Source organism: Lutibacter aestuarii, from assembly GCF_042676885.1.
GTDB classification, from domain to species: Bacteria; Bacteroidota; Bacteroidia; order Flavobacteriales; family Flavobacteriaceae; genus Lutibacter; species Lutibacter aestuarii.
In genome coordinates this window covers 230,154-287,824 of the sequence record NZ_JBHTIC010000020.1, presented here as the reverse complement: position 1 = coordinate 287,824, position 57,671 = coordinate 230,154, and the positions used below count along the sequence as shown (strand labels likewise).

The 57,671-nt window shown below is 29.7% G+C and carries 52 protein-coding genes (2 of these 52 cut by a window edge); 27 read left to right on the top strand and 25 right to left on the bottom strand.

Features of this window, described 5'->3' with window-relative positions; all coding sequences use genetic code 11:
* The 4 genes in view from ACFQZW_RS13950 to ACFQZW_RS13935 are tightly spaced (at most 33 nt apart) and all read right to left on the bottom strand, a layout consistent with a single transcriptional unit that may run on beyond the window.
* Nucleotides 1–414, bottom strand: the 5' end (the start) of a protein-coding gene (locus ACFQZW_RS13950; RefSeq protein ID WP_298263830.1) for a Ppx/GppA phosphatase family protein. Its footprint begins 477 nt before the window's first position; only the first 414 of its 891 coding nucleotides appear in the window; it begins with the start codon at nt 412–414; its stop codon lies off the left edge, out of view.
* Nucleotides 415–425: 11 nt separating this feature from the next.
* Entirely contained in the window at nt 426–914 is a 489-nt protein-coding gene (locus tag ACFQZW_RS13945; RefSeq protein WP_298263832.1) for a SixA phosphatase family protein, read from the bottom strand.
* 33 nt (nt 915–947) lie between these two features.
* Complete coding sequence (pdxH, locus tag ACFQZW_RS13940) at nt 948–1,595, bottom strand: pyridoxamine 5'-phosphate oxidase (RefSeq protein WP_298263833.1); 648 nt, start codon at nt 1,593–1,595, stop codon at nt 948–950.
* Nucleotides 1,596–1,624: 29 nt separating this feature from the next.
* On the bottom strand, nt 1,625–3,085 hold the full coding sequence (locus tag ACFQZW_RS13935; protein ID WP_298263835.1) for a sodium:solute symporter: 1,461 nt from the start codon (nt 3,083–3,085) through the stop codon (nt 1,625–1,627).
* A 77-nt stretch (nt 3,086–3,162) separates the two neighbouring features.
* On the opposite strand from ACFQZW_RS13935, the gene recR reads away from it, so the two are divergent.
* Nucleotides 3,163–3,774: a recombination mediator RecR gene (gene recR, locus ACFQZW_RS13930; RefSeq protein WP_298263837.1), complete on the top strand. Its 612-nt coding sequence runs from the start codon at nt 3,163–3,165 to the stop codon at nt 3,772–3,774.
* A 60-nt stretch (nt 3,775–3,834) separates the two neighbouring features.
* On the opposite strand, the gene ACFQZW_RS13925 is transcribed toward recR, so the two are convergent.
* The 6 genes from ACFQZW_RS13925 to ACFQZW_RS13900 form a co-directional block, all read right to left on the bottom strand.
* Nucleotides 3,835–5,895, bottom strand: a complete 2,061-nt coding sequence (locus ACFQZW_RS13925; protein ID WP_298263839.1) for an acetate--CoA ligase family protein — start codon at nt 5,893–5,895, stop codon at nt 3,835–3,837.
* 12 nt (nt 5,896–5,907) lie between these two features.
* Nucleotides 5,908–6,492, bottom strand: a complete 585-nt coding sequence (locus ACFQZW_RS13920; protein WP_298263841.1) for an indolepyruvate oxidoreductase subunit beta — start codon at nt 6,490–6,492, stop codon at nt 5,908–5,910.
* 10 nt (nt 6,493–6,502) lie between these two features.
* On the bottom strand, nt 6,503–8,119 hold the full coding sequence (locus ACFQZW_RS13915) for a thiamine pyrophosphate-dependent enzyme (RefSeq protein WP_298263843.1): 1,617 nt from the start codon (nt 8,117–8,119) through the stop codon (nt 6,503–6,505).
* A 235-nt stretch (nt 8,120–8,354) separates the two neighbouring features.
* On the bottom strand, nt 8,355–8,906 hold the full coding sequence (locus ACFQZW_RS13910; RefSeq protein ID WP_386783759.1) for a CopD family protein: 552 nt from the start codon (nt 8,904–8,906) through the stop codon (nt 8,355–8,357).
* A 5-nt stretch (nt 8,907–8,911) separates the two neighbouring features.
* Nucleotides 8,912–9,925, bottom strand: coding sequence for a ferrochelatase (hemH, locus tag ACFQZW_RS13905; RefSeq protein ID WP_386783757.1), 1,014 nt, complete (start codon nt 9,923–9,925; stop codon nt 8,912–8,914).
* An 11-nt stretch (nt 9,926–9,936) separates the two neighbouring features.
* A complete protein-coding gene (locus ACFQZW_RS13900) occupies nt 9,937–10,836 on the bottom strand; it encodes a helix-turn-helix domain-containing protein (RefSeq protein WP_298287075.1) in 900 nt (299 codons plus the stop codon).
* Between the two features lie 275 nt (nt 10,837–11,111).
* Here ACFQZW_RS13900 and hemA point away from each other — a divergent pair, with 275 nt between their 5' ends.
* From hemA to hemN, 6 genes are all read left to right on the top strand, one after another.
* On the top strand, nt 11,112–12,377 hold the full coding sequence (gene hemA / locus ACFQZW_RS13895) for a glutamyl-tRNA reductase (protein WP_298264215.1): 1,266 nt from the start codon (nt 11,112–11,114) through the stop codon (nt 12,375–12,377).
* Entirely contained in the window at nt 12,364–13,956 is a 1,593-nt protein-coding gene (gene hemC / locus ACFQZW_RS13890) for a hydroxymethylbilane synthase (RefSeq protein ID WP_298263850.1), read from the top strand. The genes hemA and hemC overlap by 14 nt, the downstream gene beginning before the upstream one ends.
* 67 nt (nt 13,957–14,023) lie before the next feature.
* Nucleotides 14,024–14,989, top strand: coding sequence for a porphobilinogen synthase (hemB, locus tag ACFQZW_RS13885; protein WP_386783754.1), 966 nt, complete (start codon nt 14,024–14,026; stop codon nt 14,987–14,989).
* A gap of 4 nt (nt 14,990–14,993) precedes the next feature.
* A complete protein-coding gene (gene hemL / locus ACFQZW_RS13880; protein WP_372802118.1) occupies nt 14,994–16,289 on the top strand; it encodes a glutamate-1-semialdehyde 2,1-aminomutase in 1,296 nt (431 codons plus the stop codon).
* An 84-nt stretch (nt 16,290–16,373) separates the two neighbouring features.
* Nucleotides 16,374–17,399: a uroporphyrinogen decarboxylase gene (hemE, locus tag ACFQZW_RS13875; protein ID WP_372802116.1), complete on the top strand. Its 1,026-nt coding sequence runs from the start codon at nt 16,374–16,376 to the stop codon at nt 17,397–17,399.
* 65 nt (nt 17,400–17,464) lie between these two features.
* On the top strand, nt 17,465–18,823 hold the full coding sequence (gene hemN / locus ACFQZW_RS13870) for an oxygen-independent coproporphyrinogen III oxidase (RefSeq protein ID WP_386783751.1): 1,359 nt from the start codon (nt 17,465–17,467) through the stop codon (nt 18,821–18,823).
* A gap of 55 nt (nt 18,824–18,878) precedes the next feature.
* Here the strand turns inward: hemN and ACFQZW_RS13865 are convergent, their stop codons facing one another.
* The 7 genes from ACFQZW_RS13865 to ACFQZW_RS13835 all read right to left on the bottom strand — a co-directional run bounded on the left by ACFQZW_RS13865 (nt 18,879) and on the right by ACFQZW_RS13835 (nt 25,185).
* Nucleotides 18,879–19,277, bottom strand: coding sequence for a c-type cytochrome (locus ACFQZW_RS13865; protein ID WP_372802479.1), 399 nt, complete (start codon nt 19,275–19,277; stop codon nt 18,879–18,881).
* 76 nt (nt 19,278–19,353) lie between these two features.
* Nucleotides 19,354–20,253 carry a hypothetical protein gene (locus ACFQZW_RS13860; RefSeq protein ID WP_386783748.1) on the bottom strand — a complete coding sequence of 300 codons (900 nt, stop codon included), beginning with the start codon at nt 20,251–20,253 and terminating at the stop codon, nt 19,354–19,356.
* A 20-nt stretch (nt 20,254–20,273) separates the two neighbouring features.
* Nucleotides 20,274–21,617, bottom strand: coding sequence for an NrfD/PsrC family molybdoenzyme membrane anchor subunit (nrfD, locus tag ACFQZW_RS13855; protein ID WP_372802475.1), 1,344 nt, complete (start codon nt 21,615–21,617; stop codon nt 20,274–20,276).
* 18 nt (nt 21,618–21,635) lie between these two features.
* Nucleotides 21,636–22,619 (bottom strand): 4Fe-4S dicluster domain-containing protein, encoded by a 984-nt coding sequence (locus tag ACFQZW_RS13850; protein ID WP_372802473.1) that lies wholly within the window; start codon nt 22,617–22,619, stop codon nt 21,636–21,638.
* Between the two features lie 120 nt (nt 22,620–22,739).
* Nucleotides 22,740–23,591, bottom strand: coding sequence for a DUF5777 family beta-barrel protein (locus ACFQZW_RS13845; protein WP_372802471.1), 852 nt, complete (start codon nt 23,589–23,591; stop codon nt 22,740–22,742).
* A 16-nt stretch (nt 23,592–23,607) separates the two neighbouring features.
* Nucleotides 23,608–23,991, bottom strand: a complete 384-nt coding sequence (locus ACFQZW_RS13840; protein ID WP_372802470.1) for a hypothetical protein — start codon at nt 23,989–23,991, stop codon at nt 23,608–23,610.
* Between the two features lie 153 nt (nt 23,992–24,144).
* The gene (locus tag ACFQZW_RS13835; RefSeq protein ID WP_386783744.1) at nt 24,145–25,185 is read right to left on the bottom strand and encodes a hypothetical protein; all 1,041 of its coding nucleotides are present in this window, start codon (nt 25,183–25,185) and stop codon (nt 24,145–24,147) included.
* Nucleotides 25,186–25,605: 420 nt separating this feature from the next.
* On the opposite strand from ACFQZW_RS13835, the gene ACFQZW_RS13830 reads away from it, so the two are divergent.
* Nucleotides 25,606–26,925, top strand: coding sequence for a dihydrolipoamide acetyltransferase family protein (locus ACFQZW_RS13830; protein ID WP_372802749.1), 1,320 nt, complete (start codon nt 25,606–25,608; stop codon nt 26,923–26,925).
* Nucleotides 26,926–27,043: 118 nt separating this feature from the next.
* On the top strand, nt 27,044–28,324 hold the full coding sequence (locus tag ACFQZW_RS13825) for a mechanosensitive ion channel family protein (RefSeq protein WP_386783741.1): 1,281 nt from the start codon (nt 27,044–27,046) through the stop codon (nt 28,322–28,324).
* 3 nt (nt 28,325–28,327) lie between these two features.
* Here ACFQZW_RS13825 and tsaD read toward each other — a convergent pair whose 3' ends face one another.
* Nucleotides 28,328–29,362, bottom strand: coding sequence for a tRNA (adenosine(37)-N6)-threonylcarbamoyltransferase complex transferase subunit TsaD (gene tsaD / locus ACFQZW_RS13820; protein WP_386783739.1), 1,035 nt, complete (start codon nt 29,360–29,362; stop codon nt 28,328–28,330).
* 164 nt (nt 29,363–29,526) lie between these two features.
* Here tsaD and ACFQZW_RS13815 point away from each other — a divergent pair, with 164 nt between their 5' ends.
* From ACFQZW_RS13815 to ACFQZW_RS13795, 5 genes are all read left to right on the top strand, one after another.
* Nucleotides 29,527–33,882, top strand: a complete 4,356-nt coding sequence (locus ACFQZW_RS13815; RefSeq protein WP_386783736.1) for a translocation/assembly module TamB domain-containing protein — start codon at nt 29,527–29,529, stop codon at nt 33,880–33,882.
* Nucleotides 33,875–34,783: a sugar phosphate nucleotidyltransferase gene (locus ACFQZW_RS13810; protein WP_298263877.1), complete on the top strand. Its 909-nt coding sequence runs from the start codon at nt 33,875–33,877 to the stop codon at nt 34,781–34,783. Before ACFQZW_RS13815 ends, ACFQZW_RS13810 begins: the two co-directional genes overlap by 8 nt.
* 49 nt (nt 34,784–34,832) lie before the next feature.
* Nucleotides 34,833–35,819, top strand: a complete 987-nt coding sequence (gene pfkA / locus ACFQZW_RS13805; protein ID WP_298263879.1) for a 6-phosphofructokinase — start codon at nt 34,833–34,835, stop codon at nt 35,817–35,819.
* Nucleotides 35,820–35,903: 84 nt separating this feature from the next.
* A complete protein-coding gene (gene gap, locus ACFQZW_RS13800; RefSeq protein WP_386783733.1) occupies nt 35,904–36,896 on the top strand; it encodes a type I glyceraldehyde-3-phosphate dehydrogenase in 993 nt (330 codons plus the stop codon).
* 12 nt (nt 36,897–36,908) lie between these two features.
* Complete coding sequence (locus ACFQZW_RS13795) at nt 36,909–37,271, top strand: methylglyoxal synthase (protein WP_298263883.1); 363 nt, start codon at nt 36,909–36,911, stop codon at nt 37,269–37,271.
* 4 nt (nt 37,272–37,275) lie between these two features.
* On the opposite strand, the gene ACFQZW_RS13790 is transcribed toward ACFQZW_RS13795, so the two are convergent.
* Both ACFQZW_RS13790 and ACFQZW_RS13785 read right to left on the bottom strand, forming a co-directional pair.
* The gene (locus tag ACFQZW_RS13790; RefSeq protein ID WP_298263884.1) at nt 37,276–37,656 is read right to left on the bottom strand and encodes a Rid family detoxifying hydrolase; all 381 of its coding nucleotides are present in this window, start codon (nt 37,654–37,656) and stop codon (nt 37,276–37,278) included.
* Between the two features lie 25 nt (nt 37,657–37,681).
* Nucleotides 37,682–40,333 (bottom strand): putative LPS assembly protein LptD, encoded by a 2,652-nt coding sequence (locus ACFQZW_RS13785; RefSeq protein WP_298263886.1) that lies wholly within the window; start codon nt 40,331–40,333, stop codon nt 37,682–37,684.
* Between the two features lie 201 nt (nt 40,334–40,534).
* Here ACFQZW_RS13785 and ACFQZW_RS13780 point away from each other — a divergent pair, with 201 nt between their 5' ends.
* The 9 genes from ACFQZW_RS13780 (at nt 40,535) to ACFQZW_RS13740 (ending at nt 50,190) form a co-directional block, all read left to right on the top strand.
* Complete coding sequence (locus tag ACFQZW_RS13780; RefSeq protein ID WP_298263888.1) at nt 40,535–41,671, top strand: N-acetylmuramoyl-L-alanine amidase family protein; 1,137 nt, start codon at nt 40,535–40,537, stop codon at nt 41,669–41,671.
* 60 nt (nt 41,672–41,731) lie between these two features.
* Nucleotides 41,732–42,688, top strand: coding sequence for an MlaD family protein (locus ACFQZW_RS13775; protein WP_386783729.1), 957 nt, complete (start codon nt 41,732–41,734; stop codon nt 42,686–42,688).
* A 186-nt stretch (nt 42,689–42,874) separates the two neighbouring features.
* The gene (locus tag ACFQZW_RS13770) at nt 42,875–44,182 is read left to right on the top strand and encodes a (Fe-S)-binding protein (RefSeq protein WP_298263892.1); all 1,308 of its coding nucleotides are present in this window, start codon (nt 42,875–42,877) and stop codon (nt 44,180–44,182) included.
* Nucleotides 44,183–44,220: 38 nt separating this feature from the next.
* Nucleotides 44,221–44,667, top strand: coding sequence for an LNS2 domain-containing protein (locus ACFQZW_RS13765; protein ID WP_298263893.1), 447 nt, complete (start codon nt 44,221–44,223; stop codon nt 44,665–44,667).
* A 20-nt stretch (nt 44,668–44,687) separates the two neighbouring features.
* Complete coding sequence (locus tag ACFQZW_RS13760) at nt 44,688–45,467, top strand: (Fe-S)-binding protein (RefSeq protein WP_386783726.1); 780 nt, start codon at nt 44,688–44,690, stop codon at nt 45,465–45,467.
* Nucleotides 45,468–45,496: 29 nt separating this feature from the next.
* On the top strand, nt 45,497–46,390 hold the full coding sequence (locus ACFQZW_RS13755) for a 1,4-dihydroxy-2-naphthoate polyprenyltransferase (RefSeq protein WP_372800843.1): 894 nt from the start codon (nt 45,497–45,499) through the stop codon (nt 46,388–46,390).
* 79 nt (nt 46,391–46,469) lie between these two features.
* Nucleotides 46,470–46,853, top strand: coding sequence for a hypothetical protein (locus ACFQZW_RS13750; RefSeq protein ID WP_298263895.1), 384 nt, complete (start codon nt 46,470–46,472; stop codon nt 46,851–46,853).
* A gap of 232 nt (nt 46,854–47,085) precedes the next feature.
* Nucleotides 47,086–49,356, top strand: a complete 2,271-nt coding sequence (locus tag ACFQZW_RS13745; RefSeq protein ID WP_298263897.1) for a TonB-dependent receptor domain-containing protein — start codon at nt 47,086–47,088, stop codon at nt 49,354–49,356.
* Nucleotides 49,357–49,509: 153 nt separating this feature from the next.
* Entirely contained in the window at nt 49,510–50,190 is a 681-nt protein-coding gene (locus ACFQZW_RS13740) for a metal-dependent hydrolase (RefSeq protein WP_298263898.1), read from the top strand.
* A 78-nt stretch (nt 50,191–50,268) separates the two neighbouring features.
* On the opposite strand, the gene ACFQZW_RS13735 is transcribed toward ACFQZW_RS13740, so the two are convergent.
* A complete protein-coding gene (locus ACFQZW_RS13735; RefSeq protein WP_386783722.1) occupies nt 50,269–51,156 on the bottom strand; it encodes a hypothetical protein in 888 nt (295 codons plus the stop codon).
* A gap of 39 nt (nt 51,157–51,195) precedes the next feature.
* Here ACFQZW_RS13735 and ACFQZW_RS13730 point away from each other — a divergent pair, with 39 nt between their 5' ends.
* Complete coding sequence (locus ACFQZW_RS13730) at nt 51,196–51,567, top strand: TM2 domain-containing protein (protein ID WP_298263900.1); 372 nt, start codon at nt 51,196–51,198, stop codon at nt 51,565–51,567.
* A gap of 49 nt (nt 51,568–51,616) precedes the next feature.
* Here ACFQZW_RS13730 and ACFQZW_RS13725 read toward each other — a convergent pair whose 3' ends face one another.
* Complete coding sequence (locus ACFQZW_RS13725) at nt 51,617–52,525, bottom strand: sterol desaturase family protein (RefSeq protein ID WP_372802033.1); 909 nt, start codon at nt 52,523–52,525, stop codon at nt 51,617–51,619.
* Nucleotides 52,526–52,594: 69 nt separating this feature from the next.
* Between ACFQZW_RS13725 and ACFQZW_RS13720 the strand changes: the two genes are divergently transcribed.
* From ACFQZW_RS13720 to ACFQZW_RS13710, 3 genes are read left to right on the top strand one after another with little or no spacing between them, the layout of a single operon-like run.
* Nucleotides 52,595–53,635, top strand: a complete 1,041-nt coding sequence (locus tag ACFQZW_RS13720; protein ID WP_298263902.1) for an o-succinylbenzoate synthase — start codon at nt 52,595–52,597, stop codon at nt 53,633–53,635.
* Entirely contained in the window at nt 53,632–54,591 is a 960-nt protein-coding gene (locus ACFQZW_RS13715; protein ID WP_298263904.1) for a CPBP family intramembrane glutamic endopeptidase, read from the top strand. Before ACFQZW_RS13720 ends, ACFQZW_RS13715 begins: the two co-directional genes overlap by 4 nt.
* 21 nt (nt 54,592–54,612) lie before the next feature.
* Entirely contained in the window at nt 54,613–55,677 is a 1,065-nt protein-coding gene (locus ACFQZW_RS13710; protein WP_386783718.1) for an AMP-binding protein, read from the top strand.
* Here the strand turns inward: ACFQZW_RS13710 and ACFQZW_RS13705 are convergent.
* The 3 genes in view from ACFQZW_RS13705 to ACFQZW_RS13695 are tightly spaced (at most 59 nt apart) and all read right to left on the bottom strand, a layout consistent with a single transcriptional unit that may run on beyond the window.
* On the bottom strand, nt 55,661–55,993 hold the full coding sequence (locus ACFQZW_RS13705; protein ID WP_298263906.1) for a hypothetical protein: 333 nt from the start codon (nt 55,991–55,993) through the stop codon (nt 55,661–55,663). The two genes, ACFQZW_RS13710 and ACFQZW_RS13705, sit on opposite strands and share 17 nt — an antisense overlap.
* A 9-nt stretch (nt 55,994–56,002) precedes the next feature.
* Nucleotides 56,003–56,719, bottom strand: coding sequence for a YebC/PmpR family DNA-binding transcriptional regulator (locus ACFQZW_RS13700; protein WP_386783715.1), 717 nt, complete (start codon nt 56,717–56,719; stop codon nt 56,003–56,005).
* Nucleotides 56,720–56,778: 59 nt separating this feature from the next.
* A protein-coding gene (locus ACFQZW_RS13695) for an acyl-CoA carboxylase subunit beta (protein ID WP_386783713.1) crosses the window boundary here: on the bottom strand, nt 56,779–57,671 show its 3' portion. The gene runs 736 nt beyond the window's last position; 893 of the gene's 1,629 nt are visible here — the last part of the coding sequence; its start codon lies off the right edge, out of view; its stop codon occupies nt 56,779–56,781.

The following is a 57,671-nucleotide window of genomic DNA, read 5'->3' as shown; positions in this document are numbered from 1 at the left end:
ATACGACTTATCACTTTTTATGATATTGGTTAAATCTGTTGAAAAAATAATGGCAGCCTCTTTTTTACCATCAATAATATCAATTTTAATTCCTGTATTATCTAAAATTTCAGTTACAACTTGAGTGCCATTTTTTGCTTCTCGCATTGCAGAAGTAGCACAAGCTTTATATTTTTGAATTCCATGAACTTCCATTAATAATTTAAAAGCCTCCATAGCTTTTAACATTCGATTTTTATTTTCTTCTGAAATAATGCCTTTAATAAAAGTATCGGCACCTAGACGTATTGGTACACGAACCAACGCTGATTTTTTAAAAATTGGAGTTTCATTTTTTTCAGTAATTACATTGGCAACTAATAAGCGTATTGCATTTGAACCTATATCTATACCTGCAAGTTTTTCAATTTTCATTTGCAATTATTTTATTTATAATGTTTTGGGAATTCTGTTAAAAAAGTAGTTCCGTTTTTAATATTTTTCCAATGATTTGTTGTGAATTTAATTCCAATAACCCCACAGGTTGGTACGTGATCAAGAAATATACTTCCAAATTTATTTACAAAATCGCTAATACCGTGATCGTGACTAAAAATAATGGCAGAATCGAACCCGTCATCTAAAGCTTTTACAGTTTTAATTAAGTAACCATCGCTAAAATTGTAAAGTGATTTACTTATTTTAAGATTTGTTAAAGGGTAGTTGAAAGTATAGCTAAAAATCATTGCAGTATGCAAGGCTCTGTTAGCACAACTTGAAATGAAAACATCGGGAGTGGCAACTTTTTTTGTCAATACATTTGAGACTAAGTAAGCATCATTAATTCCTCTTTTTTTTAAAGGACGGTCAATATCTTTAATTCCTTCATAATTCCAAGATGATTTTGCGTGACGTACTATGTAAAGTGTTTTCATTTGGTGTTGGTTGAGGTTCAAATATATAAAAAATCAAGGAGCTAATCTGTCAATTTTCCAATCAAAATCTTCTTGAAGTTTGTATCTAATCCTGTCGTGCATTCTATTGGGTCTTCCTTGCCAAAACTCAATACTTATAGGTTTTACAATGTAACCGCCCCAATGTTTAGGTCTTGGAATTTCTTTATTCTGAAATTTTTTTTCAAACGAAGCCAAACGCTCATCTAAATAGTTACGTGATGGTACGGGTTCACTTTGGTCAGAAGCCCAAGCACCTAATTTACTTCCATCTGGTCTAGATTCAAAATAACCATCGGATAAGTTTTTCGATATTTTTTCAGCTTTTCCTTTGATGATCACTTGTCGTTCAATATTGTGCCAAAAAAAAGAGAGACAAACATTTGGGTTTTTATCAATAGCTTTTCCTTTTTCACTGTTATAGTTGGTGTAAAAAATGAAGCCTTCCCACGTATATTTTTTTAAAAGCACCACTCTGTTTTTGGGGTAACCATCACTACCAATGGTTGAAATTGTCATAGCATTTGCTTCAGTATCTCCACCAAATTGTTCCACCTCATAAAACCATTTTTGAAATAATTCCATTGGATTGTCAGAAACTTCCTTTTTAGAAAGTTCACTTTTTTGATACACTCTACGGTAGTTGCTTAAATCCTTTTCCATGCCACAAAAATATAAAATCTTTTAGTACCTTAATTTCTTTTTTTTATTAAAAGTAACCCTAAAAATGTAAGCAATCCGTTTATAATTAAAAGTTCGTACCCAAAAACATAGCCGTTAAACCATAGTTTAGAATTGTCATTTATTAGGTAAGTTATTAAAACTGAAAGTATACCCACAATCCATACGTACTTATCTTTTATGGTAATTTTAGTGAAAATACCAAGGGCAAATAGTCCTAATAACGGACCATAAGTGTAAGATACTACTTGTAATAAGCTGCTAATCACATTATCTTTTAATATATATTTAAAAATTATAATGACTATAACTAATAATACCGAGATGCCAACATGTACTTTTTTTCTAAGTTTTTTTTGTTTGGATTTTTCTTTATTTTGAATGTCTAAGAAATCGATACAGTACGAAGTAGTTAAAGAGGTTAAAGCGCTATCAGCACTTGAATAAGCTGCAGCAATTAAACCTAAAATAAATATACTTCCAATGGCAATACCTAAATTATTATTTAAAGCAATTTCAGGAAATAATAAATCGGTTTTAACAACATCATCAATTTTAGGAATTTGAATTCCAAATTTTTCTGCATAAATAAATAACAATGCTCCTAAAACTAAAAAAATAAAATTGACCAATATTAATACAAATCCTAATGAAATTACATTCCATTGAGATTCTTTGGTGTTTTTACATGTTAAGTTTTTTTGCATCATATCTTGGTCTAAGCCTGTCATTGCAATAGCAATAAACATTCCTCCTAAAAATGATTTGATTAAATGTTTTTTATCGTTAAAATCATTAGTAAATAAAAATTGACTGTATTTATTAAATTCTTCAGAAGAAAAGAAATCTGAAACAGACCAATTTAACCTGTTCAAAAGAATGTAGATTGTAGCTATTACAGCGAAAATCATAAAAAATGTTTGTAAAGTATCTGTCCAAACAATAGTTTTAATTCCTCCTTTATAAGTGTAAACCCAAATTAATAAAATGGAAATAATTACGGTAAGTTCAAAAGGTATTTTTAAAGCATCAAAAACAAAATATTGCAATACAGAAGCCACTAAAAATAATCTAAACGAAGCTATTAAAACTCTAGAAATAAAAAAGAAGAAAGCTCCTGTTTTGTGAGTTATTGGCCCAAAACGCTGTTTTAAAAACTCATAAATTGAAGTAATGTTTAATTTGTAATAGAGTGGAATTAATACATAGGCAATAACTAAATATCCAAACAAATACCCAATTACAATTTGCATATAACTAAACTGAGAGCTTTGAACCCATCCTGGAATTGAAATAAATGTGACTCCAGAGAGTGAAGCACCAATCATTCCAAAAGCAACAAGATACCAGTTTGATTTTTTATTGGCTCTAAAAAAAGTTTCGTTACTATCATTTTCACCTGTAAAATATGCAATTAGTAATAACACTAAAAAATAGACTGTTATTAATGATAAAATATAAATGGGCTGCATCTATTAATTTTAAATTTATGAAGAACAAAGAAACTAAAATTATTGAGAATTTCATTTCCTAATTGTACATTTGCTGCATGAATTTTTCATCTAAACTTTTAGAGAATGCAGTAAATGAAGTGTCTCAATTACCTGGAATTGGTAAAAGAACTGCGCTTCGTTTGGTATTGCACTTATTAAAACAACCCGCTTCGCAAACACATCAATTGTCAGCATCTTTAAATAATTTGGTAAATGATATAAAGCTATGTAAAAAATGTCATAATATTTCTGATGTTGAGATTTGTGAAATTTGTGCAAATCCATCAAGAAATTCTGAAATTATATGTGTGGTGGAAGATGTACGAGATGTGATGGCTATTGAAAATACTTCTCAATTTAAAGGATTATACCATGTTTTAGGTGGCAAAATTTCACCAATAGAAGGTATTGGACCACAAAATTTAACCATTGATAGTTTAATTGAAAAGGTGAAAGAAGGTTTGGTTAAAGAAGTTATTTTTGCCTTAAGTTCTACGATTGAAGGGGATACTACTAATTTTTATATTTATAAACAATTAGAAAAGCTGGCGGTAAAAACATCGACTATTGCGAGAGGAATTGCAGTAGGTGATGAGCTTGAATATGCTGATGAAGTTACTTTAGGTAGAAGTATCGTCAATAGAATTCCGTTTGAAAATTCTTTGTAATTTCCAAACGAAATTGTTCAACTAAATATTTAAAGAAAGAAATTTACAATAAATAAATTTCTAATTTTTTTCAATTCTAATTCTAGCATCTACTGCAAATATTTCTTCAGAGGTTCCTAAAAGAGGGTTTAAATCCAATTCAGCAATTTCAGGAGCAACGTCAACCAAATTTGAAATTTTTTCAATTATTTCTGCAAATTGATGTTCATTTATTCCTTTTTGGTTTCTAATGCCTTGTATTATTTTATAGGATTTTAAATTACGAATCATTTCTAAGGCTTCATTTTTTGAAACTGGAGTTAGAGCAGCTTGAGTATCTTTTAATACTTCAATATAAATACCTCCTAAACCACATAAAACTAAATGTCCAAATTTATCTTCTTTTTTTGCGCCAATAAATAATTCAATTCCTTTCTTCATTGGTTGAATTAATACTGAAGTTGCACCTTTAATTTTCATGATAACATCGAATGATGCTGCTAATTTTTCTTCAGAAGTAATATTTAAAATAATACCACCCACATCACTTTTATGAACAGGACCAACTACTTTTAAAACAACTGGAAATCCCATTTTTTTGGCAGCTTTTAAACAGGTTTCTTTAGTAGTACAAACCGCTTCATCTACCATAGGAATTTCAGCATACAATAACAATTGTTTTACCTGTTGAGGTTGTAAATAGCCATTTTTAGAATTCTCAATAATGGTTCTAATTTTTTCTGAATTAATAGGTGTTGTTTTTTCTTTAATAGTTATTGGTTTTACTGTATGTACAACTTTCCCCAAGGCATTTCCAAACAACACTTCATCAGGAAAATTGATATTTCCTTTTGAAATAAAATAATCAATTTCATTTTTAACATTTACTACAGATGGTAAAATTGGAAAAATTGGTTTTTTACATGTTTGTATTTTTTTATGAAGTACCTCATAAACATCATACACTTCAAATAAACCAGGGCTTCCAAAGATAACCACCATTGCATCAATTTCATCAAATTTATGCTCGCAATAATCTATAATTGTTTCTAATTGTTCAGCATTTCCTGTTGCTAAAAAATCAATGGGATTAGAAACTGATGAACCTAGATATAATTTCTCAAGTAATGCTTTACTTTTTTTGCTTTTAATTTCTGGAACATTTAATCCATTTTTTGAAAGCGCGTCGGTTAACATTACTGCAGGACCGCCAGCGTGTGTAATAATAGCAATATTTTTTCCGTTTAATTCAGCATGCATAAAAATAGAAGCAACAGTAATTAGCTCATTTCTGCCATAACAACGAACGATACCGGCTTTTTTAAATAATGCATCTACTGCTATATCAGAATTTGCTAAAGCACCCGTATGTGAACTTGCAGCTCTACTTCCTGCGGTAGAGCTTCCTGCTTTTATTGCTGCAATTTTACATCCTTTTTGTATTAGTGAAGTTGCGTGTTTTAATAGTTTTTTAGGATTGTTTATACTTTCAATATATAGCAATTTAACTTTAGAGCTTGTGGTTTTATCAAATGTCTCATCCAAATGTTCCAATACTTCTTCAACGCCAATTTGAGCTGAATTTCCAACAGAATATACGCTTGAAAATGTTAATCCGGTTGCCATTGCAGCTTCAATAATAAACACAGCTGTTGCTCCAGATCCTGAAATAAAATCAACACCTTTAGAGTCTAATTTTGGAATTGGAGTGGTAAACACTCCAGTATAATTTTGATTAATTAAGCCAATATTATTAGGTCCTAATAAAGTGCCACCTACAGCATTAATTTCATCAACTATAGCTTGTTCTAATTTTTTTCCTTCGTTATCTTTTTCGCTAAAACCAGCTGAAAAAATAATAAAACCTTTGGTGTTTTTTTCTTTGACTAAAATTTTAATTGTTTCTAATGTAAATTTAGCTGCAATAGCAATTATAGCGACATCAACAGAAGGAATATTTTTAATATTCTGAAAACACTTTATATCTTGAACTTCAGTTTCTTTAGGGTTTACGGCATAGATTTCACCTTTAAAATTGTGATCTAATAGATTTTTTAAAACCCGCCCTCCTGGAGTTTGAACGTTATTTGAAGCCCCAACAACTACAATACTTTTAGGGTTGATTAATTTTTGATGTAACATTTAATTATAATTTTAAGAAACAATTTCAGCGGCAACTTCTTTTCCTTTTTCAAAAGCTTCTAAATTTTTATTAACAATGCGCTCTCCTTTTCTTTCAAAAAGCGTTTGTATTGCTTTTTTTAAACTTTCATCAGTTAATGGTAATAGAGCAGAAGCAGCACCTAATAAAACAATATTTGTTGCTCTAGAATTTCCTAAATCTTTTGCTATTTTTTTAGCATCTAATAAAATGCTATTGGGTTGCGATTTAATTTCGGTATATAATGCATCCATTTCAGGGTAATTGGTAATGTTTACAAACGGATTTGAATCTGTAACTAAATGCCCACCTTCTTTTAAGTAAGGTAAATAACGCAATAGTTCCATTGGTTCTACCGAAATAATCATGTCTGCTTTTCCTTGTGGAATTAAATCTGAAAATATTTCTTTGTCTGAAATACGAACATGGCTTTGAACTGCTCCACCACGTTGGCTCATTCCATGTACTTCAGATTGTTTAATGTTTAAATTGCAGTCTAACGCCGCAGTATCTAGAACAGCAGCTATTGTTAAAATACCTTGTCCGCCAACACCTGCTAATATAATATTTGTTTTCATTTGTTTAAATTTAGTTTAGTGTTACCTTTTTAAGTTCTTTTAATTTGTCTTTTTTTTCTTTTGGTAACTGAACGCAAGGTCTTTGTGATATAATTACAGAAACTCCTTTATAATTTATTTCGTCTCTAATTAAATTAATATTTTCATCTAAATTTTTGTGAAGGGGAGTAATTATTTTTAAATGTTCTTCATCAACACCTAAACCTTTACAAATACTAATCAATCTTCCTGAAGCAGAAGAGTCTTGAGCACCTGTCATAGCTATAGCAGAATTGTCTGAAATTATTACCGTAATTTGGGTGTTTTCAATAACCGCGTCAAGTAAGCCAGTCATTCCAGAATGTGTAAAAGTTGAATCTCCAATAATAGCAATAGAAGGGTGTACACCTGCGTCAGCAGCACCTTTGGCCATTGTTATTGAAGCGCCCATATCAATCAAAGTGTTAATGCTTTCATAAGGTTTTAGAACACCTAAGGCATAGCAACCAATATCTCCAAAAACTTGTTGGCTGCCCATTTCTTTTCCTAAAGCGTTCACCGCATCAAATAAATCTCTATGACCACAACCAACGCATAATTCAGGAGGTCTTCCTGCAACTACTTTTGGAACAGTTTCATTTATAACTACATCAAAACCTAATGCATTGGCTATGTTATCTGGGTTTAACTCTCCAACTCGAGGAATATCACCACTTAATCTTCCAATTACTTTTCTGTTTTCACCTAAAAAGTCAGAAATGGCTTCTTCAATAAAAGGATAACCATCTTCTAAAACTAGTATTTTTTTACAAGTGTTAAAAAGTTGTTTTACAGGTTTTTTTGGAATTGGGTATTGAGAAACTTTTAAAATAGGGTATGGACAGTCTTCGCCTTCAAAATTTTCCATTAAGTAGTTATAAGCAATTCCTGAAGCAATAATTCCAATGGAGGTATTAGGACCTTTTTTGAATTCATTAAAATAGCTATTTTCTGAAGTTTCTAAGATATCGGACTGAATATCAACTAGATGTTTGTATCTACCTCTAGCATGCATTGGAATTAGTTGAAATTGTGTAGGGTTACTAGGTAGTTTTAAATTTTTTTGAGGGGTTCTATTTCCAGTTTCAATACCTGCACGAGAGTGTGATAAACGTGTTACTAACCTAATTAAAACAGGAAGGCCTAAACTTTCCGATAATTCGAAAGCATATTTAGTTATTTCGTAACATTCTTGTTGTGTAGAAGGCTCAAGTATTGGAATCATAGCAAATTTGCCATAATAACGAGAATCCTGTTCGTTTTGTGAAGAATGCATAGATGGATCATCGGCAACGACTACCACAAGTCCACCATTAATTCCTGAAACCGACATATTCATAAAAACATCAGCTGCCACGTTTAAACCTACATGTTTCATAACTGTCATTGCTCTTTTTCCTGCATATGACATTCCTAAAGCAGCTTCCATAGCTGTTTTTTCATTCACAGACCATTTTGAATGGATTTTTAATTCTTTTGCTGTTTTTGAACGTTGTATATATTCTGTAATTTCTGTTGAAGGAGTTCCTGGATAAGCATACACACCTGAGATTCCTGCATCAATAGCTCCTTGTGCCAATGCTTCATTACCTAATAGAAGTTTTTTCATAAAATATTGATTGATAAATTATTTTATTTATAATGCAATAAAATTACGAAAAGGTTTTCGAGTGAATTATGATTTTAGTCATATTGTAACTTGTAACGCATTGAAAAATAATATGTTATAAATTCAATAAACTGGAAGGTAATTTGAGTAGTTTTTAATAATTATTATGAAAATCTTAAAATATGTTACTAAATTCTTTTAAAGTTTAAAGAAATAATAATTTAGATAGTGTTATTTATTCTTTTTCCCAGCTATTTTTAGAGCGTATGTTTTTATACAATTTAATACCTAACATTAATAAAATTGAAAAACCAATTATTCCAACTGTACCAAAAACCCATCCTAAAGAATTTTTTAAAACCACTAAAAAAACACAAGCAAATAAAATAATTGTAGCTATTTCGTTCCAAATTCTAAGAAATGTGGAAGAGTATTTTAAATTGTTGTTTTTAATTTGATTGTACATAGCTTGGCAGCTGCCATGATATATAAATAACAACGCAACAAATGCAAGTTTAATTTGCATCCAACTTTGTTGTAGCCAAGATGGTTGTAGTACAAGTAGTGTAATTGCAAATATGGTTGCTAAAACTGCAGAGGGCCAAGTTATGATATACCATAGTCTTTTAATCATTAGCTGATATTGTTTTACCAAGATTGTTTTTTCTATTTCGGTTTTTTCTTCAGCCTCCTTATAATATATAAATAGTCTTATGATGTAGAATAAACCAGCAAACCAAGTAGTGATAAAAATAATATGAAGCGATTTTACATATAAATATTCCATAAAATTTATTTGGCCCAATTGTTAATCCAGTTTGCAACTGTTGTTGCCCAAGCTTTGTCATCATTTAAACAAGGAATTGTTGAAAATTGTTTGCCTCCCTGTTCTTCAAATGAATGTTTAGCTTCCATACCAATTTCTTCTAAAGTTTCTAAACAATCTGAAACAAATGCAGGAGTTACTATAGCTAAATTTTTAATTCCTTTTTTTGCAAAGTTTTCTATCGTTTGATCGGTGTAAGGTTGTAACCAAGGGTCTCTTCCTAAACGCGATTGGAATGAAGTGCTGTAGGTTCCTTCTTTTAAATTTAATTTTTCAGCAACTTGTTTAGTAGTCTCGTAGCATTGATGTCTATAACAAAATTCATGAGCTGGTGAAGGGGTGTTGCAACAGCTACCATCAATTTTACAATGCGATTTTGTAATGTCAGATTTGAGAATATGTCTTTCAGGAACTCCGTGGTATGAAAAAAGTAAGTGCTCAGGTTTAGTTTCTTCCAAATGTTTTTGAATACTGTTGCTTAAAACTGAGATATAGTCTTCTTTATTATAAAAAGCAGGAAAATCTGTGATTTTGATATTAGGATATTCTTTTTTTACAATTTTATTTGCCAATACAACAATAGTTTCAGTGGTTGCCATGGCAAATTGAGGGTATAACGGAATTAGGAAAATTTCTGTAACACCTTTATTGACCAATTTTTGAATACCACTTTTGATAGAAGGATTGCCATAGCGCATAGCTAATTCAACAGGAATTTGTGTTTGTTCTTTTACTTTTTTATGTAAGCGTTCTGATAAAACTATTAATGGAGAACCTTCATTCCACCATATTTTTTTATAAGCTTCTGCAGATTTTTTTGGACGTGTATTTAAGATGATTCCTTTTACTACAAAAGCTCTAATTAAATATGGAGTATCAATCACTCTTTTGTCCATTAAAAATTCATCTAAATATTTTTTTACATCTTTAACTGAAGTGCTGTCTGGGGATCCTAAATTAACTAATAGTGCTCCTTTCATATGTTTTTTAATTATGACTTTGAATATTGTTTTGGAGTAATTTTATATTTTCTTTTAAACGCAGCAATAAAATGACTAGATGTACTATAACCTAAATTTATTGCAATTTCATTTACATTTAATTTTTGTTCTTGAAGTAATTTTTTTGCCAATTCCATTTTGTAATTTAATAAAAAAGTAAATACTGGAACACCATAAAACTCTTTGAAATCTGTTTTTAGTTTTTTAATGTTAAGACCAACTTGTTTTGCTAACTCTTCAAGTGATGGAGGATTGATCATTTCTTCAATTATTATTTCTTTAGCTTTTTTTATTTTACTAACAGTTTCTTCATTAGCAATGTATGGACAATTTTCGTTTTCAGTATTATTTTCATTTGATGGGTTAAAGTAGTAGCTTAAAAGTTCATAAACTTTACCTTTGATAAAAACAGGTCTTAAAGCTTTAGTTATTTGTTTAGAAATAAGTTGATTGAGAACAAATTGAATTGTTGGGGTTGTTTGTTTAGGTTCAATAATTGGTTTACCAACTTTAAAACTATTAAAGTTGAATAAAAAATTACCTTCAATTGAAAATAAAGAGTGGAAATATTCAATAGAAATTAAAATGGTAATTAATTCTGATTTTGGAGGAAGAGTAAACAAAATATTCATTTGTTCATCTTTAAAATATACCATGTTAGAAAAACCTTCATCTAAATTTGTTGTACAATGTTCAAAATTAAAAGCAACTTTACAAGTGTTGCTATTGCAAAAATAAATTTGAATATAGTTGTTGGTTAATTGGTGTTTGAAGAATTCCGTTTCAGAACTTAAGTTGTTGAAATGAAATACTTTAAAAGTCTCTTTTTCATTAAAAAGTAAATGAGTACTTTTGTCGATATTTTTGTAATGATCTAAGTTGGATTTCATTTGATATTTTTACAAATTTTAATTAAAATCACTACAAAAGTACAATAAAAATTTGGATGTTTAAGATATATTTTTTTAAATAAATATGACAAATATCATATTTTACAACCCTTTAATTTACTGACATATGTCAGTATTTTTGAATTATTTACATTATTTAGAAATGTTCTAAATTAACAAATGTAACTTATGGCGATAGTAAAAGTACTTATGGCGATATTTTGTGCTAAATTATATTTGTACTTTTGTCGATACTTATTGGTAATATTAATGATATGAGTCAAGAGAATTTACCTACAAAGCTTTATAATGTGGGTTTGAGTTATAAAAAGGCAGATGTGAAGGTACGTGGTGCTTTTAGCATATCCAAAGAAAATCAAAAGTTATTATTAAAAGAAGCAAAACAAAATGGAATAGATGGTATTTTTGTTTTGTCTACTTGTAATAGGACTGAAATAACAGGATTTGCTAAACACCCATTTGAATTAATCAGTCTTTTAATCAAATATTCAAAAGGAAGTGTTGAAGATTTTATAAATGTATCAAATGTATATAAGGATAAAGATGCTGTAAAACACTTGTTTAATATTGGTACAGGCTTGGATAGTCAAATTTTAGGTGATTACGAAATTGTAAGTCAATTAAAAGAATCTTTTAAACAAGCTAAACAGGTTGGAACTACAAATGCTTATTTAGAAAGATTGATGAATTTGGTTTTACAAGCTAGTAAAAATGTTAAAAATAACACCAAATTAAGTTCAGGGACCACCTCAGTTGCATATGCAGCAATTCAATATATAATTGAAAATATTGAAGATAATAATGATAAAAAAATTCTAATCTACGGTTTGGGTGAAATTGGAAAAAACACTTGTAAAAACGTGTTACAATACACTTCAAATAAGCAAATCACACTTATTAATAGAACCATAGAAAAAGCTCAAGAGTTTAAAAAAGCACATCCTGAAATTACCATAGGAGATTATAATAACCTGACTAATGAAATTTATCATACAGATATCTTAATTGTTGCTACTGGAGCAAGTGTTCCAACAATTAATAAAGAGCATTTAAAAGAAGGGAAGCAATTATTGATTTTAGATTTATCTATGCCAGAAAATGTAGATGTTGCTGTTAAAAATGTGGAAGGAATAACACTTGTTAATGTGGATGAACTTTCAAAAATTACAGATAAAACAATAGAAATAAGAAGAAGTGAAATTCCTGCAGCCGAAAGAATAATCAATAAATATAAAGCTGAATTTAATGATTGGATTTCACATAGAAAATATGTGCCAGCTGTAAATGCACTAAAAGAATCATTAATGGCTATTCAACATGATGAAATTGATTTTCATTCCAGAAAAATAAAAGATTTTAATATTGAACATGCAGAGTATGTAACCAACCGTATGATTCAAAAAATAACCACACAGTTTGTGAAACACTTAAAAGACGAGGAAACTTCAGTAGATCAAAGTATTAGTGTAATTAGCAAAATGTTTAATATAAAAGAGTTAAGTTTAGATGAGAACAATTAAAATTGGGACAAGATCCAGTAAATTAGCTCTTTGGCAAGCAAATACAGTAGCAAAACAATTAGAACATTTCGGATATAAAACAGAAATTGTAAAAATAGATTCTGTTGGCGATATAGTTTTAGATAGACCATTATACGAACTTGGTATAACAGGTGTTTTTACAAAAAACTTAGACATTGCTTTATTAAATGGTAAAATAGATATTGCCGTACATTCTTTTAAAGATGTGCCTACAAATTTACCTCAAGGAATTGTACAAGCAGCAGTTATTAAACGTGGCGATTTTAACGATATTTTGGTAATAAAAGAAGATGAAAATTTCTTTACTAATGAAACTGCTACTATAGCAACAGGAAGTTTACGTAGAAAAGCTCAATGGCTGTACCGATATCCACATCATAAAATTACGGGTTTAAGAGGGAATGTAATTACTCGCTTACAAAAATTAGAAGATAATGATTGGGATGGAGCAATTTTTGCAGCCGCAGGTTTAAAGAGAGTAGATTTACTTCCAAAAAAAGAAAAATACCTAAAACTAGATTGGATGGTGCCTGCACCAGCACAGGGAGCAGTTATGGTAGCAGCACTAGAAAAAGATCAAGAATTACTTGAAATTTGTAAAGAAATAAATCACGAAGAAACCGCTACTTGTGTTAAAATTGAAAGAGAGTTTTTACAGGTGTTAGAAGGTGGTTGTACAGCACCAATAGGAGCCTTGGCAACATTAAAAGATGAAATTATTAAATTTAAAGGCGTTTTATTTAGCCCTGATGGAAAACATAAAATAGAATTTTTTAAAGAAGTTGAAGCCAATAATGTTAGTGATTTAGGAGCTTTTGGAGCCAACTATATTTTAGAAAGAGGTGGAAAAAAATTGATGAGAGAAATGATTAATATTGAAAAAGATATTAATATTTACGCTACAAAAAACCTTTCATTAGAACAAGTAAACGCATTGTCATCTCATATAGGCTCTTCTATGAGCGATTTTATAACTATTAGGAGCAATAGACTAAAACCTAAAATAGTTAAAAGCTCTATTGAGAATGTCGTTTTTACAAGCCAAAATGGAGTAGAAGCGGTGTTGGAAAATTTTTCACCAACGGATTTAGATTTTAAAAATATTTATTGTGTTGGTCGAAGAACAAAACGATTGATTGAAAAAAGAATTGGAAAAGTTACTCAAGTTGAAAATTCAGCTGAAAGCTTAGCCAATTATTTAGTTCAACAGCTACCAAATAAAAGTGTTACGTTCTTTTGTGGAAATAAAAGAAGAGATGAATTGCCTTCAATTTTAAAGAAAAATAATATTGAAGTTAATGAAGTTGAATGTTATCAAACTCAATTAACACCTAGAAAAATAGAAGATAAATACAATGCAATACTTTTCTTCAGTCCAACAGGTATCGAAAGTTTTATAAAAGAAAATAAAATAAAAGATATCGCAGTTTTTTGTATAGGAGAAACCACGGCAAATGAGGCTAAAAAGTACTTTAAAAATGTAATTGTCTCAAAATTATCAACTGTTGAAAGTATGATAAGTTCAGTTAATGAGTATTTTAAAGAAAAAGAAAATTAATAAATAACCATCGTAATTTATAATAGTTGGTTTTATAAAGTTTAAATCAACCAATAAATCAAGTGTAATGAATAGAACAAGACGTCTTAGAAAAACCGAAAATATTCGCCGTTTAGTTAGAGAAAACAAACTAACAATTGACGATTTAATTTATCCTTTATTTATTGAAGAAGGTGAAAATATTGAAACTGAAATTGTTTCTATGCCAGGAATAAAACGTTTCTCGTTAGATACCATTTCAAAAGAATTAGATGAAGTAGTAGCTTTAGATATTCCAGCGGTTTTACTTTTTGGAATTCCTTCAAAAAAAGATGATACGGGTTCAGAAACTTGGAATGAAGATGGAATTATGCAGCAAGCAGTTCGTTTTATTAAAAAGAATTACCCTAGTTTATATGTAATAACAGACGTTTGTTTTTGCGAATATACAAGTCATGGACATTGCGGAATTATCCATGACAATGATGTTGATAATGATGCAACTCTACCAAACATTGCTAAACAAGTTATTTCACATGCCAAAGCAGGAGTAGATATGGTTGCGCCTTCAGGAATGATGGATGGAATGATTGCAACTATTCGTGAAGCATTAGATAATACAGGGTTCACTAACATCCCAATAATGTCGTATGCAGTAAAATATTCATCAGCTTTTTATGGTCCATTTAGAGATGCTGCAGATTCTGCACCAACTTTTGGAGATAGAAGAACCTATCAAATGGATCCTTCTAACAGAGATGAAGGATTAAGAGAAGCAACTTTTGATGATCAAGAAGGAGCCGATATTTTAATGGTTAAGCCAGCTCTTTCTTATTTAGATATTATTCGCGATTTAAAAAATAATTTTGACCGTCCGATAGCTTGTTACAATGTAAGTGGAGAATATGCAATGATAAAAGCGGCTGCAGCAAATGGATGGATAGATGGAGAACGTGTAATGATGGAATCTTTATTATCTATGAAAAGAGCAGGAGCCGATATAATTATTACTTACTTTGCAAAAGAGGTTGCAAAAGTATTATCAAAAAAATAAAAAAATGAAATTAGAAAGATCAATAGAACTATATACCAAAGGGAAAAGAAACTTAGTAGGATCTGTAAACTCACCAGTTAGAGCATTTAAATCGGTAGGTGGGGTTCCTATTTTTATAGAGAAAGCTAAAGGGAGCAAAATATATGATGTTGATGGAAATGAATATATAGACTTTGTATTGTCTTACGGACCAATGATTTTAGGACATAGAAATAGCAAAGTAGAAAGAGCTGTAGAAAAAGCATTAAAAAAAGGATATACTTTTGGAGCATCTACAGAGGCTGAGATAAAAATGGCTAAGTTGGTTTGCGAAGCTTTTCCAGGAATGGATAAGGTTCGTTTTGTAAGTTCAGGTACCGAAGCAGTTTTTAGTGCAATTCGTTTGGCACGTGCTTTTACTGGTAAAAATAAGATTATAAAGTTTTCGGGTTGCTATCATGGACATTCGGATGCATTGCTAGTGGCAGCTGGATCAGGATTGGCTACTTTAAGTATTCCAGGTAGCGCAGGTGTTCCTGATGAAGCAGTTAAAAATACCCTAATTGCCGAATATAATAACATAGATAGTGTTGAAAATCACTTAGCTAATAATAATGATATTGCAGCAGTTATAATTGAACCTATAGCTGGAAATATGGGCGTTGTTCAACCAACTTCAGAATTTATACAAGAATTAAGAGATTTGACCAAAGCTAGTGGTGTTTTATTAATAGTAGATGAAGTAATGACAGGGTTTCGCTCTAAATTTGGTGGCGCACAAGAATTATTAGGAATTGAAGCAGATATTACTTGCTTAGGTAAAGTTGTTGGAGGAGGTTTTCCTGTAGGCGCTTATGGAGCTAGAAATGAAATTATGGAAATGGTTGCGCCATTAGGAAATATGTATCAAGCAGGAACATTATCTGGAAACCCAATAGCTATGGCTTGTGGAATTGCTACGTTAAAAGAATTGAAAAAGCAAAATCCATACGATAAATTTGAAAAAACAGCCGCTTTTTTAGAAAGAGAGTTATTAGCAGCTGCAAAAGAATATGGAATAGATTTACAAGTTAACAGATTTGGTTCTATGATTAATCCATTTTTTACCAAAGAAAAAGTGGTTGATTTTAAATCTGCGCAAACTTCCAATACCGAACAGTTTAAAACCTTTTTCTGGAAAATGATGGAACATGGAGTGTTTTTACCTCCTTCTCAATTTGAAGCTTGGTTTTTAGGAACTGCAATGACTAAGAGAGATATCTATAAAGTTAGATCAGCCATAAAAATAGCAATGAAAGCTGTAGCTGAGAAAAAGAAATAAAAAAATGTTTTAGTTGTATGTTTTAGTTGTTTTTTTGAAAACAAATTGAACCAACAACAAATCAATAAATAACTGAAAAGTACAATGATTAAGAACGATTTATATTTAAGAGCATTAAAAGGAGAAAGTGTTGAACGCCCTCCAGTATGGATGATGCGTCAAGCAGGAAGATATTTACCTGAGTTTATTGCAATTCGTGAGAAATATGATTTTTTTACAAGATGTAGAACACCTGAACTAGCTTCTGAAATTACAGTTCAACCAATTAGAAGGTACGGAATGGATGCTGCTATTTTGTTTTCAGACATTTTAGTAGTGCCACAAGCAATGAATATTGAAGTTGAAATGAAAGCTGGTGTTGGTCCTTGGTTGCCCAATCCAATACGAACACAGAAAGATGTTGATGCTGTGTTGGTTCCTGATGTAAATGAAGAATTAGGTTATGTCATGGAATCTATTAAAGTTACCAAACAAATGTTGAACAATGAAATTCCATTAATTGGTTTTGCAGGTTCGCCATGGACAATTTTATGTTATTGTATTCAAGGGCAAGGTTCTAAAAACTTCGATAAAGCAAAAGAATTTTGTTTTACGCAACCTGTTGCAGCCCATACCTTATTGCAAAAAATTACGGATACTACCATTGCTTACCTAAAAGAAAAAGTAAAGGCAGGGGTAAATGCAGTTCAAATTTTTGATTCTTGGGGAGGTATGTTATCTCCAGTAGATTATCAAGAGTTTTCATGGAAATACATCAATCAAATTATTGAAGCATTAAAAGAAGAAGCTCCAGTAATTGCTTTTGGAAAAGGATGTTGGTTTGCATTAGAGGAAATGGCTAAATCAAATGCTTCTGCTTTGGGAGTTGATTGGACCATAACACCTCAAATGGCTCGTAAGTTTACCAATAACAATATAACTTTACAAGGTAATTTTGATCCATCACGTTTGTTATCACCTCCAGCTATAATTAAAAAAATGGTTACTCAAATGATTAACGACTTTGGAAAAGATAAATATATTGTAAATTTAGGACATGGAATTTTACCAAATATTCCATTAGACAATGCAAAAGCGTTTATTGATGCTGTAAAAGAATATAAAAGCTAGGTTCTAAAATTGAGGTTTTAGATTTTTAAAATCAACACTTTAGATCTCGTTATTTACTACTAATTATGAAAAACTTAATTCAAAAATATAATATTCCTGGGCCAAGATATACCAGTTATCCAACGGTGCCATTTTGGGATAAAGAAGGAATTGCTTTAGAAGATTGGAAAACAACGGTTAAAAAATCTTTTATAGAAAGTAATGATATTGAGGGGATAAGCCTTTATATTCATTTACCTTTTTGCGAAAGTTTGTGCACATTTTGTGCCTGCCATAAAAAAATTACCAAGCGTCATGAAGTTGAACAACCCTATATAGATACTGTTTTAAAAGAATGGGATTTGTATTGTGATATGTTTGAAGCTAGGCCAAAAATTAGAGAAATTCATTTAGGTGGTGGTACACCCACATTTTTTTCTTCAGAAAATTTAAAAAAACTAATCAATGGTATTTTTAAACGAGCAGACAAATTTGAGGTTTTTGATTTTAGTTATGAAGGTCATCCAAACCATACTTCAGAAGAACAATTACAAACGTTATACAATTTAGGCTCTAGAAGAAACAGTTTTGGAATACAGGACTATGATCCAAAAGTACAAAAAGCTATTCATAGAATTCAAAGCTTTGAGCAGGTTAAAAAAGTTCACGACTTGTCTAGAAAAATTGGTTATGAATCTATTAGCCACGATTTAATTTTTGGATTGCCTTTTCAAACAGAAGAAAGTATTCGTACTACTATTAAAAATACCATAGCTTTAAAACCAGACAGAATAGCTTATTACAGTTATGCACATGTACCTTGGATAAAAGGTGTAGGGCAACGTGGTTTTGACGAAAACGATTTGCCTAAAGATGATGAAAAACGCTATTTATATGAATTAGGGAAACAGCTGTTTTTTGATAATGGTTATGTTGAAATTGGGATGGATCATTTTGCTTTGCCAAGTGACTCGCTTCATAAAGCTATGGAAGTAAAAAAACTTCATAGAAATTTTATGGGTTACACTGCTGGAAAAACTGAATTAATGATTGGTTTAGGAATGTCATCTATTAGTGATTCTTGGTATGCATTTGCACAAAATGAAAAAGATGTAGATGACTATACTGAAAAAGTGAATAAAGGAGTTATACCAATATTTAAAGGACATTTATTAACAGATAAAGATTTGATTATAAGAAAACACATTTTAAACTTAATGTGTAATTTAGAAACCACTTGGAATGTTGGTTTAGATACTAAAACTAAGTATGAAATTGTTGAGCGTCTTCAACCAATTATTGATGATGGTTTAGTTGAAGTTTCTGATGAAAAAGTGAAAGTAAAAGAGGAGGGAAGAATGTTTGTACGCAATATTTGTATGGCTTTTGATTTACGATTGATTGAAAATAAACCTGAAACTAGAATTTTTTCAATGACTATATAAAAAAAATCCGAACATTATTTGTTCGGATTTTTTTTATCTAATATTTGTAAAGTAATTATTCAGCTAAAGTTCTTATGTAATGTACAGTTAGCCACATATCTTCTTCACTCATTTTCTTTTCATAATTTGGCATATCTTTTCTTCCAATATAACTTTTATAAAATAATGCACCATCAGATTGAGATTGGAATTCTTCAGAAGAAAAATCTCCTAAATTTCCATCAACTTCATCAGCTTTAGGTCCATCTCCTAATCCATCCTTTCCATGACAAGATTTACAATGTTTTGAGTATAAATTTTTTCCTAAAGATATATTTTCTTTAGATGCTTCTTCTGGGTTTGTCATTTTTTCATATTTAGCTGGAACTTTCCATTCTTCTTGAGCTAATTTAGTAAATGATACTAGTGCGAAACTTATAACCCCTAAGGTCATTAAAATTTTTAGTGTTTTCATTTTCAGTCTAAGTTTTTGTTTGTTATTATTTAATTATCAAAAACAGTACCATAACTTTTAAAAAGTACTGTATTTTTTATTCTTCAGAACTTAAAAGTTCTTTTCCTTCTTTTTTTATTTTAAACAAATTGAGAATTGTATAAACATAATTTGCCCAAACTCCTAATAATAGAATTGTTAAAACAATGTACATCCACATTGGAGCCGCTTCAGACCAAAGTTTATTCCCTTCTTCTTTTACTTGTTTATTAAAGTTACCCCAATTTACAGTTTTCTTTTGAAATACGTTTCCAAAATCATCATTATCTTCAATTATTGAAAAAACTGTAATATCTCCATTTTCATTTCCAGGAAGATCTGTTGGAAACTCAAATTTAAATTCACCATCTTCAATATAATTTTCTTTAATCTTCATTTTAGAAAGCATTCCTTGTACAGAAACAATGATATCTGCCTCTTCAACTGGCGTTTCTACACCCAAGCTATCAATAGTAAAAGCTTTAATTATAACAGTTTTTACACTATCAATTTCTTCAAGGTTTAATTCTAAATGCAGGTCTTTTACACTTAGTTCTTCTTCCTCTTCATCTAAAGCGTCAGTACCTTCAAATTTAGCTATTAAATTAATATATCCATTTTCATCAACCAAATAGTTATGTGATTCTGGAAGAATTAATTGGGCGATACCTTCTTGTGAAGTTGTTGAAGTTCCAAGTAAAACTTCTTTTTCATTTAAAGTATTATAAAATTTAATTTCAGTATCAACAACTGGAATTTTATCTTTTCTATCCTTTTTATTTCTTGCTATAAAACTAACTTCTAATAATCTAGAATTATCATCTTGTTTTACAGTTTTAAAATTAAACATCATTCTAAAATTACTAGCATCGTTTTCTTGAGCAATGCTGGTAAAACTAAACATCAATGCAATAATAAAAGAAGTAATAAATGGATATTTAAATAGGTTACTTTTCATAATTTCTAATTTTATTGATGTTATTCAGTTACAATTTTTTTAACTTTTTTCTTATTCTTCAGAGCTTCTCTTTCATTATCGATAATTCCAGACATTGGAATTACAGGTACTAGTTTCATAATTAAAATAAAGAATAAGATAAATGCAGCAACACCTGTAAAACTTAATGCCCACTCAATCCAAGTTGCTGTATAATGAATAAACTCAGGCCTAGTATCTTGAATAGGTAAATATGGAGTTTCTAAAGTTGGAACTACAATTAAATAGCGGTTAAACCATAGTCCTAACACAGCAATAATAGCGGCAAAAGTAATAGATTTAATAGTTCTAAACTTTTTAAAGAATAAAATAACTATTGGTACAATTACTCCAATATAATTGGCAAAAATAAACATCCAAAAATATTTTGTAAATAGCGTATTTAAAAGGTTGGCATCGTGTGTTTTATGGCTAAACCATCTTGCAAAATACTCACTAAAAGTAAAGTATCCGAATAGTAAAGAAATTACTAATAAAATAATTCCAGCTCCTATAAAATGTACTTTTCTTATATAATGTTCTAAATGGTAGTATTTACGAATTAGGTACATAGCAATAATAATAACTCCTACACCTGAATATAAACCTGCAATGATAAAGTAAGGAGCAAAAATTGAACTATTCCAACCAGGTTGTAATGTTAAACTAAAAATCCAAGCAAGTACTGAATACGCAACAATAGCTAATGCAATAACCATTGCTGACATTGTTCTTGTTATTTTATGAAGCTTTTCTCTTTGTTCATCAGTATCTTGATAATTAATAGCTAAAAACTTATATACTTTTTGTCTCCATTTTGGTGCATTTTCACTGTTATCTCTTAAAATTGCAAAATCTGGAATAAAAGTAAGGTACAAATAAATAAAGCATCCAATTAAATCGGTCATAATCGCAATAATATCCCAAGTAATAGGAGATTGTATGCGTGGATATAAAAATAAATAGTGAAGTCTATCTAATCTTCCAATACATAAAAGTATAAATATTGGACCTATGATTAGTGAAAGTACTGTAATTATTTCAACAATTCTAGAAACAGAATTTTTCCAAGGTGTTTTAAAGAAATGTAAAATACCCGAAATAAATGCCCCCGAATAACTTAAACAAACGAAGAAAATGAAGTTGATGATATAAATACCCCATACAACATTATCACGCATTCCTGTTACTTCATGCCCTTTAACAACTTGTATAATAAAAGCGTATAAACCAACAATAATTACAGCAATTAAAAAGCCCATCCATATTTTAGATGTTTTGGTTGTTTTGTCTAACAAAGGAGAAAATTCTTTAACTAATTCTCTTTTTCGTTTTGATATGTTCATAATTAAGAGTTTTTAAAGTTAAATTTTACTTTGTTTTTTGTATTCTTGAACCTCAGGAACATCTTTATAGCGTTCAAGGATATCTTCTTCTATATCAAATCCACGTTCCAATGGGAATTGTCTGTTTACTGCTGGTAAGTAATATACATTAGGTTTGGTTCCTAAATGTTCTAAATGACGATAGCCTCCACGATCTTTTATTAATTGAGAAAATCTAACCGTTTCTTCGCCATTGGTTACTATATCTTCATTTTTATCACCAAAATAAATGACACCCATTGGACAAGATGATGCACAATGTGGTAGTTTTCCTTGTCTTAACATATCAGGACAAAAATCACACTTCATTACTGTTCCTTCTGCTGCAGGAACACTAGTTTCTGGAGAATACGGTTGACTTTTATCATCAAACTTATCTTTATGTCCCCAATTAAACTGACGTGCTGAATAAGGACAACTGGTAATACAGAATTTACATCCTATACAACGATCATTATCAACTAAAACTATATTATCATCACGTTTAAAAGTTGCACCTGTTGGACAAACAGTTACACAAGGAGGCTCATCACAATGGAAACATGGTTTTGGTAACCAATAAGGAGAAGCTTCTGGATTATCTTGAATAAGTTGTACTTTCATAAACTCTTCATTATAATCTAATTTGTGTGCTTTTTGACAGCCTTCAACACATTTTCTTGCATTTTTACATTTGGCTAAATCTATAACCATAACAAACTTTTTGTTAGGAATTCCTTTTCTAGATTCTGCTGGAGTGATATGTGCTTCAGGATAGTTGTTAATATTAGTAGCATCAACCTCAACAACTTTACCATCTGGTGTTAATAATCTAACTTTTTCTCCGGAAGCTTTTAATTCTTCTTCTGATGCCAAATTTGAAATTAATGAAGCACCTGCAACAGCAGTTACACTAGACATTAGTCCTAATTTTAGGAAGTTACGTCTGTTGGTGCTACTTTTTTCATTTTTATTTTTTTCCATGATTATCCTTGTTAAATAAATTTAAGGCTTAATTAAGTTAAAACAGACTAACAAAAGTTCGAAAATCTTTTGAGGGTGACTTATTTGTATTGTTAGTCTGTTTGAGCTATAAATCTTTAATTAAAAATTGTAGATTCTTGTAATGTTAAATCCAATTAAGAAATCACCTTTAAAGAAATCATATTGATTAAACATATAATTTTTTTGAGGGTTAAGTCCATTGTTATTGGTCAAGAAAATTTGAAACTCATGTGCTGAAGTTACAAACTCTGCTCCAATGCTAAAACCTGGTTTAGGTTGCATTGCATCAAATTGTGTAATTGGTTGACTATAGTCAATTAAAATTGATGTTTGAGGGCTTATTTTAACTCTACCACCAATTGCTACAGAAACCAAATCATTTTCCATATCTGGATGCACTAAATTGTAATGAGATACACTTGGTGCAATTTGAAATGATACATTTGGACTAAATCTTTTAGCGATAATCAATTGGTTAAAATAAGAATATCTATCTTGTTTTAAATTGAACTTATCTTTTTTACGTGCATCAATAGTAAAGTTACCGTAGTAAGAAACACTAATAGGCATACTATTAGAACGTGTTTGTCTTAATAAAGCTACTTTCCAATTAAAATCTTGTAAACGATTGAATTTTGTGGTTCCATATCCAATAGTAAGCCTTTCATGAATTCCATAGGATAAACCAATTCTTATGTTTGAATCACCCCAAAAACCAGCCAAATCATTACCAGCTTCACTATTAATTAATCCAAATCTGTGTTGCATTTGCACTTCTAATGCATTTTTGCTTAACAACACATTTGTTGGATTGTCAATAATATTTGAACTTTCAAAGGCATCTCTTTCAAGTTTTTCTTTCACTTTTTTATCTTTACTACTATCTTCTTGAGCAACAGCTATAAAAGGTAATATTAAAAAGATAAAAAGTAATTTTATATAATTTTTCATATTAAATGTCTTAAATTTAGTTATCTAGCGCACCTTGGTTTATCCAAGCTTTAATTAATTCAATTTGTTCAGCATTTAAACCACCATGACCATCATTAACCATATTGAAAAGTCTACTATTATTAGCATCATTTGCTGTTACATAGGTTGGTATTAAAGCATCGTATGAATTTCCTTCCTTTAAGTTTGGATCTCTATTTTCACCGTGACATCCAATACAGTTAGCAGTAAATAATGGTTGAATATCACTACTTAACTTGATTTCTACATAACCAGGGTCACCTGGATCAGTTGGAATTTCAGGCGGATTTAATATATGCTCTGGAATTTCATCATAGTAACATGAAAAGCACAATAAACTTAAGCTGCTAACTAGAACTATTTGCAATAGTTTTTTCATTTGTTTTATATTTTATGTTAATTAACGTCTACTTTTAAATTTCTTAAGGAAATTTTAAGTTAATAGAGTTACTCTAAAGCAGTAGTTAGATTTTTTAAAAGTTCGAAGAAATTTAATAGTTCTCTCGAACTTTTAAAAAATCTAACTATTAAATTATTGAACTACTTGTAATGCATTTTTTATCAATGCTCTAGCATACGCAGGGTTATGGATACCGTGACTATGATCTTTTTCAACTGTTTTATAATTCCATAATGCTTGTGCAGTTTTGAAAGGAATAGTTTCAGTTTGTTTTAATGTATTACCGTCTTCATCAATTAAACCTAGTGCTAATAACTCAGCTTTTAAAGCTGCCATATCATCTGCCAATCCAGCTACTTCTGTAGGAACACCGTTAGTGTGACAACTAGCACAATTATCATAATTTACATTGAAAGTATGTAACCCTTCAGAACCATCATTAGAAGCAGCACCCATATGACAGGTTACACAAGATGCTCCAGTTCTATGTGCTGCAGATTTTGCTGCAGGATATGCTGTTGTACCTCCATCTATTAATGCTCCTTGAATACCTTCTAACATTGTAGTTTGAGGACCGTAATGAGGATAAAATCTTGAGTTAGCTTGTAAATACATTCCTGTTCCATCATCAACAGGTGCTTTAGATCTTGGTTGGTGACAAGAAATACAACTGTTACTAGCATCTCCATAATCAATTATATAATCAGGGTCAGTTAAATCTAGAGCTGTAGGTTCCATAGATCTTAATGCGAAATCATGTCCATCATTTTCAAAGTCAAATGTACTGTGTTTTGAGTGACATGTAGTACATGATACAGGTGTTGGACTATCAATATCAACTGCTGGTTGACCAGTAATATAGTTGATAAACCCTTCATTAGAGTGACAACGTGAACAAGAACCTCTACTTCCTGCATAAGCGACAGCTCCACCAGCAGCATGTCCTGATTTTTCGTAAGTAGCTTGAATTGTTTCTCTGTGGCTATTTGAGTGACAAGCGATGCAGGATGCTGTTCCATCAACACCATCAATACCGTCTGTTCCATCAACACCATCAATACCATCAATACCAGCTTGCCCTTGTGGACCAGCTATAGGATCACTTGTACATTGAATGAACATTAAACTTGATGCTAAAATCATCAAGAATCCGATTAATTTTAAATTTTTCATAATATTAGATATTTGTTTGTTTTAAATCTTATATAAATTTAAGAACATCAATAAGCTTAATTTATGATTTAAGTCATTCTTTGAAAAAATGTAAAAAACACAATTCCAGTAAGTTACCTTCTATTTAGAATCGTTAAAATTAATTTTTAGCTTTGTAAACGCAAATTTGGTTACAGACTTAAGTAATTATTGTTACAATTTTATCTAAAATTCTTTTTTTAGTAAGATGAATGATTTAACTTTTTTAATTTATATATATAATAAGGTATATACAATTGAATAATATATAATATAGGTATGGGATCAAGTGGTCAAATTATAAATTTAACAATCAAAATGGATTTTTATAATTTAAAATATAATGACTAATTTAAATAAACCCATATTTTTTGTAAATTTGCAAAACTAAAAAAAAATCGAATGGCTAAATTTGAAGTTAAACTTCCTAAAATGGGTGAAAGTGTTGCTGAAGCAACCATAACATCTTGGTTAAAAAATGTTGGAGATAGCGTTGATCAGGATGAAGCAATAGTTGAAATTGCGACAGATAAAGTGGACTCAGAAGTTCCGAGTGAAGTAGAAGGTACTATTACAGAAATCTTATTCGATGTTGATGCTGTTGTAAAAGTAGGTGAAACCATTGCAATTATTGAAACTTTGAGTGATGATTCTAATGAAGAAAGTAGTAAGACTGTAGAAGTGGCCGAATCTGTTATTGAAGAAATTGAAGAAGAAGTAGATAAAATAATTGAAACTACTACAATTAGTAAAGTATCAAATTCAGGAAAATTTTATTCACCATTAGTTAGAAATATTGCCGAAACTGAAGGTGTTACTATGGATGAGTTAGAGGCAATAGTTGGTACAGGAAAAGATAATAGAGTTACAAAAAATGATATTTTAGCTTATTTAGAAAGTGACAGAAATGTTGCAAGTAAGCCAAAACCTGAAGCTAAAAAAGAACTTGTTGAAAATCAAACTCCAAAAATAGAAAAGAAAGAAGTTGTTAAAACTCCTGTTTCTGTTAATGGAAATGATGAAATAATTGAAATGAGTCGTATGGGTAAATTAATTGCCCATCATATGGTAGAGTCGGTACAAACTTCAGCCCACGTTCAATCTTTTATTGAAGTAGATGTTACTAATATTGTAAATTGGAGAAATAAAATTAAAGAGCAGTTTTTTGCTCGAGAAGGAGAAAAAATAACATTTACTCCAATTTTTATGCAAGCTGTAGCAAAAGCTATTAAAGATTTTCCTATGATTAATATTTCTGTAGATGGAGATAAAATTATTAAAAGAAAAGCAATTAATTTAGGGATGGCAGCATCCTTAAACGATGGTAATTTAATTGTTCCAGTTATTAAAAATGCAGATCAACTAAATTTAGTAGGAATGACTAAAGCGGTTAATGATTTAGCAAACAGAGCAAGAAAAGGCCAGCTGAAACCTGATGAAATTCAAGGTGGCACATATACAGTAACTAATGTAGGAAGTTTTGGAAGTGTTTTTGGAACACCAATAATAAACCAACCACAGGTAGCAATATTAGCTTTAGGAGCTGTGAGAAAAGTTCCTGCTGTAATTGAAACTCCAGAAGGTGACTTTATTGGGATTCGTCATAAAATGTTTATTTCACATTCATATGATCATAGAGTGGTAAATGGTGCATTAGGAGGAATGTTTATTAAAGCCGTAAAAGAAAGTTTAGAAGCTTGGAATGTAAATGCCGAGTTTTAATTGATAACTAATTTGTATTAAAAGAGGCTTTTTTTTAAAGCCTCTTTTTTTTATAAAAAATAATAGTTTATAATTATAGTAAACTCTAAATTTGTTTTTAATTAAATTTTAATAAAGGATGGAACTTCAAAATATTGATAAGTATGTTCATTTAATTAAAAGTACTTTAATTGATAGAGGGGTAACAGAGTTTTGGGCAGGACTCATAAACTTGGTGATGGTTTTGTTTTTAATTTTAGTTGTTACCTATATTATTGATCGAATTTTAAGGAGAATTATAATCAAAGCATTTGATGTTTTTTCAGTTAAAACTAAAACTACTTTTGATGATTTTTTGGTGCAAAGTAAATTTTCTAGGTATTTTGCGCATATCATCCCTTTATTGTTATTAAAAATAATAGTTCCAACCGTTTTACAAGACTTTCCTTTTTTATTAAAAACATTTCATAATATCATAAACATTTATGGGGTTATTTTATTTGTAAAAATTATACGAAGTTTTCTAAGATCTACTCAAAGATATTTAAGAACTAAAGAGCGTTTTAAAGACAAACCTTTAGAAAGCTATGTACAAGTAGTAATGATTTTTTTATGGGGGCTCGCCATATTTTTTATTGTTTATCAATTAACTGGGAGAGATATTTTAAGTTTTGCAACGTTAGGAGCGGCTTCAGCAGTAATATTATTAATTTTCAAAGACACTATTTTAGGTTTTGTAGCTTCAATTCAAGTTTCAGTAAATGATATTGTTAGAATTGGAGATTGGATTACTTACGAAAAATTTGGAGCAGATGGTACTGTTACCGATATTAATTTAGCCACTGTTAGAGTGCAAAACTGGGACAATACTTTTACCACTATACCAACATATAGTTTAATTTCAGATTCTTTTCAAAATTGGAGAGGAATGGAAGAATCTGGAGGAAGAAGAATTAAAAGAGCGGTTTTAATAAAACAAAACTCTATAAAGTTTTTAACAACTGAAAAAATTGAAGAATTTAAAAAAATACAACTAATTAAAAATTATTTAGACACTAAATATCAAGAAATCACAAATTATAATGAAAAAAAAGGTATAGATAAGTCTGTTCTAATTAATGGTAGAAATTTAACTAATTTTGGTGTTTTTAGAAAGTATGTAGATGCTTATCTAGAACAAAATTCCTCTGTTAGTAAAGAATTATTTACTATGGTAAGGCAGTTGGCTCCAACTCCAAAAGGAATTCCTCTAGAAATATATTGTTTTAGCAGCGATAAAAAATGGGTAAATTACGAGGCTGTTATGTCCGATATTTTTGACCATGTTATAGCAGCAGTTCCCTATTTTGATTTGGAAGTTTTTGAAGAACCAACAGGTAAAGATTTTAGTCTATTTGCAAAAAAGGGAGTTAAAGGTTAAGCTCTAAGCTTCACTTACTTTAAGTCTTGCGGTTGCCGAAGTTGGTTCTTCTAAAAAGCTACCGTCTAAATATTTTAGATAACCAACAATTGCTATCATAGCAGCATTGTCTGTGGTGTATTCAAATTTAGGGATATAGGTTGTCCATCCAAATTTATTTTCAGTTGCTTTAAGTACTTTTCTAATTTCAGAATTAGCACTAACCCCACCTGCAATAGCAATGTGTTTAATTCCTGTTTGTTTTACGGCATTTTTTAGTTTGTCAAACAAAATTTCTACAATGGTATGTTGTATAGATGCGCAAATGTCATTTAAGTTTTCGTCAATAAATGTAGGGTTTTCTTTAGTCTTTTTTTGAATAAAATAAAGAATACCTGTTTTTAAACCACTAAAACTAAAATTTAATTCATCAACCTTAGGTTTGGTAAATTTGAATGCTTTTGAATTTCCAAGTTTAGCATATTTATCAATTAAAGGCCCTCCAGGGTAAGGTAGTCCAAGTATTTTGGCAGATTTGTCAAAAGCTTCTCCAACAGCATCATCTATAGTTTCACCAATAACTTCCATTTCAAAATAATTATTGATTTTTACAATTTGTGTATGTCCACCGCTAATGGTTAAACACAAAAAAGGGAAAGGAGGTTTTTGTTGATTTTCTTCTTCAATAAAATGCGCTAAAACGTGTCCTTGCATATGATTTACTGCTATTAAAGGAATGTTTAAAGCTAGGGACAAAGACTTTGCAAACGAGGTTCCAACCAATAATGAACCCATTAATCCAGGTCCGCGAGTAAAAGCTATGGCATTTAAGTCTTTTTTGTCGATATTTGCTTGTTGAATGGCTTGTTGAATTACAGGAACTATATTTTGTTGATGTGCACGTGATGCTAATTCAGGAACAACACCGCCGTATTTGGCATGAATTTCTTGATTAGCCACAACATTTGACAGTATTTTTCCGTTGCAGATAACAGCTGCACTAGTATCATCACAAGATGATTCTATACCCAGTATGTAAATAGGTTTATTTTTAATCATTAATTAACAAATAAAGGCATAAAAATTGCCATTAAAATGCAAATTTAGCGCTTATCAAACGAATTAAAAAAATAGTTGTCAAATTTTTACTAGTATTAGTGCTATTCATAGCACTAATAAGTACGCTATTGTCTATACCTGCTGTACAAACCAAGTTAGGTAAAATGGTAACTAATTATTTACAAAGTGAATTTGATGTTGATATAACTATTGATAAAGTTGATTTGGCTTATATTGGAGATGTGCAGCTAAAAAAAGTTTTTGTAAAAAATCATCATGCAGATACGTTAATTTATATCAATGATTTAACAACTTCCATATTTAGCTACAGAAATTTATTAAAAAGTAAGCTAGAGTTTGGGCAAATTTCATTAAACAATTTCATACTTAATTTAAGAACATACGAAGGAGAAGAAGATGATGCATTAACGGTGTTTGTTGATAAATTTGATGATGGAACAGTGAGTGATAAACCTTCAGGGTTTTTGCTCACATCAACAAACTTGAAATTAAATAAGGGGTATGTTGAATTATTTGATGAAAATAAAGAAACTGAAAAACCATTGTTTTTTAAAAATATAAATGGAGATGCGGAAAATTTTAAAATAGAAGGACCAAACGTATCTACAGCTATCCATAAATTAAGTTTTATAGAAAATCATAACGTAGAGGTATTGAGTTTGTCGAGTAATTTTTCATACTCAAAACAACAAATGAGTTTTTTAAATACGATATTAGAAACTGAAAAATCAAGAATTTCCGCAGACATTGTATTTAATTATAATAGAGAAGATTTTTCAGATTTTAACAATAAAGTAGCTATACAAGCTAATGTTAAAAATGCAGATGTTTCATTTTTTGATTTACAAAAATTTTATAGTGAGTTTGGAACGGAAGATATACTTCATTTTTCAACCAAAATAACAGGGAATTTAAATAATTTTACCACACATAATCTTCAATTAAAAACAGATCAAAACGCCATAATAAATGGAGATTTGAATTTTAAAAATGCATTTAATCAAGAAAACGGTTTTTCATTAGATGCATATTTAACCAATTTAACATCGGATTATATTCATTTAAAAAAACTATTACCTAACGTTTTAGGAAATAATCTGCCATCTACATTTAAAAAATTTGGAAGATTCACTTTAAGAGGAAATACATTTATAACCGAAAATTTAATCAATGCCAAGCTAAATTTAAATACAGCTATTGGCTCTGCTATCACTGATTTGGAGTTGACAAATATTTCCAACATTGATAATTCATCTTACATTGGACATATTAAAGTTGTGGATTTTGAATTGGGAGAAATTATTGGAGATCCTTTAGTTGGTCAAATTTCTTTAGAAGCTGATATTGAAGGAGAAGGGTTTACCTTAGAAAAAATAAATACTGCAGTTAAAGGGCATGTTTCAAAGCATCAATACAAAAGTTACACCTATAAAGATATCACCATAGATGGAGTTGTAAAAAACAAGCATTTTGATGGAAATATGGAGGTAAATGACGCTAATATTAAATTAAATTTTAATGGTCTGGCAGATTTTTCTAGTGCAATTTATACGTTCGATTTTAAGGCAATTGTAGATTATTGTGATTTGAATAAAATAAACCTTTTTAAACGTGATAGTATTTCGAATGTAAAAGGAGATATTGAAATTAAAGTTAAGGGAAATACACTCGATGACTTGGTTGGAACAATTGATTTTAAAAATTCTTCTTACACCAATCAAAAAAATAATTACTTTTTTAAAGATTTTAACATTACCTCCTTATTTACCGATAGTATTAGAACCATAACAATAAATTCAACTGAAATTATTGATGGAAGAGTAAAAGGAAATTTTAAATTTAATGAACTAGGGAAACTAACTAAAAACTCTATTGGAAGTATATTTACCAATTACAAACCTTATAAAGTAAGCAACAACCAAAATTTAGATTTCAGATTTAATATTTATAATAAAATTGTTGAAGTTTTTTATCCTGAAGTTACACTTTCACCCAACACTATAATTAGAGGTAACATTAGTTCTAACAATAACTTATTTAGATTAAATATTAAATCGCCTAAAATTGAAGCATTTTCAAATATTATTGATGAGTTAAGCCTACAAATAGATAATAAAAACCCAATTTTTAATACGCAACTTAAAGTTGATAAAGTAGCTACAGATTTGTATGATATTTCTAAATTAAACTTGGTAAATATTACATTAAATGATACCTTATATTTTAGAACAGAATTTTTAGGAGGTGAACAAAATACTGAAAAATTCAACTTGTCTTTTTACCACACATTTAATGAAGATAATAAATCTGTTTTTGGGTTAAAAAAATCAGATTTTACCTATAAAAATAATGTATGGGAAATCAACCCTGAAAATGATAAAATGAATAAAGTTGTTTTTGATGGAAAAACAAAGATGTTAGATTTTAAACAATTTTTAGTTAGCTCCAAAAATCAAAAAATAGAATTTTTTGGAAAAGTAAATGATTCCATTTCAAAAGATTTAAAATTTAAATTTAGAAATGTTAAACTTGCCAGTATTACACCAAATATTGATAGTTTAAAGTTAAGAGGAACATTAAATGGTAATCTAAATTACAGGCAAATTAACAAAAAAATAGAACCAACAGCCAATCTATCTATTGCAGATTTTAACATCAACAATTCGCATCAAGGAAATTTAAATATTGCTATTGAAGGTAGAAACTCATTAAAACAATATGATATAGATGTTGCATTGGTTAGGGAAAATAGCAAAAGTTTTTCAGCACTTGGTGAGCTTGATTTTACTTCAAACAACCCAACACTAGATGTACAAGTTGGTTTTGAAGAGTTTAAATTAGATGCTTTTAGTCCTTTAGGAGAAGACGTTTTCAATAATATTAGAGGTTTTGCCTACGGAAGTGTACATGTTTCAGGTTTGCTAAAAAATCCAAAAATGGATGGAGATTTGTTTTTAGATCAGGCAGGCATGTATTTTCCATACTTAAATGTAGATTATAACTTTGATGGCACAAGTATAATTAGTTTAAAAGATCAAACATTTACTTTTGAAGATGTTACTTTAAAAGATACTTTTAAAAATACCAAAGGAGGATTATCAGGAACTCTCAGTCATAAAAATTTCGATAATTGGTTGCTAAACCTCAATATAAACACAAAAAATTTACTAGTTTTAAATACTGTTGAAGATGAAAATTCTGTGTATTATGGAACTGGTTTAATAGAGGGAAATGCAGTAATTAATGGGCCTACTGATAAATTAGTGATTGATGTTGTTGGGAAAACTAAAAAAGGTACCTATTTTGTAATTCCATTAAGTGATGTTAAAACGGTAGAGTCTTCTCAACTAATCAGATTTATAAATAAAAATGAATCTGAAAATGATGATGAAATTCGCAAAGCATTTATTTCTGAAAAGCTAAAAGGATTATCGTTAAATTTTAATTTAGAAGTAACTAAAGATGCTGTAGTTGAAATGGTGTTAGATAAAGCTACTGGCAGTTTTTTAAGAGGGAGTGGAACAGGAAATTTACAAATTGAATTAGACACCAAAGATAAATTTGATATGTATGGCGATTTCATTGTTGATAATGGAATTTATAATTTTAAATATGGTGGTTTTATCAACAAGCCATTTACTGTTAAAAAAGGAGGAAGTATTAGTTGGAGTGGCGATCCGTTTACGGCCATTTTAAATATAGAAGCAGTTTATAGAGTTACAGCAAATCCAAGATCATTACTAGAAAATATCACATCTAATAGAAAAATTCCAATTGACCTAATTACTCGTTTTTCAGGAGAATTATTTAATTCAGAAAGAGAATTTGATATTGAAATTCCAAATTCTAGTTCAACCGTAGCCTCTGAGCTGGCATTTAAACTTAATGATAATGATGACAATACCAAAACTAGACATTTTGTTTCATTATTAGCGTCAGGTGCCTTTTATAATGAAAGTGATTTAAGTATTAACACAACAGGATTGGTTTATGGTACCGCTTCAGATATGCTTTCCAATGCATTGGATAATATTTTTAATCAAGGAAACAATAAATTTAAATTAAAACCAGTATATACAGTTGGAGAAAAAAGCAAAGTAGATAATTTAAATATTAATGACCAGTTGGCAATTGATTTAGATTATCAGCTCAACGATAGAATTATTATTAACGGACGTGTAGGTGTTCCTGTAGGATCTAAAGAACAAGCCTCTGTAATTGGCGAAGTAAAAGTAGAATTTTTAATAAATGAAGATGGTACATTTAGATCAACCGTTTTTAATCGTCAAAATGAAATTCAATACACAGAAGAAGAAGAAGGTTATACTCAAGGAATAGGTTTAAATTATCAAATCGATTTCAACAGTGGTTCCGAATTATTAAAAAAACTAGGCTTAAAAAAGGACAAACCTAAAGATACAATCAGTACAACTAAACAATTAGACACCTTAAAAAATAAATTACTCAATTTTAAAAATAAAACATCAAAAAATGAATAAACCAACATTAGTAGTTTTAGCTGCGGGAATAGGAAGCAGATATGGAGGGCTAAAACAATTAGATACCTTTTCTCCACAGGGAGATACCATTTTAGATTTTTCTGCATACGATGCCATTCAGGCAGGTTTTGGTAAAATTGTATTTATCATTAGAAAAAGTATAGAGGAAGATTTTAAATTATTTTTTAATAAAAAATTAGAAGGTAAAATAGAGGTTGAGTATGTGTTTCAAGAAGTAGAAAATATTCCAGAAAAGTATAGAGATAATAACCGTCAAAAACCTTGGGGAACAGGTCATGCACTGTTGATGGCAAAAGACGTTGTAAAAGAAAATTTTGCTGTAATTAATGCGGATGATTTTTATGGGAAAGAAGCTTTTTTTGTAATTGCAGAGGCTCTAAAAAACATAGATAAAAATTCTACAAACTTTAATATGATGGGCTATGTGTTGAAAAACACCATTTCAGAATACGGTTCAGTTTCAAGAGGTGAATGTAGAGTGAATGATCATGGGTTTTTAACAGGAATAACCGAACGTACACATATTGAAAAAATAAATGGAGTTCTTAATTTTAAAGATGACGATGGCAAGTTGAAGCCTATTTTAGAAGATACTACAGTTTCTATGAACTTTTTTGGATTTACTCCTAAATATTTTGAACTTTCTGAATCTCTTTTTGAAAACTTTTTAGAAAATAACTATCAAGAACCTAAAGCAGAGTTTTTTATTCCGTTAGTTGTCAACCATTTAATCGTAAATAATTTAGCAACTATGGAAGTATTAAAATCTGATGCGCGTTGGTTTGGGGTTACTTATAAAGAAGATAAAGAATATGTGACTTCTGAAATTCAAAAACAGAAAGATCAAAACATCTATCCTGAAAATTTATGGAATTCTTAATTTAAAATAAATTTCATTCAAAATATAGTTTTAATTTTGCATTTCACTTATGGGTAAAAAAATAAAAAAAATAGGAGTTATGACTTCTGGAGGTGATGCTCCTGGAATGAATGCAGCAATTAGAGCTGTTGTAAGAACTTGTGCGTATTACAATATTGAATGCGTTGGAATCTATAGAGGCTACCAAGGAATGATTGATGCTGATTTTGTAAAGCTTGATGCACGTAGTGTAAATAATATCATTAACAGAGGAGGAACCATATTAAAATCATCGCGGTCTGCCGAATTTAAAACAAAAGAAGGAAGGGCAAAAGCCTATGAAAATATTAAAAATGCTGAAATTGATGGATTGATTTTAATTGGTGGAGATGGAACCTTTACTGGTGGAATGGTTTTTTATAATGAATTTAAAGTTCCCTGTATTGGTATTCCAGGAACCATAGATAATGATATTTTTGGAACCAATTATACTATTGGTTACGATACAGCCTTAAATACAGTTATAGAAGTAATTGATAAAATTAGAGATACCGCTAGTTCACATAACAGATTGTTTTTTGTTGAAGTTATGGGGCGTGATGCTGGTTTTATTGCTTTAAATGCAGGAGTTGGAGCTGGAGCTGAAGAAATTTTAATACCTGAGGAAGATTTAGGATTGGATAGATTGTTAGAATCTTTAAAAAGAAGTAAACGTTCAGGGAAATCTTCGAGCATAGTGGTGGTTACTGAAGGCGATAAAATAGGAAAAAGTGTATTTGAACTAGCAAACTATGTAGAAGAAAATTTGCAGCAATACGAAGTAAGAGTTTCTGTTTTAGGACATATGCAGCGTGGAGGTTCTCCAAGTTGTTTTGATCGTGTTTTGGCGAGTAGACTTGGGGTGAAATCTGTTGAGTTACTTTTAGACGGAAAATCCAATTTAATGGTTGGTTTAACGAATAATAAAGTAACTACTACATTATTGGATAAAGCGGTAAAAGGGCGACATGAAATTAATATGGAATTAATTCGAGTTAGCGATATTATGTCTATTTAAAACTAAACCTATACTACAATAAGTTAAATAAAAAAGGATTGAGTTAGGGTTAAAGTTTTATAAAATTAAACGATTTAAAAGTTAATGATTAAAATTGGAATAAATGGGTTTGGAAGAATTGGACGTTTAGCGTTTAGAACTTCAATTCAAAGAGTAAATACTGAAGTAGTTGCTATAAATGATTTACTTGAAGTTAATCATTTAGCATATTTGTTAAAATATGATTCTGTTCATGGAAAATTTAATGGAACGGTAGAAGTGGTCAATGGAAATTTGGTGGTCAATGGAAAAACTATTCGTATCACTTCAAAAAGAAATCCTGAAGAAATTAAATGGGATGATGTGGATGTGGACTATGTAATTGAATCTACAGGGTATTTTACTGATAAAGATAAAGCAGCCTTACATATAAAAGGAGGTGCCAAAAAAGTTGTGATTTCTGCTCCCTCAAAAGATGCTCCAATGTTTGTTATGGGAGTAAATCATAAAGATTTATCAGAGAATGATGTAATTTTTTCCAACGCATCTTGTACTACAAATTGTATTGCTCCTTTAGTAAAACTTCTAAATGAAGAATTCGAGATTATTGAAGGACTAGTTACAACAGTACATTCGGCAACATCAAGTCAAAAAACGGTTGATGGACCCGAAGCAAAATGGAGAAGAGGTAGAGCAGCTTTAAATAATATTATTCCTACTACTACGAGTGCAGGTTCTACAGTAGTAAAAATTATGCCCGAATTGAAAGGAAAATTTATGGCAATGGCTGTTCGAGTTCCTACAGTTGATGTTTCTTTGGTAGATTTAACAGTTCGTTTTAAAAAATCAACATCTTATTCAGAAATTAAAAGTGTAGTTAAAAAAGCTTCTGAAAATCAATTTAAAGGAATTATTGGTTATACTGAAGACGAAGTTGTTTCTCAAGATTTTGTTTCAGAACCTAGAACTTCAGTTTTTGATGCCGCAGCAGGCTTTGCTTTAAATGATAACTTTTATAAAATTATTTCTTGGTATGATAATGAATTTGGTTATGCTACCAAAATTGTAGATTTAATAGAATACTCAGCATCTTTATAAAATTAAATATAAATGGAAATTGCAATAATAGCACATGATGGAAAAAAAGCTGAAATGATTCAGTTTTTGATGGATTTTAAAGCCTTAATAATTTCAAAAAAAATTGATTTAGTTGCCACAGGTACAACTGGCAAAAATGCTGAAAAAGCAGGTTTTAAAGTTACTAAATTTTTGTCTGGTCCATATGGAGGTGACGCTCAAATTGCGGCAAGAGTAGCCGAAGGAAAAACCAATATGGTATTCTTTTTTAGAGATCCTTTAAATAGTCATCCCCATGATCCAGATATTGCAATGTTAATGAGGTTGTGCGATGTACATGATGTTCCTTTAGCTACCAATCCTGCAACTGCAGAATGTTTAATAAAATCTATATAAAGATTTATTTAATTGCTATCATAGAAATTTCAACATTTACAAATTTTGGTAAATTACCAACTTCAACAGTTTCCCTTGCTGGAGCTGTATCAGCATTAAAATAGCTTCCATAAACAGTATTTATTTTGGTAAAATCGTTCATGTTTTTTACAAAAATGGATGTTTTTACTACATGTTCAAAAGTCATGCCTGCTTCAGTTAAAACGGTCTTCAAATTTTCCATGACCTGTTTAGTTTCATCTTCTATACAATTAGTAACTAATTCTCCATTTTTAGGATTGATGGCTATTTGACCAGAAGTATATAAAGTGTTTCCAGAAAGCACCGCCTGATTATATGGTCCAATTGGTGCAGGAGCGTTTTGAGTGTTAATTATTTTTTTCATTTTATAATACCATTTAATTTTTTAATTAAAATAAAGCTCTGTCAGGTACTTTTCTTTTATCATATTTTAAATCACTTAACATAGATGATTTAACACCAATAAAGAAATAATAAGTTTGGCGATCTCCAAACGGAACCCAGTTAAAATTAAGTTTCCAACTATCTAAATCTCTTGAAAATCTTAATTGAGTATATGTAAATCCTTCATTTTTAATATCATATCCAGAAGAGAAACCAACACTCCATTTTGGTGTTAGTTCAATATCTCCTGAAAACATTAATGAATTTGATGAGATTTCTTTTTCTCTATTACGATTGCTGTAGTTAAGGGCATAAGCAAATTTTAAAGACCAAGGAATGCTACTTTTATACAATTCAGTTTCTTTTACTGAACCATCATTAGGTTTACTGGTTTCAGCTGAGCCATTTTGTTGGTTACTAGCAGTTAAATTTTCACCAAAAATACCATCCGAGTTATTGTCTTCAGCATTTTTTTGTTTGGTACTTTTTTCTTTACTTCCTTTACTTGAAAGGCTATAGTTCATAGTGATACCTGCTGCTGTTAATCTAAATAAACTTCCTCCATTATTAATATTAAAAGTATTTATTTTTCGTCCATTAACATCAATAGCATATGGATCTAGAGTAGCTCTAACATTTAAACCCAACTTATCTTTAAATAATTTGGTTCCAGCATTGACTCCAACAGGGCTCCATTTTAATGAATCGGCAGCCATATTATAGCTTGTGGTAAAATTTAAATTATTAATTAATACTATTTTTTTAGCTTCTGTTTCTGTAGAGTCTTTAGATCTAACTTTTGCTTCAATATTATTATTCAATGAAAAATTTAAACTATTTGATAGCCCTTTACCTGGTTGTCCAAAAATTCCGTTAGCAAAAGGAGAGTATTCAATAATATCGTTTGGATCTGCTGTTTTTTGAACTTCTTCATCATAACTACTAAAATCTGGTCGATAGCTATAAGAAACAGATGGTCTTACAGTGTGTCTAATAGCTTCTAGTTTTCCTTTCTTAAAAGGAAACATTCCATAAAATGTGGTTGATAAAGATACTGCTGTTGAATATTCTCTAAATGTACTAAAGCTACTAATAGTGTCGGTTACAACTGCATTTTCAACATCATCAAAAGTCTTTTTGAGTCTATCAAAATACCAAACCTCTTTATAATTTACACTTGGTGAAAGGGTAAAATATTTTAAGGCTTTCATATTGGTATTCATAGATAAATTGTGCTGTATTCCTGATTTTGCATTTTTAAACATTTCTTTTTTAAAGAAGAATTCATCAGAAGTATCAATTCTATTATCAGCTTTCATGGAGTAATTTAAGCCAGTTTTTTGAATAGCGTTAGTTTTAGCTCCATTTTTTCCAGCAAAAGGATAAACTCTATCCATATTAACTTGTAATGAAGGAAGTGTCATATTAATTTTCTCGGTATTTGTATTTTGAGAATGTGTTACTGATAATGACATATTAAATGGTGTTCCAACAAACTTTTTATAATATGAAATTGAAGAACTTAAATTGTTATTTAAAAATGCATTTGTGTTGTATTCATTGTTTGATTGTCTATAATACGTACTACTTCCTAAATTTACGGATGCTGAAAATCTTGAATTTGGGCTAGCTTTAGCATCTTGAGAATGACTCCACCTAATGTTGTAGTTAGAGGCTTTTGAATAATCGTCTAAACCTTTTAAACTATTAATTAAGTTTTCGTACCTAAAATCAAATTTACCAGAGTATTTGTACCTTTTGGCATATCCAGATTCTGCTCTCATACCCCAACTTCCGTTGGTGTAAATATCACCTAGCAAGGCCAAATCAAAATTATCATTAATTACAAAATAATATCCACCGTTTTGTAAAAAATATCCTTGTCTATTATTTTCACCCCAAGTTGGCATTAAAAAACCAGACGTACGACCTTTAGTTAAAGGAACGTACGCAAAAGGTAAAACTAAGGGTGTTGGAACATCGGCGATAACTAATTGACTCGACCCTGCAACTAATTTTTTATCTTGAATAAATTTTGCTTTTTTTATATTGATATAATAGTCTGGGTTCTCTTTTTGAGATGTTGTAAGTCTAATATTTTCAATATAAATTACAGAATCATTGTGTTTTTTGCTAACTTCTCCTTTAATTAAAATACCCTGTTGTTCGGTTTGTAAATTATAAATTTTAGCTTTTTCCGATTTAAAATTAAAAACAATAGAATCTTGTGTAGATTCCTGTCCACCTTGTTTAAAAACTGGAAGTTGAGAATAAGTTCCAACGCTGTCTTTAATCCCTTTTGCTTTTACCAAAAAAGTATTATTATCAATTTCTATATAACCAGCAGTTAAATCAATATCTTTATAATGCACATGAGCATTTTTATATAGAGTAATTTTATTGTTTTTAATATCTTGCCTTATTAAACTATCTGCACTATGATCTATTATACTCTCAAGGAGTTCTATAGGTTTATTAATGGTGTCTTTAGGTTTTATTGATAAAGAATCTTTTGCTGAATTTTTTATAGAGTCTAAAGCTTTGATAAATGCAGCATTTTTTGTGGTATCAATTACAGCTTTAATTGTGTCCTTAGCTTTTAAGGGTTTAATTTCTTGCGAATAGATAGTTGAATTGATACTAAAAAAAAGGAGCATCAAAAGAATTAAAAAATAGGTATTTTTAAAAGATGTTTTAATAACTAATGTTTTATAAAAATAGCTTTTAATTGGGTTGATAACTCAAGTTTTTTTACTTTAGCTTATTAAATTATCAACCATAAATTTTTTGTTTGTAAATGTATGGCTTAATATTTGAATCATACAAATAACAGTTGCCAAAAATAATTAAAATAATTGATGAACTCACAACTCTTACATAAAATTAAAATTACAACGAATCTTAGTCTTATTTTCGTGTTTTTTTTATCACTTTTTTTTACAACAACTAGTGTATTTGCTCAAAAAAAAGAATTTGTAGTAGTACTAGATGCTGGTCATGGTGGGAAAGATCCTGGGAAAATAGGATACAAAAAAATTAGAGAAAAGGATATTGCACTAAAAATTGTGTTGCAAATCGGTAAACTTCTAGAGAAAGAGAAAGGGATTAAAGTTGTTTATACTCGTAAAACAGATGTATTTGTTGACTTATGGGAAAGAGGAAGAATAGCAAATAAAGCGGATGCCGATTTATTTGTATCGGTACATTGTAACGCACATCATACTCAGGCATATGGAGCAGAAACTTGGGTTTTGGGAACTCATGCAAACAAGCAAAATTTTGAAGTTGCCAAAGCGGAAAACTTGGTAATTGAATTGGAAGATAACTATCAAGAAAACTATAAAGGTTTCGATCCACATTCACCTGAGTCTGTTATTGGTTTAACATTAATGCAAGAAGAATATTTAGATCAAAGTATCCAGTTAGCAAGTATTATTCAAGATGGGTTTACAAACACCTTAAAAAGAAGAAATAGAAATGTAAAACAAGCTGGTTTTGTTGTTTTACATCAAACTTATATGCCGAGTGTATTAATTGAAACAGGATTTATAACTAATAAAAATGAAGCGGCATTTTTAAGCTCTGTTGATGGGCAACAAAAATTTGCAAATTCAATTTACAAAAGTATAAAGAAATATAAAGAACAACTTTTTTTAAATACTATTGAAACAGATAACACTATCGTTTCAAATCAAGTAAATATCGAAACTGAAAATACCACTAATGAAGTGTTTGAAAATATCCAATTTAAAGTTCAAATTGCTTCAGGATCAAGAAAATTAGTTACAAAACCGTATAATTTTAAAGGATTAAAAAATGTGGAGCGTGTTAAAGTAGGAAGAAGTTATAAATATTATTTAGGATCAACTTCTAATTATTCCGAAATTAAAGAATTTCAAAGGTTGGCAAAATCTAAAGGATATTCTACTGCTTTCATTGTAGCCTTTAAAAATGGTAAAAAAATAGCTATTGAAGAAGTTTTAAAAAAATCATAGCTGTATTGTTAATTACTCACAAAAATAATTAGTAATATTGCTTCAATAAAAAATTTTGATTTGAAAATTACAAGAGAATTTAAAACAGGCGTTGTCGCAGTTATAGTGCTAGCATTATTTGTTTGGGGATACAATTTTTTAAAAGGACTTAACTTATTTGATGGTCCACTAAATACGTATTTTACTGAATATAGCAATGTACAAGGATTAAATACAGCTAGTGTAGTAACTATAAATGGCGTAGAAGTTGGTAAAGTTATAGCTATTAAATTCAATAAAAATCCAGAAAAGAGAGGAAGATTAATAGTAGAGTTTAGTGTTGAAAATGATTTTGAATTTTCAAAAAATAGCATTGCTAAAATTTATAGTGCAAGTTTAATGGGAGGAAAATCATTAGCTGTAGTACCTTCATTTGAAGGAGAAACCGCAAAATCTGGAGATTTTTTAACAGGAGAAATTGAATCTGATATATTTTCATCAGTAACCGAAAAATTAAATCCGCTTCAGGCCAAAGTTGAAAATGTAATCGTAAGTGCCGATTCTTTAATGACAGGTTTAACAGATGTTTTAGATATGAAAAGTAGGGAGAATCTAAAAAACAGCATTGCGCAACTAAATTCAACCATTTCCAACTTTAATTCAGCTTCAGCATCAATAAATAGTTTGCTTAAAGATAATGAGGCTAAGCTCAATAATACATTATCAAATGCTGAATTATTGTCAGGAAATTTAGCTAAAATATCAGATTCTTTAGTTAATGCTAATATTGGAAGTACCGTTAAAAATTTAGAGAATACGGTAAAAGATATAAATCAAATTTTAACCAATTTAGAAGCAGGAAACGGCACTTTAGGGAAGCTGTTAAACGATGAAGCAATGTATACCAATTTAACCAATGCTTCTAAAGAATTAGAGGAATTGTTAAGAGAAATGAAACTGTATCCAAAAAGATTTGTGCATTTCTCTTTGTTTGGAAAAAAGGATAAAGGTTATAAACCTGAAAGTTCAGAAAAATAAGTGTTGAATTTTACCTATTAATTGGGTTATATTTTTAACTAATATTAAATTTTAATAGGCTATAATTGTTAAAAATCAACCAAGTTTTCAATAATATTAATTTAAATTTGTAACAAGATTTTAGTTATAAAAGTTGAAAATCAATATAAGTAAAAAGAATTAAAAAATCAATAACAAACTGGGTTTATGAACTATATTGGTACTATTGCATTCGCAATTCTTCTTATCGCAGGAATTGGATTTTTTGTAAAAAATATAAAAAAAATTTACAGAAACATTCAACTAGGAAAAACAATCAATAGAAAAGACCATCCAGCTCAACGATGGAAAAACATGGGCATGATTGCTTTAGGGCAATCTAAAATGGTAAAACGCCCAATAGCTGGAATTTTGCATATTATTGTTTATGTTGGTTTTATAATTATTAATATTGAAGTTCTTGAAATTATAATTGATGGATTATTTGGAACCCATAGAGCATTTACTTTTTTAGGAAGTTTTTATCACTTTTTAATCGCTTCTTTTGAAATATTAGCATTTTTAGTTTTAATCTCTGTAATTGTATTTTGGATACGAAGAATGATTGTTAGAATTCCTCGTTTTTGGAATAAAGAAATGAAGGGCTTTCCTAAAAATGATGCCTTATACATTTTATATTTTGAAATGGTATTAATGAGTTTGTTTTTAATTATGAATGCTACTGATGTACCTTTTCAACAAAACAACGCAGGAAACCCAATTAGTCAATTTTTAGTTCCTTTTTTCGAAAACAATTTTAATGCAGGAACTTTATTTTATATCGAACGCACTGCTTGGTGGTTGCATATTGCTGGTATTTTAGTATTTTTAAATTACCTATACTATTCTAAACATCTTCATATTTTATTGGCATTTCCTAATACTTATTTTGCCAGTTTAAATCCAAAAGGGCAATTTAATAATTTGGAAGCAGTAACCAATGAAGTTAAAATGATGATGGATCCAAATGTAGATCCTTTTGCTGCGGCACCAGAAGGAGCAGAAGAAGAGATGCCAGAAAAATTTGGAGCCAGTGATGTAATGGACTTAAATAGAATTCAATTACTAAACGCCTATACTTGTACAGAATGTGGACGTTGCACTTCTTCTTGTCCAGCAAACCAAACAGGTAAAGAATTATCGCCAAGAGCTATTATGATGAAAACTCGTGATAGGTTAGAAGAAGTAGGTAAAAATATTGATAAAAACGGAACGTATAAAGACGACGGTAAACAATTATTAAATGACTATATCACTCCAGAAGAAATTTGGGCTTGTACAAGTTGTAATGCTTGTGTTGAAGAATGTCCTGTAAATATTGATCCGTTATCTATAATCATAGATATGCGTCGTTATTTAGTAATGGAACAGTCAGCAGCTTCTCAAGAGCTTAACATAATGATGACCAATATTGAAAATAATGGAGCACCTTGGCAATACAATCAAATGGATAGATTGAATTGGAAAGATGAATAATAACTAATAACTATAAAAAATCATTTAAACCCATAAGAATGAAAAAAGAAGATGTAGATAAACTTTTACATAAAAAAGTTGAAGAAGGATTACATATAAGTCCAATTTTACCAGAAGGAATTAAAAACTATTTAATTGATATAGATGGAACAATTTGCGACGATATTCCTAATGAAGAACCAGAAAGAATGCTAACGGCTAAAGTTTACCCAGATGCTTTAAAAACGTTAAATGGATGGTATGATGAAGGACATATCATTTGTTTTTTTACATCTCGTTTGGAAGCGCACAGAGACTATACTGAAATTTGGTTAAAAAATAATGGTTTCAAATATCATAGCTTATTAATGGGAAAACCAAGAGGAGGAAATTACCATTGGATTGATAATCATTTGGTAAAAGCAACTAGATATAGAGGTAAATTTACTGATTTAGTAGAAAAAGAAGTTACTATTGAAGTTTTTGACGACGGTAAACACGAATAAAAAATATAAAATTTTAAAACATGAATGTACCAACAATGGCTGAAATGATGGCACAAGGAAAACAACCAGAAGTTTTATTTTGGGTAGGTTGTGCTGGAAGCTTTGATGACAGAGCAAAAAAAATAACAAAGGCTTTTGTAAAACTATTAAACAAAGCAAATGTTGAATTTGCTGTTTTAGGTACTGAGGAAAGCTGTACAGGAGATCCAGCTAAAAGAGCAGGAAATGAGTTTTTATTTCAAATGCAAGCTATGACAAATATTGAAGTCTTAAATGCGTATGAAGTTAAAAAAATTGTTACAGCTTGCCCTCACTGTTTTAATACGTTAAAAAATGAATATCCTGAACTTGGAGGTATTTATGAAGTTGTGCACCATACAGAGTTGCTAAAATCCTTATTAGATGAAGGTAGAATTACTATAGAAGGTGGTAAATTTAAAGGAAAACGTATCACTTTTCACGATCCTTGCTATTTGGGAAGAGCTAATGATGTTTATGAAGCACCAAGAGATTTAATTAAAAAATTAGATGTTGAATTGGTAGAAATGAAACGCTGCAAAACAAATGGTTTATGCTGTGGAGCAGGTGGAGCACAAATGTTTAAAGAACCTGAAAAAGGCACTAAAGATATAAATGTTGAAAGAACTGAAGATGCTATTGAAGTACAACCAAATATTATAGCAACTGGCTGTCCTTTTTGTAATACAATGATGATTGATGGAGTAAAAGCTACTGACAAAGAACAAGAAATAGAAGTTTTAGATATTGCAGAACTAATTGCAAATGCTGAAGATTTGTAAAATTCGTTCTTGTTTTTCTACTACATATGATAAATAACTATATTAATGCAGCTCGTTTAAGAACCTTACCTTTATCGGTTTCAGGGATTATAGTTGGAAGCTTTATTGCCGCATCTGAAAACTATTTTAATTGGAAAATTTGTGTTTTAGCTTTATTAACTACCGTAGGTTTTCAAATTATTTCAAATTTTGCGAATGATTATGGTGATGGTATCAAAGGAACAGACAATTTGGATAGAGTAGGCCCCAAAAGAACTATCCAAAGCGGTGTAATAACGCCAAAAGCAATGCGCAAGGCAATAATTATAACAAGTGCGGTTACTTTTTGTATTGCAATTCTATTAATTTACTTGGCGTTTGGAAAAGATGATTTTATAAACATAAGTATTTTTCTTATACTGGGCTTAGCAAGTATTGTAGCTGCTATAAAATATACCGTAGGCAAAAAGGCATATGGTTATAGTGGTTTTGGAGATTTTTTTGTATTTATTTTTTTTGGATTGTTAAGTGTTATCGGAAGCTATTATCTATATACCAAACAATTTCAAATAACAATACTTTTACCTGCATTTTCAATAGGTTTTTTAAGTATAGGTGTTCTTAACTTAAACAATATGAGAGATAGAGCTTCAGATATTAAATCAGGTAAAAATACTTTAGTAGTTAAAATAGGTATTGAATTTGCTAAATACTATCATTATTACTTACTAATTTCTTCATTTTTATTTGCACTACTGTATACAATGATACATTTCAAGTCATATTATCAATTTATATTTGCACTGGCTTTTATTCCAATAATAAAACATTTTATAGTTGTATATAAGAATAATGACCCAAAAAAATTAGATCCAGAACTTAAAAAACTAGCAATCAGTACATTTTTGTTTTCTCTGTTATTTGGTTTAGGTTTTATGTTATAATTTTTTTTAATATAGTGATTACAATCACAAAAAAATAAAAAAATAAAAGATATATTTGTCCATTATTTAAACCCTGTTGATGAAACGTCAGTTTTTAGGCATATTTTTTTACTTATTATATTTATTGGCTATGGTTCGTCCAGTAATGCCAATTATTGAGTATTATGCAAACTACGAATATATTGCAACAGTGCTTTGTGAAAACAAAGACAAACCTTATTTAGAATGTAATGGAAAATGTTATTTAGAAAAACAGCTAAAAGAGGTTGATCATACCAACCACGACCATAAATCTACAGTTCCAGGAATTGAGTTAAAAGATTACCCGATAAGCCCTTTAAATGAATTTTCTTACAGTTTTAAAGAACAACAATTAATAGTTACTAAAAGTATAGATGTTTATAAAAACACTTCTCAAAACTTTTTAAATACTATTTTTAAGCCTCCAAGAAACCTTTCTTAATTTTTTACATCACTTTTTATTATTTCGAATTATTTTGAAGTTTTATGAACAAATAAATACTTCCGATACTTCGTAAACATTTTACATTAAATTTTTAAAACATACTAGAGAGTATGTTGGAAATAATTTATAGTAGAGTGGTGTAATTGTATACTTAAATGAAGAAATATTCAATTAACGATAAATTAATTGAAAAAACTATTGCAATTATTTTAAAAATTGAAAAAAACTAATGAAAAATAAATTACTACTTAGCTTTATTGTTTTACTAACAACGGTGTTTTCTTATGCACAATCAACTAAAATAAAAGGGAAAATTGTTGAAGAAAATACAAATAATCCAATTGAATATGTAACTATCAGAGTTTTAAAAAATAATGTTTTTGCTACTTCAAAAAACAATGGAGAGTTTTTGATAAATGCTGAAATTGGAGATAAAATTGAAATTACACACATAAGCTATAAAAAAGTTATAGTACCATTACAAAATAATATGGTAATAAAACTAGCCTTGGCTCAAATTGAATTAAATGAAATATTGGTAGCAGCAAACCCACTGCAAGATATAGCACAATCTACTGTAATAAATGATGCGGAAAAAAGAATAAGTCAACCTAGAAGTGTGGGGCATTTGTTTAAAGATATTAAAGGTTTTGGTATCACTAAAAAAGGAGCTTATGCCTCGGAGCCAGTGTTTCGTTCGTTTAAATATGAGCAGTTAAATGTTCAATATGATGGAGGTATGAAAGTACTGAATGCCTGTCCGAATAGAATGGATCCTATAACCACACACGTTATCCCAGAAGAAATTGAAAAAATTGAAATTGTAAAAGGACCTTTTACAGTTCGCTTTGGACAAAACTTTGGAGGTATTATTAATTTAGTATCTAAAAATCCAACCAAAGAACAAATTGGATTTCATGCAAGTGTTGAAGGTGGTTATGAAACCAATGGAAATAATTTAGTAAGTGGTGCTTCGGCATTATATGTAGCAAAAAAATTCGATATTCATTTAAATGGTTCGTATAGAGATTTTGGTGATTATGAAGATGGAAACGGAACAGAAGTTCCTTCATCTTTTAAAACAACAGATTATTCTTTAAAAATTGGGTTTAATCCAACCGAACAACAACGTTTGCAATTAAGCTGGAGACAATCCTTTGGAAGAGATATTGACCATGCAGGTTTGGCAATGGATTCACCATATGATGATAGCTATTTAGCAGGAATAGATTATAAAATGAAAGAAATTTCTGAAAAAATTAATAGCTTTTCTGTAAAAGCATTTTATTCGTACGTAGATCATTTAATGACCAATGAAAATAGACCTAATTTTAAAATGGTTGATGCACAATCACCAGTAGAATCTTGGACTTATGGAGGAAAAGCTGAATTGGTGATAACTCCTTCAAATACTACCAGAATTTATACAGGAATTGATGCAAACTTAATAGATAGAAAGGGTGATAGAACACGAATAGTGAAAATGATGAATGGTATGATATTACCAACTCCTAAAACTTTTACGGATAAAATATGGCAAGATGCTAGTTTAAATGATGTTGGAATTTTTGCTGAAGGAAAATTCAAGCTATCGGATTTTACAACGATTACTACAGGAATTAGAGCCGATTTTATTTCTACCTCTTTAAATGATGCTGCAGCAGATTTTGAAGAATTATATGGTGGAACTATTGGTGATGTAACAGAAACTAATATAAGCGCTAACGCTTCTGTAAAACACCAAAAAAACGGATTTCAAACGCAGCTAGCCATTGGTAGAGGAGTAAGAACAGCTTCTATGGTTGAACGTTATATTAACCATTTTACTGTAGGAGTAGATCCTTATGAATATGTGGGAAATCCAAATTTAAAACCTGAAGTAAATACTCAACTAGAACTTTCTTTTTTAAAAAGTTTTAAAACTATTGAATTAGGCGCTTCAGTTTTTCATTCTTTTTTAACAGATTATATTTCTGCATTTGTTAATACTTCAATACCAAGAAAATTTATGTCAACAACTCCTCCGGTATATGCAAAACAGTTTATAAATATAGATAAAGCTTCTCAAACTGGTTTTGAATTTTCTTTCAATGTAAAGGCTTCAGAGCGTTTATCCTTTACTTCTGACATTTCTTTTACAAGTGCTCAAAATAAAGATTTTGACGAACCTTTGGCACATATTCCTCCATTTATGGCAAATTTAGGAGCTAAATATGAAGGTACATTATATTGGCTAGCACTAAGCTCTCGTTTGGTAGCTAAGCAAAGCAGAGTGTCAGAAACTTTTATGGAAGAAGAAACCCCAGGTTTTGGAACATTAGATGTTAGAGCGGGTATTGAGCCCTTTAAAGGTTTTTCTATAGGATTTGCAGTGCTAAACATTTTTGATAAAACGTATTATGAACATTTGAATTTTTCTTATAACAATTCAAATACTCTTGCAGGTAATATTTATGAACCTGGTAGAAATTTTACAACGTATTTTAAGTATCAGTTCTAATATTAGAAGATACTTATTTGTTTGTTTGTTAACCACAGAAAGAAAGCTTTCTGTGGTTTTTTGTTTATTTATAGGAATTAAAATTAAATAAATTTAAAATGGTTGAAATATATTTTTTAAATTGCAGTAAACCAATTAAAAACCACCCATACAATGAAAATATCATATTTAGGACATGCAAGTTTAAGTATTGAAACAAAAGATAAAACCCTTATAGTAGACCCTTTTATTACAGCAAATGAGTTGGCCTCAACCATAGATATTAATAAATTACAGGCAGATTATATTCTAATTACTCATGCGCACCAAGATCATATATTGGATGTTGAAGCAATAGCAAAACGAACAGGAGCCAAAATAATTTCTAATTATGAGATTGTTACTTATTTTGAACATAAAGGCATTGAAGGACACCCAATGAATCATGGGGGAAAATGGAATTTTGATTTTGGTACAGTTCATTATACAAATGCCATTCATTCAAGCTCATTCCCAGATGGAAGTTACGGAGGTCAGCCAGGGGGATTTGTAATTGAAACTGGACATCATAGAATTTACATTGCAGGTGATACGTCTTTAACCTACGATATGAAGTTAATACCTGATGTTATTGGAGATTTAGATTTGGCAGTTTTACCTATTGGAGATAATTTTACAATGGGTATTGATGAAGCTATTAAAGCGAGTAAATTTTTAAATTGTAATAAAGTTTTAGGATATCATTTTGATACGTTTGGTTATATAAAAATTAACCACAAAGAAGCTTTTGAAAAGTTTGCAAAGTCTAAAAAAGAGTTGTATTTATTACCAATAGGAGGAAATTTAAAAATATAAAAATTTATCAAAGTTGTGCGATGCCATTAAATAAAAACCCTAAAAAAGAATCCCAAAACTAGAGTGTTGGAAAAATAATTAATTGCTTTTAACAATAGTTATAGATGTTTTTTCTCTTGTTTTTAAACGGGTTAAAGTATTGATGTTATTTTCATCATCAATAATTTCAATTTTAGCAGTGTTTGGAGAAATTGTACCAATATTTAAAGCTTCAACTTGAACAGTAGTTGATTTAGACTTTAAAGGAATTGTAAGTTGCTTTATTTTTTTATTTACAACAAAATTTCTGAGAAAAATGGTGTCATTTATATAAATATTAATTTTATCACCATCTACTTTTCCAGCATCATAAATTTTTAATTTAACTTCAGATGAAGTTGAAAACATAGTTAAGTTTTGATTGGGTTTTAAAATATTCATTTTTAAAGTATCTAAAGTCTGAGCCACACTCACAGTTGATTTAATAGTATTATCAATACGTTTTGATTTTTGAATTACTTTGTCAATTTTTCCAGCTTTTTTTTCTATTTTTTCAATATTCTTAAGTTTAATTTCTCCATCTATACAAGTGCTTCCATCACTGTACAGTCCTCTAAATTCACCTTCTATATTTTTTTTTGAATTTACATTGAGTACTTTCCCTTCAAAGTGTATGTAACAAAAATCATAGTCAGAGATTTCAGATTTAGTATAAATAATTCCAATTTCTTTAAATGACAGCATATTGGTTTTATTGTTGTATGTGCCTGTAATATTGGATTTAGTCTCGTGATCACCACCAATATCAGTAATTGAATATCCAGATATTAAATTATTATTTTCAAATAAATTTAATCTGTAGGATATAAAAGAAGAGTCGTTTAATTTAATAACCCCTAAATATTCTTGTTCATTTTGTGCATAAATAGTTTTATTAAAAAGTAATAAGGTTAAAATTAAAATAAAGGATGTACTCTTTTTAGGCATTTTTTATTAGATTTGATTACAAATTTAAATTTAAAAGTTATGAAATTAAAAATTATTTTATCAATAGTGTCTCTATTATTGATGACAAGTTTTAGTTATGCTTCTTTTCCAGTTAAAAGAGTTTCAACATTTGATACCTCTACACAAGTTAATAAAACTTCAGTAGCAGAAGTGTTAGTTTCTCCAGCTGCTGCTGGCTCAGAAAAAAGTCAAGGTATTGCATTGTTATTAGGTATTTTTTTAGGAGGTTTAGCTGGACATAAGTGGTATTTAGGAAATCCTTGGTATATTAATGTACTTTTTATAATTACGCTAGGAGGTCTTGGAATTTGGTGGATAATTGATATGATTAGAATTATAACTGGAGATTATAAGCCTCATAATGGAAGCTATAAAGCAGATTTCTTTTAGAAAAAACTCAAATTTATAAATGGAAAGAGAAGTATTAACTTCTCTTTTTTTATTCAATTTTTTTAGATTTAGATGATAGCCATTCTTTTCGTAAATCATCTGATACTAATCCTGTACCATCATGTTTCCATCCAGGAGGTTTTATAAAATACTTTAGCTTATTTAAAAAAGTTGTTTGAGCGGAAAAAGCATCTTTAAAAACAGCAACCCATTCATGAAAAGCAATTTTTAGAGGATTAAAAGTAGTTATGTTTGAAGTTAATCCATAAATTACTTTTTCATCATTAAGTTCTGGTTGAAATGTTCCAAAAAGTTTATCCCAAATAATAAATATTCCTGCATGATTTCGATCTAAGTACAATGGATTACTTCCGTGATGCACTCTGTGGTGAGATGGAGTATTAAAAATAGCTTCAAACCATTTTGGCATTTTGTGTATTAACTCTGTATGAATCCAGTATTGATATAGCAAACTTATACTCATCTGTGTAAAAATCATCAAAGGATGAAAACCTAAAAAAGGTAATGCGATATAAAATATAAAACTAAAAAAACCACCAGTCCAAGTTTGACGCAAAGCGGTACTTAAATTGTATTTTTGAGAAGAATGGTGTACAATGTGTGAAGCCCAAAAAAATCTGCTTTCATGTCCAATTCTATGTGACCAATAATAAAAAAAATCATCAGCAAATAAGATTAGTAACCAAGCCCACCATACAAAAGGAATGGTTGTAATTCTGAAATTTTCATATAAAAAAGTAATAATAAAAGCAACTAATAATTTACTTAATAAATTAGAAACTACGTTACCAATACCCATAGATAAAGAAGCTAACGTATCTTTAATTTGGTATGTCTTAGGATCTTTTTTAAACAATATAATTCCTTCAAAAATAACAGTGACTATAAAAAAAGGAATTGCGTAATAAATTAAATTAGGTATGTGTGGAACTTCCATTTTTATGATTATTATGTACCAATATAAAATAAATTTTTAAATATTTGTATCTTTCAATTTTTAAAAGAAATGAAGGCAACATATCAAAAATATACGTTGATTTTTAAACAAGCAAGTGGAACTTCTAGAGGGGTGTTAAAAACAAAGGAAACGTATTTTTTAAAATTATATGAGGATACTAAAATAGGAATAGGTGAGTGCGGTTTATTTAAAGGTTTAAGCGCTGATGATAAACCAGATTATGAAGAAAAATTAAAATGGCTTTGCAATAACATCAATCATAATATTGAAGAATTGTTGCTGAAGTTAAAAGAGTACCCTTCCATTCAATTCGGATTAGAACAAGCATATCTGTCATTAAAAAGCTTAAATTCTTTTGAATTGTTTCCATCTAAATTTACTCAAACAAAAGACTCCATTTGTATCAATGGATTAATTTGGATGGGAAGTGAAGCTTTTATGAAACAACAAATTAAAGAAAAGTTAGAAGTGGGATTTTCTACTATAAAAATGAAAATTGGTGCTATTGACTTTAATTCTGAGTTGTCACTCTTAAAAAGTATTCGTGATGAGTTTAATCCGAAAGAGATTACGTTAAGAGTTGATGCAAATGGTGCTTTTAAGCCAAATGAAGCTTTGGAAAAATTAAAAAAACTGTCAGAGTTTCAAATTCATTCAATAGAGCAACCAATTCAACAAGGTCAGCCATATGAAATGGCAAATTTATGTTCAAAATCACCAATACCAATTGCTTTAGATGAAGAGTTAATAGGCGTTTTTGATGTAACAAGAAAGCAAGAATTACTACAAATAATACAGCCGAAATATATAATTTTAAAACCTAGTTTGGTAGGTGGTTTTAGAGGAAGTGAAAAATGGATAAATTTAGCCGAAAAAAGTAATATAGGTTGGTGGATAACATCAGCATTGGAGAGTAATATAGGATTAAATGCCATAGCTCAATGGACTTATAATTTAGGAAATAAAATTCCACAAGGTTTAGGTACTGGAAGTTTATTTACAAATAATTTTGAAAGTCCGTTAGAAGTAAAAAAGGGACATTTGTTTTATAATAATAGTTTAAAATGGAAATATAATTTAGAAGTATGAAATTTATACAACAAGCATATAAAGGAAATAATGAGTGGTGGGCATATTTAGTAACACTTTTTTTATTGGTTTTTGGTTGGCAATTTTTGGGTGTGATACCTTTAATTGGAACTGCATTTTTATATGCTGAAAATACACAAGAGTTTATGGATGCTGCCATAAATAATTTCACAAACTTAGGAATAGACTCAAACCTGTATTTATTGCTCATGATTTTTACTTTTTTGGGAGGTTTAATGGCGTTGTTACTAGGTGTTAAAACAATTCACAAAAGAAAAATAACAAGTTTGGTAACTAGCAGAACAAAAATTGATTGGAGTCGTATTTTTTATGCATTTGGTGTTTGGGGACTTATAGGTGTTTTAATGATAGCTATAGGTTATTATTTAGAACCAGAAAATTATGTATGGAATTTTAAACCAGTTTCATTTATACTATTAGTAATCGTTTCCTTTTTATTTTTACCAATACAAACCAGTATGGAAGAATTATTGTTTAGAGGTTATTTAATGCAAGGTTTTGGAACGTGGTTTAAAAAATCATTCGTGGCATTAATTTTAACCGCTGTTATATTTGGATTGCTACATGGTTTAAATCCTGAAGTTGAAAAATTAGGTTGGATAAGTATGGTGTATTATATTGGTACAGGTTTAGTATTGGGTGTTTTTACTTTAATGGATGAAGGCACAGAGTTAGCGCTAGGGTTTCATGCTGCGAATAATATTGTAGCAGCGGTATTAGTTACAGCTAATTGGACTGTTTTTCAGACAGATGCTTTACTTATAGATACTTCAGAACCATCTGTTGGATGGGAAATGTTTGTTCCTGTGCTAGTGCTATATCCTTTAGTGCTTATTATTTTTTCAAAAAAATATGGCTGGACAAATTGGAAAGAAAAACTATTTGGTACAGTTTTAAAACCAATTGAATTAAATGAAAACGAATTTATAGCTTAAATTAGTGTGTTGAAATCTGCCATGTTCATTCATAAATCCTTTAAAATAAATGGAGAATCTTTTTCATCAATAGAAGAATTGATTTTATTTTCAGAAGGAGTTTCTAATGAAATTGCTCAATTTCTTAAAGAGTGGTTTAACCTAGAACCATTTGTTGAAGTAAAAACTTCTGGTTCCACAGGTACTCCCAAAATTATTCAACTTCAAAAAGCACTAATGATAAATAGTGCTAAAGCGACAGGAGCATATTTCAATATAAAAGAAAATGCTAAAGTACTTTTATGTATGTCTCCAAATTTTATTGCAGGAAAAATGATGCTGGTAAGAGCTCTCACATTAGGTTGGCATTTAGATGTTGTTTCTGCAACTTCAAATCCGTTAAGGACAATTAAAAAAGTATATGATTTTTCGGCGATGGTACCTTTACAATTGCATAATTCATTACCTCAAATTAATAAAATTAAGAAATTAATTGTTGGAGGTGGAGTGGTTTCTGAAAAACTATTAAATCAACTACAAGTTATTAAAACTAATGTTTATGCAACTTATGGCATGACAGAAACTATTACCCATATTGCTGTAAAAAAATTAAATAATTTTGAAGGAAAAGAGTTAAATTTAAATGTGAAATTTAATTATATAACACTTCCAAATATTACTGTTTCAAAAGATTATAGAGGCTGTTTGGTAATTAATGCCCCTGAGGTAGCTAATGAATTAGTGATTACAAATGATTTGGTTGAACTTATATCTGAAACTGAGTTTAAGTGGTTAGGACGGTTTGATACTATTATTAATTCAGGAGGGGTTAAATTAATTCCAGAGCAAATTGAAGAAAAATTAGCATCAATTATTCAAAAGCGTTTTTTTATAACTGGAATTTCTGATTCAATATTAGGAGAAAAGTTAATTTTATTAGTTGAGGGTAAAAATGATATTTCACTTGAAAGTAAACTAAAAAAAACGACCTTACTCTCAAAGTATGAAAAGCCTAAAGAAATATATTTTATAAATGCTTTTATTGAAACTCCAACAAGTAAAATTAATAGAGTTGAAACAATAAAATTACTTAAAAATATTTACTAAAAATTTTAATTAAAATAAGAGTTTTTAAACCTATCAAACCTGCGTAAAACCAAATAGGAGTTTTAACAGTTTCTTTAAGTTCAAAATAAGCAAGTTTAGTAAGTTTAGGCATTGTTTCTAAATTGTATTCCTTAGCACAATCATTACAAATAGATTTTCCATATTTACCACTTGACAAAAATGGAATATGAAATAGATGTTTATAAATTCCAATGACTGAAATTTTGGTAGTATTTATAGCATTACAATTAGGACAAATAACATCTTTTGATGTTTCATTTTTTAATTCTGAAGTTTTTTTACCCAATAAAAACATAGATAAGAATTACATTTCCATAGAATGATACACATTTTGTACATCATCATCTTCTTCTAAACGTTCTAATAATTTTTCAACATCAACTTGTTGATCTTCATTCAGCTTAGTTGTGGTAGTAGGTATACGTTCAAAGTCTGAAGATAAAATTTCTAAATTATTTTCTTCTAAAAACTTTTGAATAGCACCAAATTGTTCAAAAGGAGCATAAATTAAAATTCCATCTTCATCTTCAAAAACTTCTTCAACTTCAAAATCGATTAATTCTAGCTCAAATTCTTCCAAATCCATGGTTAAATCTTCTGCTTTTACTCTAAAATTACAAGTATGGTCAAACATAAAGGCTACTGAACCAGAAGTTCCCATATTTCCATCACATTTATTAAAGGCAGCTCTTACATTTGCAACAGTTCGATTATTGTTATCAGTTGCAGTTTCAACTAAAATTGCCACTCCATGAGGTGCATAGCCTTCAAATAGTACTTCTTTGTAATTAGCGGTGTCTTTATCACTTGCTTTTTTTATAGCACGTTCAACATTATCTTTAGGCATATTAGCTGCCTTTGCATTTTGAATTACTGCTCTTAAACGCGCGTTGGTATCTGGATTAGGACCTCCTTCTTTAACTGCCATCACAATATCTTTACCAATGCGTGTAAAGGTTTTTGCCATAGCTGACCAACGTTTCATTTTACGTGCTTTTCTAAATTCAAAGGCTCTTCCCATAAGTACTTTATATTTTTAGTGATGCAAATGTATATATTACCAATTATTTTTACAATTTTTTAAACTTGAATAATTCCCAAATTGAATGGTTTTTCTATTGGGGCGTGATTGGCAGCTTCAATTCCCATGCTAATCCATTTTCTTGTCTCAAGTGGATTAATTATGGCATCGGTCCATAAATGTGCTGCAGCATAATAAGGAGACGTTTGTGCGTCGTACCTTTTTTTAATCGATTTTAAAATTTCTTCTTCTTTTTCTTTGGTTATTTTTTCTCCTTGTTTTTTAAGTGAAGCGGTTTCAATTTGTAATAAAACTTTTGCGGCTTGTTCTCCTCCCATAACAGCTAATCTAGCAGATGGCCATGCAACAATTAATCTGGGGTCATAAGCTTTACCACACATTGCATAGTTTCCAGCACCATAGGAGTTCCCAATAATAATGGTAAATTTAGGAACCACAGAATTACTTACTGCATTTACCATTTTGGCACCGTCTTTAATAATTCCTCCATGCTCACTTTTACTACCCACCATAAATCCTGTAACATCTTGTAAAAATACCAATGGAATTTTTTTCTGATTACAATTGGCTATAAACCGAGTGGCTTTGTCCGCAGAATCTGAATAAATAACACCTCCAAATTGCATTTCTTTTTTAGCATTTTTTATGACTGTACGTTGATTGGCAACAATACCTACAGCCCAACCATCAATTCGAGCATAAGCACAAACAATAGTTTTACCATATTCTTTTTTATATTCTTCAAATTCTGAATTATCTACCAATCGTTCAATAATGGCACGAATTTCATATTGATCAGTTCTTAATTTAGGCAAAATTCCAAAAATCTCTTCAGGATTTTCAATCGGAGGTTTAGTTTCACGTCTGTTAAATCCCGCTTTGTCGTAATCCCCTATTTTATCAACAATAGTTCTAATTTTATCAAGAGCAT

Excerpts from the sequence above, each read along its gene's own strand:
- hemA (WP_298264215.1), top strand. The coding sequence starts at position 11,112 with ATGAGTCAAGAGAATTTACCTACAAAGCTTTATAATGTGGGTTTGAGT.
- hemE (WP_372802116.1), top strand. The coding sequence starts at position 16,374 with ATGATTAAGAACGATTTATATTTAAGAGCATTAAAAGGAGAAAGTGTT.
- ACFQZW_RS13810 (WP_298263877.1), top strand. The coding sequence starts at position 33,875 with ATGAATAAACCAACATTAGTAGTTTTAGCTGCGGGAATAGGAAGCAGA.
- ACFQZW_RS13945 (WP_298263832.1), bottom strand. The coding sequence starts at position 914 with ATGAAAACACTTTACATAGTACGTCACGCAAAATCATCTTGGAATTAT.
- ACFQZW_RS13840 (WP_372802470.1), bottom strand. The coding sequence starts at position 23,991 with ATGAAAAAACTATTGCAAATAGTTCTAGTTAGCAGCTTAAGTTTATTG.
- ACFQZW_RS13760 (WP_386783726.1), top strand. The coding sequence starts at position 44,688 with ATGAATGTACCAACAATGGCTGAAATGATGGCACAAGGAAAACAACCA.
- ACFQZW_RS13770 (WP_298263892.1), top strand. The coding sequence starts at position 42,875 with ATGAACTATATTGGTACTATTGCATTCGCAATTCTTCTTATCGCAGGA.
- ACFQZW_RS13730 (WP_298263900.1), top strand. The coding sequence starts at position 51,196 with ATGAAATTAAAAATTATTTTATCAATAGTGTCTCTATTATTGATGACA.
- pfkA (WP_298263879.1), top strand. The coding sequence starts at position 34,833 with ATGGGTAAAAAAATAAAAAAAATAGGAGTTATGACTTCTGGAGGTGAT.
- ACFQZW_RS13745 (WP_298263897.1), top strand. The coding sequence starts at position 47,086 with ATGAAAAATAAATTACTACTTAGCTTTATTGTTTTACTAACAACGGTG.
- tsaD (WP_386783739.1), bottom strand. The coding sequence starts at position 29,362 with ATGATTAAAAATAAACCTATTTACATACTGGGTATAGAATCATCTTGT.
- recR (WP_298263837.1), top strand. The coding sequence starts at position 3,163 with ATGAATTTTTCATCTAAACTTTTAGAGAATGCAGTAAATGAAGTGTCT.
- ACFQZW_RS13920 (WP_298263841.1), bottom strand. The coding sequence starts at position 6,492 with ATGAAAACAAATATTATATTAGCAGGTGTTGGCGGACAAGGTATTTTA.
- ACFQZW_RS13850 (WP_372802473.1), bottom strand. The coding sequence starts at position 22,619 with ATGGAAAAAAATAAAAATGAAAAAAGTAGCACCAACAGACGTAACTTC.
- ACFQZW_RS13825 (WP_386783741.1), top strand. The coding sequence starts at position 27,044 with ATGGAACTTCAAAATATTGATAAGTATGTTCATTTAATTAAAAGTACT.
- hemC (WP_298263850.1), top strand. The coding sequence starts at position 12,364 with ATGAGAACAATTAAAATTGGGACAAGATCCAGTAAATTAGCTCTTTGG.
- ACFQZW_RS13780 (WP_298263888.1), top strand. The coding sequence starts at position 40,535 with ATGAACTCACAACTCTTACATAAAATTAAAATTACAACGAATCTTAGT.
- hemB (WP_386783754.1), top strand. The coding sequence starts at position 14,024 with ATGAATAGAACAAGACGTCTTAGAAAAACCGAAAATATTCGCCGTTTA.
- ACFQZW_RS13710 (WP_386783718.1), top strand. The coding sequence starts at position 54,613 with ATGTTCATTCATAAATCCTTTAAAATAAATGGAGAATCTTTTTCATCA.
- ACFQZW_RS13750 (WP_298263895.1), top strand. The coding sequence starts at position 46,470 with ATGAAACGTCAGTTTTTAGGCATATTTTTTTACTTATTATATTTATTG.
- ACFQZW_RS13925 (WP_298263839.1), bottom strand. The coding sequence starts at position 5,895 with ATGTTACATCAAAAATTAATCAACCCTAAAAGTATTGTAGTTGTTGGG.
- ACFQZW_RS13900 (WP_298287075.1), bottom strand. The coding sequence starts at position 10,836 with ATGAAATCCAACTTAGATCATTACAAAAATATCGACAAAAGTACTCAT.
- ACFQZW_RS13740 (WP_298263898.1), top strand. The coding sequence starts at position 49,510 with ATGAAAATATCATATTTAGGACATGCAAGTTTAAGTATTGAAACAAAA.
- hemL (WP_372802118.1), top strand. The coding sequence starts at position 14,994 with ATGAAATTAGAAAGATCAATAGAACTATATACCAAAGGGAAAAGAAAC.
- gap (WP_386783733.1), top strand. The coding sequence starts at position 35,904 with ATGATTAAAATTGGAATAAATGGGTTTGGAAGAATTGGACGTTTAGCG.
- ACFQZW_RS13785 (WP_298263886.1), bottom strand. The coding sequence starts at position 40,333 with ATGCTCCTTTTTTTTAGTATCAATTCAACTATCTATTCGCAAGAAATT.
- ACFQZW_RS13720 (WP_298263902.1), top strand. The coding sequence starts at position 52,595 with ATGAAGGCAACATATCAAAAATATACGTTGATTTTTAAACAAGCAAGT.
- hemH (WP_386783757.1), bottom strand. The coding sequence starts at position 9,925 with ATGAAAGGAGCACTATTAGTTAATTTAGGATCCCCAGACAGCACTTCA.
- ACFQZW_RS13705 (WP_298263906.1), bottom strand. The coding sequence starts at position 55,993 with ATGTTTTTATTGGGTAAAAAAACTTCAGAATTAAAAAATGAAACATCA.
- ACFQZW_RS13765 (WP_298263893.1), top strand. The coding sequence starts at position 44,221 with ATGAAAAAAGAAGATGTAGATAAACTTTTACATAAAAAAGTTGAAGAA.
- ACFQZW_RS13790 (WP_298263884.1), bottom strand. The coding sequence starts at position 37,656 with ATGAAAAAAATAATTAACACTCAAAACGCTCCTGCACCAATTGGACCA.
- ACFQZW_RS13700 (WP_386783715.1), bottom strand. The coding sequence starts at position 56,719 with ATGGGAAGAGCCTTTGAATTTAGAAAAGCACGTAAAATGAAACGTTGG.
- pdxH (WP_298263833.1), bottom strand. The coding sequence starts at position 1,595 with ATGGAAAAGGATTTAAGCAACTACCGTAGAGTGTATCAAAAAAGTGAA.
- ACFQZW_RS13915 (WP_298263843.1), bottom strand. The coding sequence starts at position 8,119 with ATGAAAAAACTTCTATTAGGTAATGAAGCATTGGCACAAGGAGCTATT.
- nrfD (WP_372802475.1), bottom strand. The coding sequence starts at position 21,617 with ATGAACATATCAAAACGAAAAAGAGAATTAGTTAAAGAATTTTCTCCT.
- ACFQZW_RS13910 (WP_386783759.1), bottom strand. The coding sequence starts at position 8,906 with ATGGAATATTTATATGTAAAATCGCTTCATATTATTTTTATCACTACT.
- ACFQZW_RS13835 (WP_386783744.1), bottom strand. The coding sequence starts at position 25,185 with ATGAAAAATTTAAAATTAATCGGATTCTTGATGATTTTAGCATCAAGT.
- ACFQZW_RS13735 (WP_386783722.1), bottom strand. The coding sequence starts at position 51,156 with ATGCCTAAAAAGAGTACATCCTTTATTTTAATTTTAACCTTATTACTT.
- ACFQZW_RS13860 (WP_386783748.1), bottom strand. The coding sequence starts at position 20,253 with ATGAAAAGTAACCTATTTAAATATCCATTTATTACTTCTTTTATTATT.
- ACFQZW_RS13845 (WP_372802471.1), bottom strand. The coding sequence starts at position 23,591 with ATGAAAAATTATATAAAATTACTTTTTATCTTTTTAATATTACCTTTT.
- ACFQZW_RS13865 (WP_372802479.1), bottom strand. The coding sequence starts at position 19,277 with ATGAAAACACTAAAAATTTTAATGACCTTAGGGGTTATAAGTTTCGCA.
- ACFQZW_RS13725 (WP_372802033.1), bottom strand. The coding sequence starts at position 52,525 with ATGGAAGTTCCACACATACCTAATTTAATTTATTACGCAATTCCTTTT.
- ACFQZW_RS13715 (WP_298263904.1), top strand. The coding sequence starts at position 53,632 with ATGAAATTTATACAACAAGCATATAAAGGAAATAATGAGTGGTGGGCA.
- hemN (WP_386783751.1), top strand. The coding sequence starts at position 17,465 with ATGAAAAACTTAATTCAAAAATATAATATTCCTGGGCCAAGATATACC.
- ACFQZW_RS13830 (WP_372802749.1), top strand. The coding sequence starts at position 25,606 with ATGGCTAAATTTGAAGTTAAACTTCCTAAAATGGGTGAAAGTGTTGCT.
- ACFQZW_RS13795 (WP_298263883.1), top strand. The coding sequence starts at position 36,909 with ATGGAAATTGCAATAATAGCACATGATGGAAAAAAAGCTGAAATGATT.
- ACFQZW_RS13815 (WP_386783736.1), top strand. The coding sequence starts at position 29,527 with ATGGTAACTAATTATTTACAAAGTGAATTTGATGTTGATATAACTATT.
- ACFQZW_RS13935 (WP_298263835.1), bottom strand. The coding sequence starts at position 3,085 with ATGCAGCCCATTTATATTTTATCATTAATAACAGTCTATTTTTTAGTG.